Below are 45,066 nucleotides of genomic sequence, written 5' to 3' on the forward strand. Positions count from 1 at the left end.
ACAACCGGGACCACCTGGTGGTGATCCTGGCCGGCTACCCCGAGGGCATGGACCGGCTGCTGGCGGCGAACCCCGGACTGTCCTCCCGCTTCACGACCCGGGTCGACTTCCCCTCCTACCGCCCGCAGGAACTCACCGAGATCGGCAAGGTGCTGGCGGCGGAGAACGGGGACGTCTGGGACGACGAGGCCCTGGAGGAGCTGCGCTCCATCGCCGGGCACGTGGTCGACCAGGGCTGGATCGACGAGCTGGGCAACGGCCGCTTCCTGCGGACCCTGTACGAGAAGAGCTGCGCGTACCGGGATCTGCGGCTGACCGCGTATCCCGGCACGCTGTGCCGGGACGACCTCGCGACGCTACGGCTGCCGGATCTGATGCAGGCGTACGGCGAGGTGCTGTCGGGACGGGGGCCGCAGGATCCGCCGGGACTGTGAGCGCCCCGCGGGGGCGGGCGGGTCCCCGGGCCACCCGGCTGGTGCCCGGGCAGGCGACGCTCGCCCCGTGGCGACGCCCGGCACGCTCCCCGCCGCGCGGGAGGTGCCCCCGCCCGCCGCACCGGCCGAAAGCCCAAGCACGCCCAGTACGAGGACTTCCGGCCGGCACACCGACAGCACGCACCGGACGCCGCTCCCTGACGGGCAAACGTCACCTGCCGGGGCACTAGTTGGCGAGCGCCCCTTCCGGTTCCCCGCTGATCCTCGGCTCCAGCAGCTGCACCCCGGGCAGCTCCCGGTGCGCCGGATCCCGGACCTCGCCCACCAGCAGTTCCAGTACGTCCTCCAGGGCCACCAGACCCAGCACCTTGCCGGAGGCGTCCGCCACCTGGGCCAGATGCGTCGCCGCCCGGCGCATCACCGTCAGGGCGTCGTCGAGCGGCAGCTCGGCCCGCAGCGTGGCCATGGGGCGCCAGACGTGCTGCGGGACGGCGCGGCCGGAGTGCTCCAGGTCGAGGACGTCCTTGACGTGGACGTATCCCATGAAGGGGCCCTTGTCCGACGCCGCGACCGGGAAGCGGGAGTAGCCCGTGCGGGCCGTCAGGTCGACGATCTCGCCCGGGGTGACGGACGGGGCCACCGTGACCAGGGACTCCCGGCGCAGCAGCACGTCGGTCACCGGACGGGAGCCCAGCTCCAGGGCGTCCTCCAGGCGCTCGCGCTCCTCGGGGTCGAGCAGACCCGCCTGGCCGGAGTCCTCCAGCAGGCGGTTGAGCTGCTCGGTGGTGACGACCGCCTCCACCTCGTCCTTGGGCTCGACCCGGAAGAGGCGGAGGACGGCCCCGGCGCAGGCACCGAGGGCCACCGTGATCGGCCTGCACAGCCGGGCGAACGCCACCAGCCCGGGGCTCAGCCACAGCGCCGCCTTCTCGGGGGCCGCCATGGCGAGGTTCTTCGGCACCATCTCGCCGATGACGAGGTGAAAGAAGACCACCGCGGCCAGCGCGATGACGTAGCCGAGCGGGTGGATCACGCCGCCCGGGAGGCGGACCGCCGCGAACACCGGCTCCAGCAGCCGCGCCACCGTCGGCTCGGCGACCGCGCCGAGCGTCAGGGAGCACACGGTGATGCCGAACTGGGCGGCGGCCATCATCTGCGGCAGCCGCTGAAGGCCGTAGAGCACCTGGCGGGCGCGCGCCGTGCCCAGCGGTTCGATCTGGCTGCGGCGCACGGAGACGAGCGCGAACTCGGCGCCGACGAAGAAGCCGTTGGCGAGTACGAGCAGCGCGGCGAAGAGCAGTTGGAGGGCGCTCATCGCACGGCCTCCATCACGTTCGCCGCCGGGGCCGTCCTGACCAGGCGGACCCGTTCGGCGCGGTAGTGGCCGACCTGGCGGACCGACAGGCGCCAGCCGGGCAGTTCGGCCCGGTCGCCGGGGGCCGGGATGCGGCCGAGCAGGTCGGCGACCAGGCCGGCGACCGTCTCGTACGGCCCCTCGGGCACGTCCAGGCCTATGCGCTGGAGGATGTCGACGCGGACGCTGCCGTCCACGTCCCACGCGGGCTTGCCGTCCTGCGGCGGGGCGACCGAGAGTTCGGGCGCGTCCGGCCTGTCGTGTTCGTCGCGGACCTCGCCGACGAGTTCCTCGACGATGTCCTCCAGGGTGACGACGCCGGCCGTGCCGCCGTACTCGTCGACGACGACCGCGATCGGCTGCTCGGAGCGCAGGCGGGTGAGCAGGGGCTGGACCGGCAGGGTCTCGGGGACCAGCAGCGCCTTGCGGGCGATGCGGCCGACCGGGGTGCGCAGCCGGTCGTGCACGGGGACGGCCAGGGCGTCCTTGAGGTGGGCCATGCCGACGATCTCGTCGATCTTCTCCCGGTAGACGGGGAAGCGGGACAGGCCGGTGGCGCGGGTGAGGTTGACGACGTCCTCGGCCGTGGCCGAGTCCTGCAGGGCGCTGACCTTCACGCGCGGGGTCATGACGTGCTGGGCGGTCAGCTCGCCCAGGGACAGGGTGCGGACGAACAGGTCGGCGGTGTCCTGCTCCAGGGCGCCGGCCTGGGCGGAGTGCCGGGCCAGGGACACGAGTTCGCCCGGGGTGCGGGCGGAGGCCAGTTCCTCGGCCGGCTCCACGCCGAGGGCGCGGACCAGCCGGTTGGCGACCGTGTTGAGCGCGGCGATCACCGGGCGGAACAGCCGGGAGAAGCGGGCTTGCGGCCCGGCGACGACGCGCGCGACCTGCAGCGGCTTGGACACCGCCCAGTTCTTGGGCACGAGTTCGCCGATGACCATCTGGATCGCGGAGGCCAGCAGCATGCCGACGATCACCGCGATGCCGGAGACGGCGCCGTCGGGGAGGCCGAGCGCGGCGAGGGGGCCGTGCAGCAGGCCGGCCAGGGCCGGCTCGGCGAGCATGCCGACGACCAGGGAGGTGATGGTGATGCCGAGCTGGGTGCCGGAGAGCTGGAAGGACAGCTCCTTGAGCGACTCCACGACCGTACGGGCGCGTCGGTCGCCGTCGGCGGCGGCCTTCTCGGCCTCCGGGCGCTCGACCGTCACGAGACCGAACTCGGCCGCGACGAAGAATCCGTTGGCGAGGATCAGCAGGAGGGCGGCTGCCAGGAGCAGCACGGAGGTGGTCACGATGCCGCCGCCTTCCCGGTATGTCGGGTGGGGGCGGCGCAGGTACTACAGGACGATCCGTCCATCGCTGGAGGGAGTCACTCCTCGGGTAGCAGGAACCCCTGTGCGCCGGGCGGCACAGGGGCGGAGGCGCAGCGAAAAGGCCTCCGTCACCAGATTAATCAAGACAGGGGCCGCTCGGGCAGGGTGGGCGCCCCCGAGTCGGCCCCGATCCGTCCCCGAGTGAACCAGGATCCGCCCCCTGAGTGGGCCGGACCGGTCGGCGGATCAGCCCCGGCCGCCGGCCTCGGCCACCGTCGAGCGGGCCTCGGCGAGGGCCCGCAGGGCCCGCGCGTCGGCGATGGCGCGCTGCTTGGCGAGGCCCGGCTGGATGCCGAGCGCGGGCAGGCTGGTGCCGTCACTGAGGTTGAGGAACACCCAGGGGTCACCCGGGCGGAGGTTCACCTGAACGATCTCCGCCCATTCCAGGCGCCGCTTGCTGACGATGTTGACCACGGTGACACCGGCGTCGTCGGCGACCACCTTGATCCGGGCCAGCTGGGCCAGCACCCAGAAGATCAGCGCTCCGGTGACGACGAAGCTGAGCCGCTCGCCGGGGCCGAGCTGGTCCAGCAGCAGGGCGACCGCCGTGATGGTCAGGAAGATCGCCACGCCGGCGGTGAGCAGGATGGCCCGGGTGTGGCCCGGCCGGAAGGTGACGGGGAGGGCGGGCAGGGGGGTCGGCTCGGACATCGGTCGGCGTACCTCTTACAGGCGGCAGGCGTGGATGGCCGTGGTCAGGATGGCGCGGGCGCCGATGGCGTAGAGGTCGTCCATGATCCGCTGCGCCTCCTTGGCGGGCACCATGGCGCGGACGGCGACCCAGCCCTCGTTGTGCAGCGGGGAGACGGTCGGGGACTCCAGGCCGGGGGTGAGCGCGACGGCCTTCTCCAGCTGCTCCACCCGGCAGTCGTAGTCCATCATCACGTACGTCCGGGCGACGAGGACGCCCTGGAGGCGGCGCAGGAACTGCTGGACCTTCGGCTCCTCGCCGTCGGTGCCGGTGCGGCGGATGACGATGGCCTCGGACTTCATGATCGGCTCGCCGAAGACCTCCAGACCGGCGTTGCGCAGGCTGGTGCCGGTCTCGACGACGTCGGCGATGACCTCGGCGACGCCCAGCTCGATCGCGGTCTCCACGGCGCCGTCGAGGTGGACGACGGAGGCGTCGACGCCGCTGTCCGCGAGGTGCCCGGCGACGATGCCCTCGTAGGAGGTGGCGACCGTCCTGCCCTTCAGGTCCTCGACGCCGTTCGCGGTGCCGGGCTTGGCGGCGAAGCGGAAGGTGGAGCGGGCGAAGCCGAGCGGCAGGATCTCCTCGGCGTCGGCGCCGGAGTCGATCAGCAGGTCGCGGCCGGTGATGCCCATGTCGAGGCGGCCGGAGGCGACGTAGATCGCGATGTCGCGGGGTCGGAGGTAGAAGAACTCGACCTCGTTCTCCGGGTCGACGATCCGCAGCTCCTTGGACTCGCGGCGCTGCTGGTAGCCGGCCTCATGCAGCATGTCCGCCGCAGGGCCGGACAGTGAACCCTTGTTGGGGACGGCGATGCGCAGCATGAGGTCGGCTTCCTTTGCGTGAAGGGGTGTTCGTGCGGTGGGTACGGCTGGTGCGGCGGGGCTCAGAGGTGGGCGTAGACGTCGTCCAGGGAGATCCCGCGGGCGACCATCATCACCTGGACGTGGTACAGCAGCTGGGAGATCTCCTCGGCGGCCGCCTCCTTGCCCTCGTACTCGGCGGCCATCCAGACCTCGGCGGCCTCCTCGACGACCTTCTTGCCGATGGCATGGACACCCTTGCCGACCAGCTCTGCGGTACGGGAGGTGGCGGGATCGCCGTGGTCGGCCTTGTGCTGGAGCTCGGTGAACAGCTCCTCGAACGTCTTCTTGGACATGGTGGTCCTTACCCTACGCGCTCGGGCCGCTGCCTCAGTGCCAGGGTTCGGATACTGAGCGGAGCGTCGTCGCCGTCGCCACCGCGGCCGTCACCGCCTCGTGGCCCTTGTCCTCGCTGGAGCCCTCGATGCCGGCCCGGTCCAGGGCCTGCTCCTCGGTGTCGCAGGTGAGCACGCCGAAGCCGACCGGGACGCCGGTCTCCACGCTGACCTGGGTGAGGCCCTGGGTGACGCCCTGGCACACGTAGTCGAAGTGCGGGGTGCCGCCGCGGATGACGACGCCGAGGGCGACCACGGCGTCGTAGCCGCGGCCCGCGAGGACCTTGGCGGCGACGGGCAGCTCGAAGCTGCCCGGGACCCGGATCAGGGTCGGCTCGTCGATGCCCAGGTCGCGCAGGGCGCGCAGCGCGCCGTTCACCAGGCCGTCCATCACCTTCTCGTGCCACTGCGCCGCGATGACGGCGACCCTGAGGTCGCTCGCATTGCGTACGGCCAGCTCCGGTGCACCCTTGCCGCTCACGTGTTTCCTCTCCGTGCCTTCTTGCCGAGTGACTTACTGGTTGCCGCAGGCCGCCACGGCGGGCGTGTCGAGCCACGGCAGGTCGTGTCCCATCCGGTCGCGCTTGGTGCGCAGGTACCGGAGGTTGTGCTCGCCGGCCTGGACCGGCATCGGCTCGCGGCCGGTGACCTTCAGGCCGTGGCGCAGCAGCGCGTCGGTCTTGTCGGGATTGTTGGTCATCAGCCGTACGCCACGCACGCCGAGGTCGGCCAGGATCTGGGCGCCGGCGCCGTAGTCCCGGGCGTCGGCGGGCAGGCCGAGTTCGAGGTTGGCGTCGAGCGTGTCGCGGCCCTGTTCCTGCAGTGCGTAGGCCCGGAGCTTGGACAGCAGGCCGATGCCGCGGCCCTCGTGTCCGCGCAGGTAGACCACCACGCCCCGGCCCTCCTGCTGGATGCGCGCGAGGGCGGTGTCCAGCTGGGGGCCGCAGTCGCAGCGCAGGGAGCCGAAGACGTCGCCGGTGAGGCATTCGGAGTGGACGCGGACCAGGACGTCCTCGCCGTCGCCGATCTCGCCGTGCACGAGGGCGACGTGCTCGACGCCGTCGACGGTGGAGCGGTAGCCGTAGGCGGTGAAGGTGCCGTGGGCGGTGGGCAGGCGGGTCTCGGCCTCGCGGCGGACGGTGGGCTCGCTGCCGCGGCGGTAGGCGATCAGGTCCTCGATGGAGATGATCGTCAGGCCGTGCTTGCGGGCGAACGGGATCAGCTCGGGCAGGCGCAGCATCCGCCCGTCCTCGCCGGCGATCTCCACGATGGCGCCGGCCGGGCGCAGCCCCGCGAGCCGGGCGAGGTCGACGGCGGCCTCGGTGTGACCGTCGCGGACGAGGACGCCGCCGGGCTTGGCGCGCAGCGGGAAGACATGGCCGGGGCGGACGAAGTCGGCCGGCCCGGCGGTGCCGCTCGCGAGCAGCTGGAGCGTGGTGGCGCGGTCGGCGCCGGAGATGCCGGTGGTCACGCCGTGTGCGGCGGAGGCGTCCACGGAGACGGTGAACGCGGTCTTCATGGACTCGGTGTTCTCCTCGACCATCTGCGGCAGCCGCAGCCGGTCGAGTTCCTCGCCCTCCATGGGGGCGCAGATCAGGCCCCGGCACTCGCTCATCATGAAGGCGACGATCTCGGGGGTCGCCTTCTCGGCGGCGATGACGAGGTCGCCCTCGTTCTCCCGGTCCTCGTCGTCCACGACCACGACGGGGCGGCCCGCGGCGATGTCGGCGATGGCCTGCTCGACGGGGTCGAGCAGGAAGTCCTCGAGGGGATCGGTGTCGTGGAGCAGGGGTGCCGCGGTCATGCCGGAGCTCCTTCCAGGACGGGCTGCGGACGCCTGCGGGAGCGCAGCCACCAGTCGCGCATGCCCCACAGGACGAGCGCGCCGTAGATGACGTAGACGAAACCGGAGAAGGCGTAGCCGTTGGTGAAGTTGAGGGGAACGCCGACGACGTCGACGAGGAGCCAGGCGATCCAGAACTCGACCATGCCCTTGGCCTGGGCGTACATGGCGACGACGGTGCCGACGAAGATGTACGCGTCCGGCCAGGGGTCCCAGGACAGGCTCGGGTAGGCCTGGAAGAACAGGGCGACGGCGACGGTGCCGACGGCGGCCGCGAGGAGCATGGCCGCGCGCTCGCGCCAGGTGGCGAAGCGGGGCGCGATGTGGCCGTCCCCGGCGCGGTCCTTGGTGCGCTGCCACTGCCACCAGCCGTAGAGGGCCACGGCCATGACGACGGCCTGCTTGCCGGCGCTGCCGGTCAGATGGCCGTAGAAGGCGGCGAAGAGGACGAGGCCGGACAGGAACTGCACGGGCCAGGTCCACAGGGAGCGGCGCCAGCCGAGGGCGAGGGTGATCAGGCCGAGGATGTTGCCGACCATGTCCGACCAGATGATGCGCTGGCCGAAGAGGGTGAAGGCCTCGGAATTCAGCCAGCTCACTCGCCGGCCCCCTGCGCGCGGTCGCCGAGGAGGCGCTCGACGTACTTGGCGATGACGTCGACCTCCAGGTTGACCGGGTCGCCGGCCTGCTTGACGCCGAGCGTGGTCAGGTCGAGGGTGGTGGGGATGAGACTGACGGTGAAGTGGTCGTGGCCGGCCTCGACGACGGTGAGGCTGATGCCGTCGACCGTGATGGAGCCCTTCTCGACCACGTAGCGCGCCAGGTCGGCGGGGAGGGAGATCTTCACGATCTCCCAGTTGTCGGAGGGCTTGCGCTCCAGTACCTCGCCGGTGCCGTCGACGTGGCCCTGCACGATGTGGCCGCCGAGGCGGGCGCCCACGGCGGTGGGGCGTTCGAGGTTGACCCGGGAGCCGACGGTGAGCGCGCCGAGGCTGGAGCGCTTCAGTGTCTCGGCCATGACGTCGGCCGTGAACTCGTCGCCCTCGTGCTCCACGACGGTGAGACAGACCCCGTTCACGGCGATGGAGTCGCCGTGCTGCGCGCCCTTGGTCACGACGGGGCCGCGGAGCGTGAAGCGGGAGGCGTCGCCGAGGTTCTCGACGGCGGTGACCTCACCCAGCTCTTCGACGATTCCGGTGAACACTTCCCGGGTCCTCCTGCCTCTTCGGGCACGGACTCCGGGGCCTGTCGATGACGACAGAATCAACGAGTGAGCAACGCCGTGGGCTGCGCCGACGCCGACAAGGACCCGTCCGGGTACGGACGAGCCCAGATACGACGACGCGCGCACAGGACGTGCCCGCTCGCCGCGCACTGCCTCCCATCCGGACTTTAACCGTCGGTCCAGGAATTTCACCTGGTCAACCGGCCGCTGGAAGCGACCGGGTCGCGGACTGTAACCGCCGGTTCGGACTTTCACCGACCCCGGAGTGCGCTGCTTCTGGTACAGGCCCAGTGTGCCACGCCTGAGCGAACTCCAGGCAGGCGGGGAGTGTGGGCTCCCTCACAGCGCGTGTCATCACCCTTGCGGCGCGCAGTCGTACCGGGCAACTGCCGCGCGTCGGCGGCGCCTTGGCGATGGACCGGACCATTGACCGCACTGGTCTAGTCCTTTTAGGGTGCGGACGGGTCCGGCGGCGGTGACGACGGCCCTTGCCCGCCGCCGGGCCGCCAGGGCACGCGGACGCCTGCCGCCGCCGTGTCACGATTCCCGGGACCGCCTGGTCTCCACTGGCGAGGGGTGCTCCACCGGGGCACCCGCAGTCCGGAGGAACGGGAGCAGCATGACCACGATCCTGGTGACCGGCGGGACCGGCACGCTCGGCCGCGGGGTGACGGAGCGGCTGAGGGCGGGCGGGCACGAGGTCCGGGTGCTCAGCCGGCGCGCGCGGCCGTACGCCGTCGATCTGCGCGCGGGCGGGGCGGGCCTCGACGCGGCGCTGGCCGGTGCGGAGACGGTGGTGCACTGCGCGAGCAGTCCGCGCGGCGGGGACGAGCAGGCGGCCGGTCACCTCCTCGAGGCGGCGCGGCGCGCCGGGGTGGGCCATCTGGTCTACATCTCGATCGCCGGGGTGGACCGGGTGCCGTACTGCTACTACACGTCCAAGCTGGCCGTGGAACGCCTGGTCGAGGAGTCGAGGCTCGGCTTCACGGTCCTGCGCGCGACCCAGTTCCACGACCTGGTGGCGACGGTGCTGGGCGCGCTGGCCAAGCCGCCCGTGCTGCTGGTCCCGGCCGGGGTCCCGGACCAGCCGGTGGAGGTGGGCGAAGTCGCCGACCGGCTGGCCGAGTTGGCGCTCGCCGCACCGGCCGGCCGGGTCCCCGACATGGGCGGCCCCGAGATCCGCTCCCTCGACTCCCTGGCCCGCGCCTACCTGCGGGCCACCGGCCGCCGCCGGCCCGTGGTCCGCGTACCGCTCTTCGGCGGCACCTACGGCGCCTTCCGCGCGGGCGGCCATCTGGCACCGCAGGGCGTACGGGGGAAGGTGACGTTCGAGGAGTACCTGGCGCGGCGGTTCGGCGGCTGAGGAGGGGCGCGGAACGGCTCGACCCCGGTCCGGCTCCCCCGGTCAGGGTGTGGCCGCCGGGTCGAACAGGTCGTCCTGGGCGCGGTCACGGGCCGTCAGGAGTGCTCCGCGCAGGACGGCCGTACCGCCGAGGGCGCTCGGGCGGACCTCCGTGAGCAGCGGTGACATCCGGCGCAGCCGCTCCTCGACCAGCCGCGCGAGCACCGCGCCCCCGGCCTGCCCCGCCTCCCCGCCGAGCACCACGCAGCCGGGATCGAGGACGGCCACGACGGAGGCGGCGCCGATGGCGATCCGGTCGGCGAGGGTGTGGAGGAAGCGGCCGGCGGGCTGTTCCGGGTCCACGTGCCCCCGCTCGGCGGGAGCCGCGGCCGCCACGGCCCCCCGCACCGCCTCGGCAACGCCCGGCCCGTCCGTCCGGGCCGGTGCGGGCAGGCCGCACCGTGCCGCCAGGGCGCCGATCGCCGCCGCGCCCGCCAGGGAGTGGAAGCCGCCGTCGCAGTCCTTCGCCGAGGGCAGTGAGCCGGTGCCCGGCACCGGCAGGAAGCCGATCTCGCCCGTGCCGCCCGAGGCACCGCGGCGCAGCGTGCCGTCGAGGACGACCGCCGCGCCGACGCCGTGGCCCAGCCACAGCAGGACGAAGGTGTCACGGTCGCGGGCGGCCCCCTCGCGCTGTTCGGCGACGGCGGCGAGGTTGGTCTCGTTCTCGACGATGACGCGGGCGCCGGGCAGCCGCTCCTGGAGGGCGGCGGACAGGCTGCGGTGCCACTCGGGCAGGCCGCTGGAGTCGCGCAGGTCGCCGGTGGCCGGGTCGATGAGACCGGGGGCGCCGATGCCGACGGTGTGCAGCCGCCCCCACGCGCCCCCGCCCGCACGCGGGGGCCCCACCGTGGCGCCCGCCTCCTTCACGGTGCGTTCCACCGCGGCCACCGCCTGCTCGACGGCCGGCCCGGTGCCGGCGTCCCCGCCGATCGGCACGGACGCCTCGGCGAGCACCCGCCCGACCAGATCCGACACCAGCACGAAGACGCCCCCGGTACGGACGTCCAGCGCGGCCAGGTGGGCGCGGTCGGCGACGATGCCGTACAGCCGGGCGTTCGGCCCGCGGCGCTGCTCGCCGGACTCGCCGACCACGGTGATCAGGCCGGCGCCGGTGAGCCGTTCCACGAGGTCGGCGACCGTGGGCCGGGACAGCCCCGTCAACTGCTTCAGCTGCCCCGCCGTCAGCGGGCCTTCCTGCTGGAGCAGGCGCAGGGCGAGCCGGTCGTTGATGGCCCGGGCGGTGCTGGGTGATGCGGGCATGGCGGTGATCCTCCCAGATCGGCGCGCCCGGACCGGCGGACGGCTGCCGGGCAACCGCCTATCTATCAGGCAGGGTCCCTGATAGTTTACGGCGCGTGCCGTGCGGCGACCTCTGGGGAGGGACGGGAACATGAGTGACGTGGCATACGCGCCCGGCGAGGTGAGGCGCGCCCGGCTCGCCGTGGCGGCCGTGTTCGCCGTGCACGGCGCCGTGACCGGTTCCTTCGCCACCCGAGTGCCCTGGGTCCAGGACCATGCCTCGCTCAGCGCGGGCCAGTTGGGCTTCGCGCTGGCCTTCACCGCGCTCGGCGCCTCCTGCGCCATGCCGCTCGCGGGCCGGATCAGCCACCGCTTCGGCAGCCGTACGGCCCTGCGCGGACTGCTGGCCCTGTGGACGCTGTCGCTGGTCCTGCCGTCGCTGGCGCCGAATCTGTACACCCTGTGCCTGGCGATGTTCGTCTACGGCGCGAGCGCGGGCACGGCCGACGTCGCGATGAACGCGCTCGGCGTCGAGGTCGAGCGGCTGCTCGGCAAGTCGATCATGTCGGGGCTGCACGGCATGTGGAGCGCGGGCGCGCTCACCGGTTCCGCGGCCGGCACGCTCGCCGCGCACCTGGGCGCGGACGCGCGGGCGCACTTCCTGCTCACGGCCGCCGTCCTCACCGCGCTCGGCGCCGTGGCCTGCTGCTGGGTGCTGGACCTCCAGCCCGCCGAGGACGAGGAGCCCCCGCCGCGGTTCGCGCTGCCGCCGCGCTCGGCGCTGCTGATCGGCACGGTCGGCTTCTGCGCGGTGTTCGCGGAGGGCGCGAGCCTGGACTGGTCGGCGGTGTTCCTGCGGGACCGGCTGGACAGCTCGGCCGCTGTGGCGGCGGCCTGCACGACCGGCTTCATGCTGACCATGGCGGTGGCCCGGATCGCCGGGGACGCGGTGGTGAACCGCTACGGGGCGGTCCGTACCGTCCGGTCCGGCGGGGTGCTGGCCGTGCTCGGCGGTCTGCTGATCGTCGTCGCCGGGCAACCGGTGGTGGCGATGGCCGGGTTCGGTCTGATGGGGCTCGGTATCGCGGTGGTCGTACCGCTGTGCTTCGCGGCGGCCGGGCACGCGGGGCCGAATCCCAGCCAGGCCATCGCGGGCGTGGCGACGATCACCTACACGTCGGGGCTGGTCGCGCCGAGCCTGATCGGCGGGGTGGCCCAGGCGGCCAGTCTTGTGGTGTCGTTCGGCGTGGTGACGGTGCTGGCATGCGGGCTCGCGGTGTTCGCGGGCGTGCTGCGCAGCGCCGAGCGCGGCGGCCGCGCGCAGGTCGGTCCGCAGCCGGCCGCCGTCCCGGACCCGCGGCCCTGAGGGGCCTGGGCCGCGGAGACGTCCACCGATCGCCCCGGCCGGCGCGATGGGTCAGTCGGCGGGGCGCAGCAGCGCGCGGGCGACGGTGCGGAAGGCATCGCTCCAGGGCGCCGGGCGCAGGGTGTCGGCGTCGAGCCGGACCAGCACCCGCGTGCCCCGCGCGTAGGTGCGGATACCGTCGGCCGAGCAGAACCGGAAGCCGTAGGTCAGGCCGGTCGTGCCCAGCCGTTCCAGCCAGAGGTGGACGGCGTAGGTGCCGGGGCTGGTGACCGGCGCCTCGTAGCCGACGCGCAGTTCGCGCACGGCGTTGCAGGCGTCGCCCGCCGCGTGCCAGTCGCCGTCGAAGCGGACGCCGTGCGCGTGCCACAAATCGGTCCAGGCGCGCTCGACCAGCAGCGGGTAGCGGGCGTTGTGCAGGAGGCCGAGCGCGTCGAGGTCGTCGAAGTGGACGGTGACGGGGATCAGCCGGCCGTGGGGGACGACGGGGGCGATCGGGGCTTCGGCGGTCACGGGAGGGGCTCCTGAACATCGCTGGCGAGACACTTCATACTAAGCGACCGCTCAGGGGACCGGCCGTGGAACCGGACCGTGGAGCCCCCGCCACCCGCGACAATGGTCTGGACCCCCTTCACGTTCGTGAGAAAGCGAAACCCCACCATGGACCTCGGCGTGCGCTGGAAACTGCACGGTGACGGGCGCACGCCCGCGCCCGGAGCGGTGGTACGCCCCGACGAGCGGCTCTCCTGGCCCCGCACCGTGGGCCTGGGCGCCCAGCACGTCGTCGCGATGTTCGGCGCCTCCTTCGTGGCTCCCGTGCTCATGGGCCTGGATCCGAACCTGGCGATCATGATGTCGGGCGTGGCGACCGTGATCTTCCTGATCACCACCCGGGGCAGGGTGCCGAGCTACCTCGGCTGCTCCCTGTCGTTCGTGGGCGTAGCCGCCGTGATCCGCGCCCAGGGCGGTACGAGCGCCACCGTGACCGGCGCGGTGTTCGTCGTCGGCGTGGTGCTGTTCCTGGTGGGCCTCGCGGTGCAGCGGTTCGGGGCGCGGATCATCCACGCGGCCATGCCGCCGATCGTCACCGGCGCGGTCGTCATGCTGATCGGCTTCAACCTCGCCCCGGTCACCGCCTCCACCTACTGGCCGCAGGACCAGTGGACGGCCCTGCTGGTGATGCTGTTCACCGGTCTGGCGGTCGTCTGTCTGCGCGGTTTCTGGTCACGCATCGCCATCTTCCTGGGCCTGGTCTTCGGCTACGGCATCTCCTGGGCGTTCGACCGGATCTTCGGCAAGATCCACTCGATGGGCCCGGGCGGCCGGGTCGCGGACCACTGGCGCCTGGACCTCTCCGGCGTCTCCAAGGCCGACTGGATCGGCCTGCCGCACTTCCACGGGCCGTCGTTCCAGTGGTCGGCGATCCTGGTCGCGCTGCCGGTCGTCATCGCCCTCGTCGCGGAGAACGCGGGTCACGTCAAGGCGGTCGGCGAGATGACCGGCGACCCGCTGGACGACAAGCTCGGCACGGCGATCTCCGCCGACGGCATCGGCTCCATGCTGTCCACCGCGGTCGGCGGGCCGCCGAACACGACGTACTCCGAGAACATCGGCGTGATGGCCGCCACCCGCGTCTACTCCACCGCCGCCTACTGGGCCGCCGCCGGCTTCGCCCTGCTCTTCGGCGTCTGCCCGAAGTTCGGCGCGGTCGTGGCCGCCATCCCCGGCGGGGTGCTCGGCGGCATCACCGTCATCCTCTACGGCATGATCGGCCTGCTCGGCGCCCAGATCTGGCTCCACGCCAAGGTGGACCTGCGCAACCCGCTGAACCTGGTGCCGGCCGCCGCGGGCATCATCATCGGCGTCGGCAACGTCAGCATGAAGTTCACCGGCACCTTCTCGCTCAGCGGCATCGCCCTCGGCACCCTGGTGGTCATCACCGGCTACCACGCCCTGCGCGCCTTCGCCCCGGCCCATCTGAAGAAGCAGGAACCACTGCTGGACGAGGGCACCTCCAGCTACGACACCGACGGGCCACGCGCCACGCCCTAGCCGTCGGACGGGGTGTCGCGGGCGGGAGCGGACGTGCCTGCCCTGCCCGTTCCCCCGTTCCGGGGAAGCACCGGGCCGGTCGGGGCGTGCGCCGGGTCCGGGGCTGGGAGCCTTCTTCCATGCCGCAGTTGGATCACATCCCCGCCCCCGCCGGCACCACCGGCGTCGACGCGGTCGTCTCCCGGATGCGCGCGCTCGACGCGGCCCTGCCCGAGCGCGACGGGGTCGCCGTGTTCAACCGCGTCTACCTCACCGTCACCGAGGAGGTCGACCGGCACCTGGACGCCGGGGAGTTCCCGGATCCGCGCGCGGCGATCGCGCTGGACGTGCGGTTCGCCGAGCGCTATCTCGCGGCGGTCGACGCGGCCGCGGCGGACCGCCGCCCGCCCGCCTGCTGGCGCCCGCTGTTCCAGCTGCGCCGCCATCCCGGGGTACGGCCGCTGCAGTTCGCCCTGGCGGGCGTCAACGCGCACATCGGGCACGACCTGGCGCTGGCCGTGGTGGACGCCTGCCGCACGCTCGGCTGCGAACCGGCCGATCTGGAGGACGAGTTCGACCGCGTGGGCGAGCTGCTCCAAGGGTTGGAGGAGCGCGTCCGCGAGGACCTCATGCCGGGTCCCGATCTGCTCCAGATCGCCGATCCGCTGACCCATCTGCTGGGCTCCTGGAGCCTGGAGCGCGCCCGGGACGCGGCGTGGGCGGCCGCACGGGCGCTGTGGGCGCTGCGCCGCTGCGGCGAGGTCGCGCAGGAGTTCGCCGAGCGGCTGGACGCGGCGGTCGGGTTCGCGGGCCGGATGCTCCTCACCCCGCTCCCCCAGCTGATCTGATCCCGACCGCTCCTGGCCGGATACGGACCTCTCGCGAGCCGCTCCGGAACAGCCTCGTCCCTGCGTACGTTGGCATCCGGCACCCATCGCGAAGGAGCGGACATGGCAACGCGGCTCGGTCTGGGTCTTCCCCAGATGCGGCAGTACTCCCTCGGCGCGGACGTGCCCGACGTGGCCCGCGCGGCCGAGCGGATCGGGTACGAGAGCCTGTGGGTCTTCGAGCGGGCCCTGTTCCCCGAGCCCGCCACGCAGGGGCTGTACGGCATGGACGGCGTGCCCTGGCCGGACCAGTACCGGAACGTGGCGGACCCGCTGGTCACCCTCACCCTGGCCGCCGCGGCCACCGAGCGGGCGGAGCTGGGCTCCAGCGTCCTGGTGGCGCCGCTGCACGTGCCGTTCCAGCTCGCCAAGGCCCTCGCCTCGCTGGACGCGGCGAGCGGCGGCCGGGTGATCGCGGGCCTCGGCACCGGTTGGTCCCTCGACGAGTACGCGGCCTCCTCGGCGCGCCCCTTCGAGGAGCGCGGCAGGGCGCTGGACGAGATCATCGAGGTGTGCCGCGCGGTGTGGGGTCCCGATCCGGTCGTCTACGACGGCACCCTCACGAAGATCGCCTCCGCCGTGGTCGGGCCCAAGCCCGTGCGGCCGATTCCGGTCATGCTCGCCGCGGGCAGCCCGCGGGCCTTCCGCCGGCTGGTCGACCACGCCGACGGCTGGCTGCCGGCGGGCTTCGACGCCGAGCAGGTCGGCGCCCAGTGGCGGCGGCTGCGGGAGCTGGCCGAGGAGCGGGGCCGTACGAGGCCGATCCGCACGGTGCTGCGGGTGAACACCGCGCGTGAGGCGAAGCCGTACGAGGGCGCCGACCGCAGGCCCTTCCAGGGCAGTGTCGACCAGATCGTGGCGGACCTCACGGAGTTCGCGCGGCTCGGCCTGGACGAGATCCTGATCGACCTGCAGGGCGGCGCGCGGGACGCGGAGGAGCTGAAGGACGTCGCCGCCGAGGTGTTCGACAAGGCGCGGGCGGCCGGAGTCTGAGGCCGGCCGCCCGCGCCTCGGTCCTCGCGCCGGCCGGGGTCAGTCCTCGGGGAGCTCCACCGGGGCGATCTCGTCGTAGACGTCGCCCGGGCCGGGGTTCGACGCGTCGGTGGTGCCGCCGAAGTGGTGCATGACGCCCCAGACCGCGTTCAGCGCGGTCTGGACGGCGCCCTCGGCCCAGCCGGCGGTCCAGGAGATGTCGTCGCCGGCGAGGAAGATGCCCCGCTTGTCCTCGGGCAGCCGGTCCTGCATGAAGTGGGTGAACAGACGCCGCTGGTAGCGGTAGTGACCCGGCAGGTTGGCCTTGAACGCGCCCATGAAGTACGGCTCGTTCTCCCAGGAGACGGTCACCGGGTTGCCGATGATGTGCTTCCTGATGTCGACCTTGGGGTAGATCTCGCCGAGCGACTTCAGCATGACCTCCATCCGCTCGTTCGCGGACAGCGGCAGCCACTTCAGGCTGTCGTCGCACCAGGTGTAGGACAGACAGATCACGGCGGGCTTGTCCGGGCCGTCGTCCAGCAGGTACGTCCCGCGCGTCATGCGGTCGGTGAGCGTCATCGACATGACGTCCCGGCCCGTCTCCTCGTCCTTGTCCAGCCAGAACGGCCTGTCCACCGGCACGAAGAGCTTGCTGGACTCCATGTAGTGGGTGCGCTCGATCGCCGTCCAGTGGTCGATCGGGAAGAGTGAGTCGTCGCAGGCGATCTTGGACAGCAGCATCCACGACTGGGCGGTGAAGACGGCAGCCTTGTAGGTGCGGATGTCGCCGTTCGCGTCCGTCACCGTGATCTGGTTGCCGGCGGTGCGGTGCAGCCGGGTCACGGCCGGGCGCGGCTCGCCGTCCGTGTGCAGGGACTTCAGCGAGGTGCCGTACGGCCAGTGGACGATCTTCTCCGGCTCGCGCTCCCACAGGCGCAGCGGCAGCTGCTGGGAGCCGCCGACGATGCCGCGGTGGTGGTCGTCGGCCTCGGTGTAGACGACGCGCAGGATCTCCAGGATGGAGTTCGGGAAGTCGGTGTCCCAGCCGCCGGTGCCGAAGCCGACCTGACCGAAGATCTCGCGGTGCCGGAAGGACCTGAACGCCTCGGAGTCGCAGAGGAAGCCGTAGAAGGTCTGGTTGTCGAGCTTCTCGACCAGCTTCGCCCAGATCTCGCGGATGCGCTTGACGTCCCGCTCGCGCATGGCGCGGTTCATGTCGGAGAAGTCGGCGCCCTCTTCGAGGCACTTGTTCCAGGCGTCGGCGACGTCCCGGTAGACCTGGGGCAGGTCGTCGATGGTCTCGGCGTAGTGCGACTCGCCCTTGAGGTCCACGACGGTCGAGGGGGTGGCCTCGGCCAGCGGGTTCGGGAAGGGCCTGGTCTCCAGGCCCACCAGGTCGATGTAGTGCTGGAGGGCGGTCGACGACGGCGGGAAGCGCATCGCGCCCATCTCGGCGGTCAGGGACTCGTCGCAGCCCTCGAAGCCCACGGTGCGCAGCCGGCCGCCGATCCGGTCGGCCTCGTAGACGACGGGCTTGAGGCCCATCTTCATCAGCTCGTAGGCGGCCACGATGCCGGACAGACCGCCGCCGATGACGGCGACCTCGGTGCCGTGCTCGGTCGCGGGTATCTGGCCGAGGCCCGCCGGGTGGGCGAGGAAGTCGTCGTAGGCGTACGGGAAGTCCGGGCCGAACATGGTGATCGGCGGCTGCTGCCCGTCGGTGTGCTCGACGGCGTTGGGCACCGTGGACGTCATGGGGTACGGACTCCTTGCACGAAGAACTCGGGGGGAAGTTCAGGGGGAGGCTCGGGGGAAGCCGGGGGGTTCAGGTCAGGGACCCGTACAGACCGGGCCTGCGGTCCTTCAGGTACGGGTTGGCCTCCCGGGAGGCGGCCAGGAAGGCGGGGTCGGCGTCGGCGAGGACCAGTTGCTCGGCGCGGCCGGCGCGGGTGCGGGCGACGCCGTCGGGGCCGGCGAGCGTGGAGAGCCCGACGAACTCGAACTCGCCTTCGCCGCCGACCCGGTTGACGTAGGCGACGTACATCTGGTTCTCGAAGGCGCGCACCGGGATCACCGACTCGGCGACGAACTGGAAGGGGTGCATCTGCGCGGTCGGGACGACCAGCAGGTCCGTGCCGGCCAGGGCGTGGGCGCGGACGTTCTCCGGGAACTCGACGTCGTAGCAGATCATGAGGCCCACGGTCAGGCCGTTCAGCTCGGCCTGGACGACCGGCCGGTCGCCGGGCGTGAAGTGGTCGCGCTCGAAGCAGCCGAAGAGGTGGGTCTTGCGGTAGTTCGCGAGCCGGGTGCCGTCGGCGGAGATCAGCTGGGCGGAGTTGTAGACGCTCTCGCCGTCGCGCTCCGGGTAGCCGTAGGCGATCGCGATGCCGTGCCGGCCGGCCGTCTCGGCGATGGCGTCGGCCGAGTCGCCGTCGGCGGGTTCGGCGAGGCGGCCGATGGCGTCGCCGATCGCGTACCCCGTCAGGAACATCTCCGGTGCGGCGAGCAGCGCGGCGCCCGCGGCGGCGGCCCGGCCCGCGGCGGCGTCGAGGACCTCGAGGTTCTCGGCGGTGGAGCCGGGGCGGCCGGAGCTCTGGAGCAGGGCGGTGCGCATGCGTGATCCTCACCGGGAGGGGATTTGGGGGCCACGAAGACGGTACGGTCGGCGCGCTCGGCCGGACAAGAAGGAGCCGTTGCGCGCCCGTGCGCGGTTCGTTGCGTGGAGCGGGGGCGCCGCGGCGATTCGTTGCGCCCCCGCACGCAGGTGCCCCCTGCTCCTGAGACGCAGGTCACGGACGGGGCAGGAGTGACTCGGCCGGGGACCGTCGGCAGGGTCCTACTTCCCGGTGCCGACCGGGTCGACGGTGACGGGCCGGCCGCTGCCGTCGGTGACGGGCACGTTGATGCGGACGGGCAGAATGCGGGAGTGGGTCTCGTCGGGCGGCGTGACGACGAGACCGGTGAAGGTCTCGCCGCTGCCGCCGGAGTCGTTCGGCTGGTAGTGCAGGGTGAAGCGGGTCTGCTCGCCCGGCTTGACGCTCACCCGTACGGGGGCGACCGTGCTGCGCTTGGCGCTGACGGTGCCGTCCTTGCTCGTGAGGTCGACGCCGGGGAAGCCCTTGAGGGTGCAGGCGGCGGAGCCGGTGTTCTTCAGGTTCACGATCAGCTCGCCCTCGGCCATGGCACCGGAGGTGCTGAACGCCAGCTGGGAGGTCGTGCAGGCGCCCGAGCCGCCGCCCGCGGGGGACTGGCCGGTGCCGGTGCCCTTGCCGGCGGTCGCGCCGCCGCTGCCGCCCGTGCCCTGGCTGCCGGAGTCCCGGGAGGCGGCGCCCTGGCTCGGGGCGGAGGAGCCGCCCGCGTTCGAGGAACCGTTGTCGCCGCCCTGGCAGGCGGTGAGGGACAGACCGGCGACGACGGAGACGGCGAGCAGCGGGAGCTTCCGGACACGCATGGTTCCCCTTCGGCAGACGTGGGCGACGTGCTGCTTCATGAGACCCCGACGGCGATCGGGCCGTTCCGGCCGCCGCGCCTCCCGTACACGGCTGTGACAAACAGCCGGATCAGGCGCACCTGGGGGGCAGGGCGAAGGTGGTGACGACCGCCGCGTGGTCCGAGGGCCAGTCGTTGTCCGCCACGTCCGGCCAGGGGCGCGGGCTGCCGGTGACGAGGGTGCGGGCGTCCCGCACGGTCAGGCCCCGGTGCAGGACGTAGTCGATCCGGTCCTGCGGTTCGGGCCGGCCGCTGCCGTCCTCGTGCACGGGGTGGATCGGCGACCAGGTGTGCCCGGGGTCGGCGACGGGGTCCGGGCGGGCCTCGCGGTAGGAGTCGGCGAAGCCGGCGTCCTCGGCGGCCTTCGTCACCGGCCACGCCACGTCCGTCCGGTCCAGGTGCGAGGGGCAGTTGAAGTCGCCGACGAGGACGACCGGGACGCCGTCGCGGGACGACTCGTCGATCCGGCGCAGGGTGTCCCGCATCTGCGCGAGCCGGACGTCCTCGTGGGCGATCAGTTCCGCCGCGCCGAGCCGGTCGAAGGCGGCCTCGTAGGGCCCGTACGGCGTGTAGTGCAGATGCGCCGTCCACACGTCGACCTCGCGGCCGGGCGCGACGGCGATCCGGACGCCCGCGGCGCCGTAGAAGCCGACGTCCGGGTCGCCGAGGCGGGCGGTGATGGGGTGGCGGCTGATGACGCCGAGGTTCTCGCCGGCGCGGTGGTGGTGCCAGCCGAGCGCCTCGGCCAGTTCCCCGGCGGCCGTGCCGGCGGTCTCCTGGAGGCCGACGACGTCGGCGCCGCTCTCCAGGATCGCCGTGAGCTGCTTGGCCCGGTGGTCGTCGACCCGGCTGCCGCCGAGCCACAGGTTCCAGCTCATGACCCGCAGTCCGGGCGCGACCATCCGCGCCAGCTCCCCGGCGGTGACCCCGGCGAGGCTCTCGCGCACGGTCCGGCCCGGTGCCGCGCCGATCGGCGCGAGGGACGGTACGGCGAGTACGGCGCACCCGGCGGCCTCGGCGGAGGCGACCCCCGTCTCGGTGTCCTCGACGGCCACACAGCCGGCCGGGTCGACGCCGAGGGCGTGGCAGGCGGCCAGGTAGGGGTCGGGGGCGGGCTTGGTGCGGGCGGTGTCGTCGGCGGTGACGGAGGCCGCGAACCGTCCGGCGCCCAGGGCGTCGAGGACGACGTCGGCGACCGCGCGCGGGGACGCGGTGACGAGCGCGGTGGGCACGCCGGCGGCGGCGAGGGCGTCCAGCAGGTCCAGGGCGCCGGGGCGGGGCACGATGCCGGTGCGGACCCGGGCGGCGAACTCGCGGTGCAGCTCGGCGGCGAGGCCGGCGGCCGGCCTGCCGGTGGCGGCGCCGAGCCAGGCGGCGGTGTGCTCGACCGGCCGGCCGAGCACGTCCGGCTGGTCGGCCTCGGTCAGCGGCCGTCCGGCGATCTGCTCCACCGCCTCCCACCACAGCCGCTCGGTGTCGACGAGCGTGCCGTCCATGTCGAACAGAACGGCCTGCAGCGGGCCTTGGAGGGTGTGGGGGGTCACGTTCGGGTCAGTCCTCACTTCTGGATGCGGTCGGCCACCAGCACGGGCCGCTGCGGCAGCGACACGCTCACGGCAGCCCCGGCGCCGAGTCCGGTGGCCTCGTGGGCGGGCAGGTCGGCCTTGGCCTCGGTGCCGTCGGCGAGCCGTACGGTGACCCGGACGACCGCGCCGAGGAAGGCGGTGGCGAGGACGCGGGCGGTGCCCCGCTCGTCGGCCGCCACCCGGACGGCCTCGGGCCGCACCAGCACGTCCACCGGGCCGTCCGGCACCGCGCCGTCGGCGGGCAGCCGCTGCCCGAGCACCTGGACGGTGCCGCCGGACAGCTCACCCGGCAGGCGGCTCATGGTGCCGACGAACTCGGCGACGAAGGCGGTGGCGGGACGGCCGTACAACTCGGCGGGTTCGGCGCACTGTTCGAGGCGTCCGGCGCGCATCACGGCGACCCGGTCGGCGACCGACAGGGCCTCCTCCTGGTCGTGCGTCACGAACAGGGTGGTGATGCCGAGTTCCCGCTGGAGTCTGCGGATCTCCTCGCGCAGGGTGAGGCGCACCTTGGCGTCGAGCGCGGACAGCGGCTCGTCCAGGAGCAGCACGCGCGGGCGCAGGGCGAGGGCGCGGGCCAGGGCGATGCGCTGCTGCTGTCCGCCGGAGAGCTGGTGCGGATAGCGCTCGCGCTTGTCGCCGAGGCCGACCAGCTCCAGCAACTCGCTGGCGCGGGCGCGGCGTTCGGCCGTCCCGACTTTGCGCATGCGCAGCCCGAAGGCGACGTTGTCGACGGCGCTCAGGTGCGGGAAGAGGCTGTACGACTGGAAGACCATCCCGGCGTCGCGGCGGTGGGCCGGTACCTGGGTGATGTCCTCTCCGTCGACCAGCACGGCGCCGGAGTCGGGATGTTCGAACCCGGCGAGCATGCGCAGCGCGGTGGTCTTGCCGCAGCCGGAGGGGCCGAGGAGGGCCAGGAACTCTCCGGGGCGGACGGCGAGGTCGAGCCCGTCGAGGGCGACGGTGGCACCGAACTCCCGTCGCAGAGACTGGAATTCGACGGTCGCGGCCTTCTCGGTCACGGCCTTCTCAAGGGTGGTGGCGGTCATGGTCGGTGTCATCCCCGGGAGTTCGCGGTTCGGTTGCGTCCGCCGCCGACGCCGGCGAGCGCGAGGAGCAGGGCCCAGGTGACGAGCAGGCTGAGTACGGACACGGCGACGGACATCTGGGCCTGGGAGCCGCCGACGTTGTAGATCCACACGGCGAAGGGCTGGTAGCCGAGCAGCTGGGCGACCGTGAACTCGCCGAGCACCAGGGCCAGGGTGAGGAAGGACGCGTTCAGCAGGGCCCCGCGCAGGTTCGGCAGTACGGCCCGCACGAGCGCCTGCGGCCAGGAGGCACCGCAGCTGCGGGCGGCCTCGACCAGCGTGCGCACGTCGACGGCGCGCAGGCCCGCGTCCAGCGCCCGGTACACGAAGGGCAGCGCCATCACGACGTAGGCGAGGACGAGCACGACCGGGAAGCTCGGGTTCTGGATCGCGACGAACGTCTGGAACAGCGGGGTGCGGGACAGATGGTCCGGGCCCCACTTCAGCACGCTGACGATCCCGGCGACGAACGCGATCGGCGGCACCACCAGCGGCAGCGAGCAGACCACCTCCACCACCGGCCGCAGCCGGGGCGCGCCGAGCCGGAGGGCGACCATGGCGGGCACCGTCAGCAGCAGCACGGCCGCGATGGTGGCCAGGGCCAGCTCCAGCGAGAGCAGCAGGCTGGAGCCGAAGCCGTCGGCGGACAGGATCCTGGTGTAGGCGTCGAGGGAGACGCCCCGGCCGGGCACGTCGACGGTGAAGACCACGGACGCGCCGAGCGGCACCAGGAAGTACAGGGCGGCGAGGCCGAGGACGGCCCAGCGCCAGGGGGTCAGGCGTCGAGCCATCGGGCGCTCCGGCGTTGCAGGGGCAGGTACACGGCCATCACCGCCGCGGCCACCAGGACCATGTCGAGGCTGAGGGCGAGCGCGGTGTTCTCCTGGCCGACGAGCACGTTGCCGGACAGCGCGTCGGCGATCTGCAGGGTGACCAGCGGGACCGCGCTGCCGACCATGGCGGCGGCGGTGGCGTAGGCGGCGAAGGCACTGCCGAAGAGCAGCACGAGACCGCCGAGCAGCGAGGGCGCGAGCACGGGCAGGGCCACGTGGCGCCAGTACTGGGCGCCGGTGGCGCCGTTGTTCAGCGCGGCCTCGCGCCACTGGACGCGCAGGCCGTCCAGCGCGGGGGTGATGGTGAGGACCATGAGCGGGATGAGGAAGTACAGGTAGACGAGGACCAGGCCCCAGAAGCTGTAGAGGTCCCAGCCGCTGTCCTTCAGGCCGAGGTGCACGGTCAGGACGCCCGCGTTGCCGAGGGTGGCGACGAAGGCGAAGGCCAGCGGCACACCGCCGAAGTTGGCGAGCACGCCGGAGGCGGTCAGCACGGCCTCGCGCAGCCGGGGGGAGCGGGAGCCGGCCACGGCCTGGGCGAGCGGGAGTCCGAACAGGGCGCCGAGCCCGGCGGCGGTAGCGGACAGCTTGACGCTGCCGAGCAGGGCGGTGAGGTAGGGCCCCTGGAGCGAGTCGGTCAGGTTGCCCGTGCCGTAGTGTCCGCCGACCGAGAAGGCGCCGTCGACCAGGGCCAGGCAGGGCAGGCCGAAGGCGGTGGCGGCGAAGACCAGCAGGGGGACGACGGCGAGCCAGCCGGGGGCGCGGCGCCGCCGCTTCGCCGGAGCGACGGGCGCCACGTCCGCACGCGTGAGGGCGGCGGTCATCCGGAGACGGCCTTCGCCCAGCCCTGCGCGATGACCGTCTTGGCCTTGCTCTGCTGGGCCTCGGTCGGGAAGGAGGGCGTGCCGCTGACCGCGGGCAGCTTGGCGGCGGCGGTCCTGTCGAGCGTGCCGGCCTTCTCCAGGGCGGCCATCAGGGCCGGGCGGGCGTAGCCCTTGAGCCACAGGTTCTGGCCCTCGGCGCTGTAGAGGTACTCCTGCCACAGGCGGGCGGCCGCCGGGTGGGGGGCGTCCTTGTTGACGGCCTGGGAGTAGTACTGGGCGTACTGGCCGTCGGCCGGGATGGTGACCTTCCAGTCCAGGCCCTTGGACCTGAACTCGTCGGCGTACCCGGCGTTCAGGTAGTCCCAGTCGATGGAGATCGGGGTCTCACCCTTCTCGACGGTGGCCGGGGTGGAGGCGACGGGCGTGTAGTTGCCGTTCTTCTTCAGCTTGGCGAAGAAGTCCAGGCCGGGCTGGATGTCGTCGAAGGACCCGCCGCTCGCGAGGGCGGCGGCGTAGACACCGCCGAAGGCGGCGCCGGCCTTGGTGGGGATGCCGTTGAGGGCGACCTGGCCCTTGTACTCGGGCTTGAGGAGGTCCTTGAAGCTGGTCGGGCAGGCCTTGACGCGCCGCGCGTCGCAGCCGATGGAGACGTAGCCGCCGTAGTCGTTGTACCAGCGGGCCTGCGCGTCCTTCTGGGCCTCGGGGATGTCGCCGTAGGAGGCCACCTTGTACGGGGCGAGCAGCCCCCGCTGTGCGGCGCTCAGCGCGAAGGAGGATCCCAGGTCGAGCACGTCGGGTGCCCGGTCCTGCCCCTTGCGGGAGGTGACGGCGCTGATCTCGTCCTGGCTGCTGCCGTCGGGGCTCTCGTCCTCGATCTTGATGCCGTACTTCTTCTGGAAGCCGTCGATGATCGCGCCGTAGTTCGCCCAGTCGCGGGGCACCGCGATGATGTGCAGCGTGCCCTCCTTCTTGGCCGCCGCGACCAGGCCGGCCATGCCGCCGAAGTCGGCCGCGGAGGTGGCGGCGGCGGCGCTCTTGCCGTCCTTGGTGGTGGTCGACGCGTTGTCGGGGGCGGCGCCGCAGGCGCTCAGGGCGAGCGCGGCGACGACGGCGGTGCAGCCGCCGAGCACGGCGTTTCTCGGCAGGGACACGGTCATGGTCTCTCCAGGGGGACACATGGCGAGGGTGGGAGAACTTGTCTGAACAAGTCCACCTCAGTACGCCCGGCCCCGGTGTCCTTTCCGTAAACGCGGGCGAAACACAAACCCCAGTTTCCCTGCACACTTCCGGTTGGCACGGATCACACGGAAACGTCGATTAGGCTGGTCACGCTGTGCACAGCGACCTACGCAGAGGGGAAGCATGACGGCGCGACACGAGGAGATCGCCGACGAGCTGCGGCGGGCCATCGACCGCGAGGAGTACACGGTCGGCAGCCGGCTGCCCTCGGAGTCGGAGCTGGCCGCGCACTACGGCGTGTCACGCGGCACGGTCCGCCAGGCCGTCGCGGCCCTGACCTCGGAGGGCCTGATCGGCTCCCGTCAGGGCGCCCGCCGGGTGGTCCTCGCCAGCCGCCGCAGCCAGAGCTTCGAGGAACTGCGCAGCTTCGCCCAGTGGGCGCGGGCGATGGGCCGCGAGGCCACGGGCCGGGTGGTGAGCCAGCAGTACCGCCCGGCGACCCACGAGGACGCGGTGCGCCTCCAACTCCCCACAGGGGCACCGGTGTTGCATGTGCTCCGGGTGCGCGGCCTGGACGGCGAGCCGGTGCTCCTGGAGCGCACGGTGTACGCCGACTGGATCTCCCCGGCGGTCGAGGCCATCGAGCCGGAGTGCCCGTCGGTCACCCAGCGGCTGTACGACGACACGGGGCTGGTCTTCGCGTACGGCGAGCACATCATCGACGCGGTCGCCTGCGGCGCCCGGGACGCCGAGTTGCTCCGGGTGCGCCGGACGAGTCCGCTGCTGAGAGTGCGGCGCGTGACGACGACGCGGGAGGGGCGGCCGGTGGAGTGGTCGGACGACCGGTACCGCCCGGACGCGGTCAGCTTCAGTGTGCGCAACTCGATCGGGAGCAACGCGCTGGCGAGGAAGACGGCGGAGTAGAACCCCGGGTGCGCGGTCGGCCGCCGGGCACGAGGTACCGCACGCGCCCCGTGACCGGCACCGGCGAGGGCGCCCCGACCGGGGCCCGACGCCTATCCCGGCGCCCCGGAAGAGAACCGCCGCAGCAACGGCGACAGCACCAGCACGGACTTGGTCCGCTCCACGAACGGCTCCCCGGCGATCCGCTCCAGCACCCGCTCGAAGTGCCGCATGTCGGAGGCGAAGACCTGGGCGATCGCGTCCGCGTCACCGGTGACGGTCGACGCGGCCACGACCTCCTGGTACCGCTCCAGCCCCCGCTGAATGGTCTCCGGCGAGGTGTTGCGCCGGCAGTAGATCTCGATGTACCCCTCGGTCTCCCAGCCGAGGGCCGCCGGATCCACCCGGACGGTGAATCCGGTGATCGCGCCGGTGGCCCGCAGCCGGTCCACGCGCCGTTTGACGGCGGGGGCGGAGAGTCCGACCAGTTGCCCGATGTCCGCGTAGGAGCGGCGGGCGTCCTCGGCGAGGGCGTGCACGATGCGTTCGTCGAGATCGTTCAGCACAGGGGGTGGTTCACTTCTTCGGTCCGGTCACTTCTCTGCCGTCACCGCGAGACCCTCACCGGTCGCGAGACGGGAACGGCGATAGCCGTATACGAAGTAGAACACGAGCCCGACGGCCATCCAGACACCGAACACGATCCAGGTGACCGTGGACAGGCTGCCCATCATCCAGACGCAGAAGAGGAAGCCGAGCGCGGGCAGCACCGGCGACAGCGGCACGCGGAAGGTGCGGTGCATCGCCGGGCGGGTCCGGCGCAGCACCACGACCGCGACGTTGACCAGCGCGAAGGCGAACAGCGTGCCGATGCTCGTGGCGTCCGCCAGCTGACCGAGCGGGATCGCGGCGGCGAGGACACCGCAGAACAGGGACACGATGATCGTGTTGGCGCGCGGCGCGCCCGTCTTCGGGTGGACCTTGCCGAACACCTTGGGCACCAGGCCGTCGCGGGACATCGCGAACAGGATGCGGGTCTGGCCGTAGAGCACGGTCAGGACGACGCTCGCGATGGCGATGACCGCGCAGAACGCCAGCAGCGTGCCCCAGAAGCTCTGCCCGGTGACGTCCGTCATGATCTGCGCGAGCGCGGCCTCGGAGTCCTTGAACTTCTTCCACGGCCAGGCGCCCACGGCGACGGCCGCGACGAGGACGTACAGCGCGGTCACGATGACCAGGGACAGCATGATCGCGCGCGGCAGGTCGCGCTGGGCGTCCTTCGCCTCCTCACCGGCGGTGGAGGCGGCGTCGAAGCCGATGTAGGAGAAGAACAGCGTGGCACCGGCCGCGCTGACACCGCTCATGCCGAGCGGCATGAAGTTCGCGTAGTTGCCGGACCTGAAGCCCATGAAGCCGATGGCGCAGAAGAGGATCAGCGCGGCGATCTTCACGCTCACCATGATGGTGTTGGCCCGCGCGGACTCCTTGGCGCCACCGAGCAGGAACACCATCCCGAGCAGGACGACGATCAGGGCGGGCAGGTTGAAGACGCCGCCCTGGCCGGGCGGGGCCGACAGGGCGTCCGGGATGGTGACGCCGAGGGTGCCGTCGAGCAGCTCGTTCAGGTACTGGCCCCAGCCGACGGCCACGGCGGCCACCGAGACGCCGTACTCCAGGAGCAGGCACCAGCCGCAGATCCAGGCGATCAGTTCGCCCATGGTTGCGTATGCGTACGAGTACGAGGATCCGGAGACCGGGATGGTGCCCGCCAGCTCGGCGTAGGACAGGGCCGAGAACAGCGCGGTGAGGCCGGCGATCACGAAGGAGAGGGTGACGGCCGGACCCGCCTTGGGGACGGCCTCGCCGAGCACGACGAAGATGCCGGTGCCGAGCGTGGCACCGATGCTGATCATGGTCAGCTGCCACAGCCCGAGGGAGCGCCGGAGCGATCCCCCCTCACCGTGGCCGCCCTCCGCGACCAGGCGTTCCACGGGCTTGCGCCGCATGAGGCGCGCGGCGACGCCCGGGGACGCGGGGGCGGTCGCTGGGCGGTCGTGCGGGGGTGCGCCTTGGTCGAGCACGCGCTGGCTCCTTATCGCTGCCGGTCAATGCGTTCGGGGACCGGGGGCAGCCTGCGAGGACAGGAACCCACCGAGCGGGATCCCCGCCACGCCCCGTACAGACGAGCACCCTATGAGGCAGGCCTTCACGGACGTAATGCAGCAACCTTGCGCGTCCCCGAAGGATCATTGCGTTCATCGGACCGGAACGCCAAATCGTTGCGCGTGGACTGTCAAGCTTTGCGCGACGGTCCTCATGTGCGTCCCTGGCCCGACAAATGAGTACGGAGCTTCCGGATACGGGAACGGCCCCCGCACCTCCCCTGACGAGGGGGTACGGGGGCCGTGGAAGGACGTTGCGCGGATCAGCTCCAACTGGCGTGCAGCGGCTTGCCCTCGGCGTAGCCGGCGGCGCTCTGGACGCCGACGATGGCCTTCTCGGCGAACTCCTCCAGGGAGCCCGCGCCGGCGTAGGTGCAGGAGGAGCGGACGCCCGCGATGATCGAGTCGATCAGGTCCTCGACGCCCGGGCGGGCCGGGTCGAGGAACATGCGGGAGGTGGAGATGCCCTCCTCGAACAGCGCCTTGCGGGCGCGGTCGTAGGCCGACTCCTCGGACGTGCGGTTGCGCACCGCCCGGGCGGAGGCCATGCCGAACGACTCCTTGTACAGGCGGCCGTTCGCGTCCTGCTGGAGGTCGCCCGGCGACTCGAAGGTGCCCGCGAACCAGGAGCCGATCATCACGTTGGACGCGCCGGCCGCAAGGGCCATGGCGACGTCGCGCGGGTGGCGGACACCGCCGTCGGCCCAGACGTGCTTGCCGTACTTCTTCGCCTCGGCGGCGCACTCCAGGACGGCCGAGAACTGCGGCCGGCCCACGCCGGTCATCATGCGGGTGGTGCACATGGCGCCGGGGCCGACACCGACCTTGATGATGTCCGCACCGGCGTCGACGAGGTCCTTGACGCCCTCGGCGGAGACGATGTTGCCCGCGACGATCGGCACCTGGGGGTCGAGTGCGCGCACCAGCTTGATGGCGCTGATCATCGACTCCTGGTGGCCGTGCGCGGTGTCGATGACGAGCGTGTCGACGCCCGCGTCGAGCAACTGCTTGGCCTTGCCCGCGACGTCGCCGTTGATGCCGACGGCGGCGGCGATGCGCAGCTTGCCGTGCGCGTCGACGGCGGGGGTGTAGAGGGTGGCGCGCAGGGCGCCCTTGCGGGTGAGGATGCCGGCCAGCTTGCCGTCCTTGTCGACGGCCGGGGCGTAGCGCCGGTTGTGGTGGTCGAGGGTGTTGAAGGCCTCGCGGGGGTCGATGTCGGCGTCGAGGAGCAGCAGGTCCTTGGACATGACCACTTCGAGCTGGGTGAAGCGGTCGACACCGGACAGGTCTGCGTCGGTGACGACACCGACCGGGCGGTCGTTCTCGTCCACGACCACACCGGCGTTGTGGGCGCGCTTGGGCAGCAGCGCGAGAGCGTCGGCGACGGTCTGGTGCGGGGCCAGCACGATCGGGGTGTCGAGCACCAGGTGGCGGCTCTTGACCCAGGAGATGACGTCGGTGACGACCTCGATCGGGATGTCCTGCGGGATGACCACCAGGCCGCCGCGGCGGGCCAGGGTCTCGGCCATGCGGCGGCCGGCGATGGCGGTCATGTTGGCGACGACGAGCGGGATGGTGGTGCCCGTGCCGTCCGGCGAGCTGAGGTCCACGCCCTGACGCGAGCCGACCGCGGAGCGGCTCGGCACCATGAACACGTCGTCGTACGTCAGGTCGTACGCGGGCTGGATGTCATTGAGGAAACGCACGTGCTGCACATCCCAGTCGATCAGAGGTGACCCCCCGACGGGTGCGCCAGGGGAAAAGAGCACGTACTTCATTGTCCCATGTCGGGCGGTCTGTCATGCCCTGACAGAACATCCAGGCCCCGCGCCGATCAGCTAGGAGGATCCTCCAAGCTCGGTCCGCCCAGCGCGAGGGCGACGGTGAGCGCCGGCATCACCCGCATGGCGTGCGAGAACACCTCCTGGGCGGTCTCCCACTCCCGCGGCCGTGCCTCGGCGTACCCCTGCCAGTGCGTGACGACGAGGAGGAGTCCCTCCTTGGCCTCCTCCGGCCACACGGACAGGTCGGACAGGGAGTCCGCCAGCGCGTCCCAGTTGCGGCCGAACCAGTCGGGCAGCGCCAGGGCCCGGGCGGCGCGGTCCATCAGACCGGCCTTGTCGCCGACTCCGCCGAGGTCCAGCGTGACGACGAGCCGCCCTGCGAGGTCTTCGCTCATCTCAGCACCGCCCGGAACGAGTTGTAGTGATCATCGGTGTAGTAGATCTCCCCGTCTTGGCCGGTGATGATGCGCCGGGCGCCTCGATCGCGCGAGCCCGGCGTCCTGACGGTGTACTCGTGGTAGTAGCCGCGCTGGTGCTTGGGCAGGCGGCGTTCGACGTTGCCGAAGACGACGCCGTCCCGGGCGTAGGGGTAGGGGCCGCCCTTGTCGATGAGGGCGAGGGTCTGCCGGGCCTGCGGGGGCAGCGCGGGGGCCTGGACGGTGGCCATGCCCCTGGCCCACGCCGGGGTGGCCGCGCTCGTGGCGGCGGGGCGGGTGGGGGAACCGGGACCGGCACTTCGGCCCGTGCCGGTGCTCGTGTGCGACGAGCATGCCGTCAGCAGGACGGCCAGAACGACCAGCAGCCCCGCGAACAGGCGGGGCACCCGCCGTCGCCGGGCCGGTGGTGGGAGGAACCGGAGCAACATGCCGCTGATGCTGCCACGCCGCCGCACCGGAGACGGCCCAGCCCCTGCCGAGGCCCGCCGACTCCGTACGACACCGGTCAGAACCCGTCGGAACCCGCCGGATCCGGCCGGACCCGGGTCAGGGGAGTCCGAGGCAGGCCGAAGCCCGCGAGCCCGCTGCCGCCCTGCCCGCCGGAACAACCCATCGGAGCCCGCCCGAATCGGTCAACGCCGGTCCCCACCGGCCCGTACCGGCCGGCACCGGTCAGCGGCGCTCGACTTCCCTCGGCTTCCCTCGGCAAGCTGTCGCCGCCGGCCCGGAGCCCGCGAACTCCTGTGTCAGGAGCCGTCGGGGTCCGCGCGGCTCAGGGCAGGCTTCGGGGTCGGGCCCGCCGTCATCAGGTAGTCCGCGGCCGATGTGTCCGTGACCAGACTGGTGACCAGCCCGGAGCGCAGCACCGCGTCGATGGCGGACGCCTTGCGCTGGCCGCCGGCGATCGCCACGACCTCCGGGATACGGCGCAGCTGATCCGCCTTGACCGTGATGCACCGCTCCCCCAGGTCCCGCCCGATCCGGCGCCCCTCGGCGTCGAAGAGGTGCGCGGACATCTCGGCGGCGACACCGAGCGAGGCGTAGTGCGCCCGCTCCTCGTCGCTGAGCATGTCGTGCACCGTCGAGATGCCCGGCTCCCAGGAGCCGATGGAGACGCAGGCGACCGTGACCTTGTCGAAGTACTCGAAGGCCCGGGCGATCCCGGTCTGGTTGCGCAGCGCCGCCGCGGTGGCCGCGTCCGGCAGCAGCATCGGCGCGTAGATGGGGTGCGCGTCCCCGCCCGAGACCTGGGCGGCGCGGCGCACGGCCTCCACCGATCCGCGCTCGGCGGTCCCGGCGTCGTACACCCCCGTCAGCTGCACCACCGTGCACGGCGGCAGCCGGTCGAGCGCCGCCGCCATGTGGATGGTGGACCGGCCCCAGGCCAGCCCGAGCACGTCCCCCTCGTTGACGAGTTCGCCGAGCAGGTCGGCGGCGACCTCGCCGAGGTTCTCCGGATCGGGGGTCTCCTCGGCCTCGGCCGGGGACTCGACCACGACGGCGTGCCTGAGGCCGTAGCGGGCGCGGAGCGCGTCGGAGCGCTCGGCGTCCAGCTCGGCAGGCACGCGGATCTCGATGCGTACGAGATCCCGTTCGAGGGCCGTCTCCAGGACCCGGGCCACCTTGAAGCGGCTGACGCCGAACTCCTCGGCGATCTGGATCTTGGACTTCCCCTCGAGGTAGAAGCGGCGGGCCATGGCCGCCGCCTGGACCAGCTCAGCGGGTCCCATCCGCATGGCTGACCGGCCCGCCGACATACCCGACACGGCGATCTCCTCACTGCTGTTCACACTCTGGATTCGCCGTTCATCCTTGCAGATTCGGGGCGACTGATCTGCCCTGATGGGCGCCGTTCACTTAACCGTTCACGTATCTGTGGCTCAGTGGTCGCATGCCCAGGACGCCTGGGCCGTCACCGCCTCCGCCTGGGCGCGCAGGGCACGCACCGCCTCGGCCGGGTCCTCGGCGCCGTAGACCGCCGAACCCGCCACGAAGACGTCCGCGCCCGCCTCCGCGCACCGCTCGATCGTCGACGCGGAGACACCCCCGTCCACCTGGAGCCACAGCTGCAGGCCGTGCTTGCTGATCAGCTCCCGGGTGCGGCGGATCTTGGGCAGCATGATGTCGAGGAACGCCTGGCCGCCGAAGCCGGGCTCGACCGTCATGATCAGCAGCATGTCCAGCTCGGGCAGCAGGTCCTCGAAGGGCTCGATCGGCGTCGCCGGCTTCAGTGCCATGGAGGCGCGGGCACCCTTGGCGCGGATCTCCCTGGCGAGCCGCACGGGGGCGGCCGCGGCCTCCACATGGAAGGTGACCGAGGAGGCCCCCGCCTCGACGTACCGGGGAGCCCAGCGGTCGGGGTCCTCGATCATCAGATGGCAGTCCAGCGGGGTGTCCGTCGCACGCGCCAGGGACTCCACGACCGGCACGCCGAGCGTGAGGTTGGGGACGAAGTGGTTGTCCATGACGTCGACATGGAGCCAGTCGGCGCCTTGGACCGCCTTGGCCTCCTCCGCGAGGCGCGCGAAGTCGGCGGACAGGATGCTGGGGTTGATCTGGGCCATGCCCCAAGCCTGCCATGTCCAGAGCACTGATGTTCGCGCCCGTCCACAGGCGAGACCGTTCATCGTACTGATGCGGCTGCCTGTGGATGACTCCCGGTGACTGCCCGGCCTCAGCCGGTACGACGGACGAGTGCGAGATACATCGCGTCGGTGCCGTGCAGGTGCGGCCACAGCTGGATGTCCGGGCCCTCGCCGAGCGCGGGCACGCCGGGCAGGAAGGGGCGGGCGTCGATCAGTTCCGTGTCCGGGCGCTGCTTGAGCACGTCGGCGACGACGGCCCGGGTCTCGGCGAGGTGCGGCGAGCAGGTGGCGTACCCGACGACACCTCCGACGCGCACCGAGTCGAGCGCGGTGCGCAGCAGGGCGCGCTGGAGGGGGGCGAAGTTCTCCAGGTCGTCCGGGCGCCGCCGCCAGCGGGCCTCGGGCCGCCTGCGCAGCGCGCCGAGCCCCGTGCAGGGCACGTCCATCAGCACGCGGTCGAAGGTGCCGGGCCGCCACGGCGGCCGGGTGCCGTCGGCGGCGATGACCTGGTACGGCCCGGGATTTCCGGCCAGCGCCTTGGCGACCAGCCCCGCCCGGTGCGGCTGCTTCTCGGAGGCGAGCAGCGTGGCACCGCGCTCGGCGGCGAGGGCGGCGAGCAGCGCGGCCTTGCCGCCCGGTCCGGCGCACCCGTCGAGCCACGCGGTGTCGGAGCCCTCGACCGGCGCGTTGGCGAGCGCCAGGGCGACCAGCTGGCTGCCCTCGTCCTGCACCCCGGCCCGCCCCTCGCGCACGGCCGTCACCGCGCCCGGCTCACCGCCCTCGGCGAGCCGCACGGCGTACGGCGACCAGCGCCCGGGCACGGCGGCCTCCTCCCGCAGCAGCTCCTCGGCGGTGGCCCGCCCCGGCCGCGCGACCAGGGTCACCTCGGGCCGCTCGTTGTCGGCCTCCAGCAGGTCCTCGATCCCGGCGCGCCCGCCGCCGAGCGAGTCCCACAGCGCGGAGACGATCCAGCGGGGGTGGGAGTGCACGACGGCGAGGTGGTCCTCGGGATCCTCGTCGTACGGCGGCGCCACCTTCGCCAGCCACCCGTCGAGGTCGTCCTGCGCCACCTTCCGCAGCACGGCGTTGACGAACTTGGCCCGCCCGTCGCCGAGCACCACCCGCGCCAGCTCCACGGTGGCGGAGACGGCGGCGTGCGTCGGGATCCGGGTCCCGAGCAGTTGGTGCGCGCCGAGGCCGAGTACGTCAAGCACCGGCGGGTCGACCTCGCGCAGCGGCCGGTCGACGCAGGCGGCGATGACCGCGTCGTACGTCCCCTGGCGCCGCAGCGTGCCGTACACCAGCTCGGTGGCGAGGGCGGCGTCCCGCGCGTCGAAGTCGCCCTTGTCGCGGGCTTTGCGCAGCAGTGGCGGCAGCACGAGGTTGGCGTACGCGTCCCGTTCGTCGACCGCGCGCAACGCCTCGAAGGCGAGGATGCGGACGGGGTCCTTCTGCGGACGGCGGTAGGGCTTGGCGGGCCTGCGGGGCCGCCGGGACTGCTCACTCACGAAAAAGGTGCTCCGGATACGAGGAAGAAGGCGGTGCGGCCTCCAGCCTACGTCCGCACCCCGTCACCTCCGCCGCCCGGGCCTCAGCTCCCCAGGGGCTCGTGGTCGGTGATGCGCACGCCGCGGGCCCAGTCGGCCGCCCGCATCGGCTTCTTGCCCTGGGCCTGCACCCAGAGCAGCTCGACGGCGTACGAACCGGTGCCCACGTGCACGCTGTTCTTGCCGACGGCCATCCGACCCGGTGCCAGGTCGGTCCGCTCGGGCACGGGCGTGACCTGGATGAGCTTGAGCCGCTCGCCCCGGAAGGTGGTCCAGGCGCCGGGCGACGGGGTGCAGCCGCGCACGACGCGGTCGACGCGCAGCGCGGGCGCCGCCCAGTCCACGCGGGCGTCCTCGACGGTGATCTTCGGCGCGACGGTGATGCCCTCGGCCGGCTGCGGTACGGCCTTCAGGGTGCCGTCCTCGATGCCGTCCATGGTCGCGGCGAGCAGGCCGGCACCCGCGAAGGCGAGCCGCGTGAGCAGATCGCCGCTGGTGTCGGTGGGCCGGACCTCCTCGGTGACGGTGCCGTAGACCGGCCCGGAGTCCAGCCCTTCCTCGATGAGGAAGGTGGAGGCGCCGGTGATCTGGTCGCCGGCCATGATGGAGTGCTGCACCGGCGCGGCCCCGCGCCAGGCGGGCAGCAGGGAGAAGTGCAGGTTGACCCAGCCGTGCGCCGGGATGTCGAGGGCGGCCCTGGGCAGCAGGGCGCCGTAGGCGACGACCGGGCAGCAGTCGGGCGCGATCTCCTTGAGCCGCTCCAGGAACTCGGGGTCCCGCGGCTTCAGCGGCTTGAGCACCTCGATCCCTGCCTCCTCGGCCCGCTCGGCCACGGGCGACGCGACCAGCCTGCGCCCGCGCCCGGCCGGCGCGTCGGGCCGCGTGACGACGGCGGCCACCTCGTGCCGCCCGGAGGTGATCAGGGCGTCCAGGGCGGGAACGGCGACCTCGGGGGTACCGGCGAAGACGAGCTTCATGGGCGGGATCGGGCCTCTCGGGCGGGGGTTGGGCGGGCAGCGCACCAGTCTATGACCACACCCGGCCGCAGGCGGCGCGCGCCCGGACGACCGGCGTACGCATATGCCCGTACGCCCCCACCCCGTGACCAGCGGCGCGCACACGCGTTGGTCAAGAAAGAGTTGACCACATCGGGCCGCTGTCGCGGCCCAATTCCTTTCAACGCCGGTTCGAGAGGCTTGTTCATGGCCGACCACGCAACCCACGACGCCCAGGCCCGGGCCAGCCTGCACTTGCTGGTGCGGGACATCGAGCGGGTCCGCCGCCAGGTGGACGCGCTGCGCACGCTCACCGCCCAGCTGGGCAACGTCTACCGCCCGCGCCGCTCCGGCCCGTCCACGGGCTTCGTCGTCTACGGACGCGCCCCCGCCCCGACGGTCCGCCTCGCCCAGGAACTCCGCGACAGTGTCGAAACCCTGGTCACGGCCGCCGTGGACTTCGACCGCTCACTCGGCTTCTCATGGGACGCGGTGGGCTCGGCGCTCGGCGTCACCAAGCAGGCGGTGCACCGCCGTTACGGCGCCCGCCGGGCCGCGGCCCAGACGGCCGCCCCCGAGGCCGAGCGCACGCCGGAGGCGACCGGTACGCGCACGCTGAACGTCAACGGCGGCCTGCCCTCGGTGCCCACGGTCCCCGCCGCCCGCTCCATGCCGACCCAGCCGACCGCGGGCAGCCCGGCCCTGCGCGACGAACCCCGCCCGACGGCCTTCCCCAGTCCTCGCAACGGCTGAACGCCCCCGAACCCGCATCCCCCTGCTCTCCCGGAACCGCCTTCCGGGGGAGCAGTCGCACGTCGGGCGAGCGGCCAGGCGCCGACGACCGCGTGCCCCGCGCTGCCACCACCCGAGCACGCGGCCGCACGCTCCATGCGGTCAACCGATGTCCGGCGGGTCGATCCGCACCCGCACCGCCTCACCGGTCCCGGCGCCGCGCGCCATTCGGGCGGCCTGGGCGGTCTTCAGCGCGGCGGCCAGTGCCGCGCCGCTGCCGGGCGGCACCCGGACCAGTGCCCGCTCCCAGTGCTCACCGGGCGGTGGGGCGCCGGGTCTGCGGGGCCGGCCAGGCGGTGTGGGCGGCACCGGAACCGGCCCCAACACCTCGGCGTCCGGCGGCAGTTCGACCGACGCCAGAAAGCCGGCGACGGCCGCCGGTGTACCGGTGACGGCCGCCATCCGGGACACCGGCGGGAAGCCCAGCTCCGCTCGCTCGGCCAGCTCCCGCACCGCGTGCCCGACGGGGTCCCAGCGCACCAGCGCCTGCACCGGCCGCAGCGTCGGCTCGGCCACCACGACCACCGTGCCCCCCTCGCTCTGCGGCCGGACCAGCGCGCCCGCCGTGATCCAGCGGCGCAGCGCGTCCTCACCGGCCCGCAGGTCGGGCCGTACGAGCATGGCCCAGCCGTCCAGCAGCAGGGCAGCCGCGTAGCCGCCCTCGGCGACGGGTTCGGCGCCCGGCGTGCTCACCACCAGTGCGGGCGTGCCCGGCACCGTGTCCAGCACGTGTTCCCGTCCCGAGGTGCGCACCGGAACGGCGGGGAAGGCGCGCCCCAGCTCCTCGGCCGTCCGCCGTGCCCCCACCACCTGGGCGCGCAGCCGGAAGCCGCCGCACTCCGGGCAGTGCCACGCGCTCTCCTCCCGCCCGCACCAGGCACACCGCAGCACCCCCGCGTCCTGCGCCTGGAGCGGTCCGGAACAGTGCCGGCACCGCGCCGGCGCCCGGCACTGCGCACAGGCCAGACGGGGTGCGTAGCCGCGCCGGGGCACCTGCACCAGCACCGGGCCGTGCCGCAGCCCCTCCCGGGCCGTCTCCCAGGCGAGGCTCGGCAGCCGCGCGGCGCGGGCGGCCTCGTCGCGCGCGAGGTTCTCGTCCCCGACGGTGCGGACCACGGGGGCGGCCCGCCGCACCTGCTCGCGGCCGGCGACCAGCGGCCGGGCCCAGCCGCTCTCCACCAGCTGGGCCGCCTCCACGGTGCAGGCGAACCCGCCGAGCAGGAAGGCGCACTTGTCCAGGGCGGCGCGCAGCAGCAGCACGTCGCGGGCGTGCGGCTGCGGTGCGTGCTGCTCGCTGAGGCTGTCGTCGCCGTCGTCCCAGACCGCCACGAGTCCCAGGTCCCGCACGGGCGCGAACATGGCCGCCCGCGTCCCGACCACAGCCCGTACGGATCCGCGCCGCACGGCGAGCCACTGCTCGTACCGCTTCTCGGGTCCCGCGTCGGCGGTGAGCAGCGCGTGCCGTCCCGGACCGAGCAGCGCGGTGAGCGCGGCGTCGACGCGCGTGGCGTCCCGCCCGTCCGGTACGACGACCAGGGCGCCGCGTCCCGAGGCGAGCGTGGCGGCGACCGCCCGCGCCAGCTCCTCGCTCCACCGCGGGCCGGGCAGCGCGTTCCAGACGGCCCGCGGCGCTCCGCCGGAGGCCAGCGCGTCGAGAAAGGCGGCCCCGTGCTCGTACCGTCCCCAGGTGGCGGGGTCCGGTGCGGGCGGTGGGGGGAGCGGCGCGGGCGAGGGCCGCTGCTCGGCCCGCGCGCTGCGCGGCGGCACGGCCAGCTGGAGCACGTCGGCGAGGCTTCCGGCGTAGCGGTCGGCGACGGCGCGGGCGAGCCCCAGCAGTTCCTCGCCGAGGACGGGCTCCGGGGAGACGACCTGGGCCAGTGCGGCCAGCGGCCCGGAGTAGTCGGACTCGGCCCGGCGCTCGATGAGGAAGCCGTCGATGAGCCCCCCGCCCTCGCGCCGCCCCTCGCGCACCCGGCCCCGGCCGGCCCCGAACCGCACCCGCACCCGCACCCCGGGCCGCGCCTGCGCGTCCAGTTCCTCGGGCACGGCGTAGTCGAAGTACCGGTCGAGGTGCAGCACGCCCTTGTCGACCAGGACCCGGGCGACGGGCAGCTCCTTGGCGAGCGCGGCCCCCCGCCAGGTCCGCGGCTTGGCACGCGGCGCCCTGGCCTTGCGGACGCTCTCCCGGATGAACGCGAGCTGCTCCGGCGGCGCCCCTTCGGCCTCGCCGCCCCCGTCCGCCCGGGGTTCCCCGTTCTCGCTGCTCACGCTTGCATTCTTACCAAACGCCACTGACAAGGGCCGCCGGCGCCCGGCACCGCCCGGGGCCGCCGCGGTCCCACGCGGACACGCCGAGGCCCGGCTCCCGAGGGGGAGCCGGGCCTCGGCGAGGAGAAGGGCGCGGGTCTACAGGCCCACGGCCTTGCGGAGGGCGTCGACGCGGTCGGTGCGCTCCCAGGTGAAGTCGGACAGCTCGCGGCCGAAGTGGCCGTAGGCCGCCGTCTGGGCGTAGATCGGGCGGAGCAGGTCGAGGTCGCGGATGATCGCGGCCGGGCGGAGGTCGAAGACCTCGTCGATCGCCTTCTCGATCTTCTCCGTCTCGATCTTGTGGGTGCCGAAGGTCTCCACAAAGAGACCGACGGGCTCGGCCTTGCCGATCGCGTAGGCGACCTGGACCTCGCAGCGGGAGGCCAGGCCCGCCGCCACGACGTTCTTCGCGACCCAGCGCATCGCGTACGCGGCGGAGCGGTCCACCTTGGACGGGTCCTTGCCGGAGAAGGCGCCGCCGCCGTGGCGGGCCATGCCGCCGTAGGTGTCGATGATGATCTTGCGGCCGGTCAGGCCGGCGTCGCCCATCGGGCCGCCGATCTCGAAGCGGCCGGTCGGGTTGACCAGCAGACGGTAGCCCTCGGTGTCCAGCTTGATGCCCTCGTCCAGCAGCGCCTTCAGCTCGGGCTCCACGACGAACTCGCGGATGTCGGGGGCGAGCAGCGACTCCAGGTCGATGTCGGAGGCGTGCTGGGAGGAGACGACGACCGTGTCGAGGCGGACGGCCTTGTCGCCGTCGTACTCGATGGTGACCTGCGTCTTGCCGTCCGGGCGCAGGTAGGGGATGGTGCCGTTCTTGCGGACCTCGGACAGGCGCTTGGACAGGCGGTGCGCCAGGAAGATCGGCAGCGGCATGAGGGTCGGCGTCTCGTCGGAGGCGTAGCCGAACATCAGGCCCTGGTCGCCGGCACCCTGCTTGTCCAGCTCGTCGTCGTCGCCCTCGACCCGGGACTCGTACGCCGTGTCGACACCCTGCGCGATGTCCGGGGACTGCGCGCCGATGGACACGGACACACCGCAGGAGGCGCCGTCGAAGCCCTTCTTGGAGGAGTCGTAGCCGATCTCCAGGATCTTGTTGCGGACCAGGGTCGCGATGTCCGCGTACGCCTTGGTCGTGACCTCGCCGGCCACGTGCACCAGGCCGGTGGTGATCAGCGTCTCGACGGCGACCCGGGAGGTCGGGTCCTCGCGCAGAAGCGCGTCGAGAATGGTGTCGCTGATCTGGTCAGCGATCTTGTCGGGGTGACCCTCGGTCACGGACTCCGAGGTGAACAGGCGACGGGACACAACGCTCCCTGTGGTTGCAGCGGCTGCTGGCTGATCATTTGCAGTCGGCACGAGGGCTGCGCCCGGTGCCGACCCTGAACAGTTTATCGGTCGCACTCGGCCGGTGGGTCACTGTCTCGCCTCTCGGGAGTGCTGTGACCTGCGGCACGGGCATTCTGCCCAATGCCGGGTGACCTTGGCCAGGGTCGCCACACGCGAATCGAGGGGTGATCCAGACGCGTTCGCGCGCGCCCATAGCGGGGGTTCGCGGGGCGCGCCGGGGCTCAGCGCAGGCGCTCGGCGACCAGGTCCCAGACGGTGTCGGCCAGGGCTTCCTTGGGGCCGTGCGGCACGGGGGTCTCGCTGCCGTCGGCCCCCAGCACCACGGCCTCGTTCTCCTCGGAGCCGAACGTCTTGCGCTCCCCCACCTCATTGACCACCAGCAGGTCACAGCCCTTGCGGGCGAGCTTGGTGCGGCCGTTGGCGAGGACGTCGTCGGTCTCGGCGGCGAAGCCGACGACCACCTGTCCGGGCCGGGCGCGATCGGCGGAAATCTCCGCGAGAATGTCTGGATTCCGTACCAGGACGATCGGGTCGGGCTCCTGGCCGTCCTTCTTCTTGATCTTTCCGGCGGCGTAGACGGCCGGTCGGAAGTCGGCGACGGCGGCGGCCATCACGACCGCGTCGGCGTCGGCCGCCGCCTTCACGACGGCCTCGCGCAGCTGGACCGCCGTACCGACGGGGACGACGTCCACGCCCGCCGGGTCGGGCAGGCCGGTGTTGGCAGCCACCAGCGTGACCCGGGCGCCGCGGGCGGCGGCGGTGCGGGCGAGGGCGTAGCCCTGCTTGCCGGAGGAGCGGTTGCCGAGGAAGCGGACCGGGTCGAGGGGCTCACGGGTGCCGCCCGCCGATACGACCACGTGGCGGCCCTTGAGGTCGGGCTCGTTGCCGCCACGGGCCAGGACCCGGCGGCAGGCCTCGAAGATCTCGGCCGGGTCGGGCAGCCGGCCCTTGCCGGTGTCGACGCCGGTGAGGCGGCCCACGGCCGGTTCGATGACGACGGCGCCGCGCCGGCGCAGGGTGGCCACGTTCTCCTGGGTGGCCGGGTGCTCCCACATCTCGGTGTGCATGGCGGGCGCGAAGACGACCGGGCAGCGGGCGGTCAGGAGCGTGTTGGTGAGCAGGTCGTCGGCGAGGCCGTGCGCGGCCTTGGCGAGCATGTCGGCCGTGGCGGGCGCGACGACGACGAGGTCGGCGCCCTGGCCGATGCGGACGTGCGGGACCTCGTGGACGTCGTCCCAGACCTCCGTCGAGACCGGGTTGCCCGACAGCGCGGACCAGGTGGCGGCGCCGACGAAGTGCAGCGCGGAGGCGGTGGGGACCACGCGGACGTCATGGCCCGACTCCGTGAACCTTCTCAGCAGCTCGCAGGCCTTGTACGCGGCGATGCCACCGCTGACCCCCAGCACGACCTTGGGCTTGTCCACCGTCACTCCCCGGATTCGAGAACCTGCAACACCCATGACACACCACAGGCCCGGCAGCATGACTGCCGGGCCTGTGGATAAGTCAAGCGCAATCTGAAAGTACTACTGCGCGGTCTTACTGGGCGGGGCCCTCGACGGCCTCGGACGTCAGCAGACCCGCGTTGATCTCGCGCAGGGCGATCGAGAGCGGCTTCTCGTGGACGTGCGTGTCGACGAGGGGACCGACGTACTCCAGCAGGCCCTCGCCGAGCTGCGAGTAGTACGCGTTGATCTGGCGGGCCCGCTTGGCCGCGTAGATCACGAGGCTGTACTTCGAGTCGGTTGCCTCGAGGAGCTCGTCGATCGGCGGGTTGATGATGCCCTCGGGCGCGGTGATGGAAGAGGACACGCTCTACCTTCCGATGGATGGAAAAGAATCAATCATCGTGATCACAGTCACGATCACACAACGTCCATCAAGGCTAGCAGCTCACGGGCCACGTCCTCGACGGAGGTGTTGACCAAGGTCATGTCGAACTCCGGCTCGGCCGCCAGCTCGGTCCTGGCCGCCTCCAGGCGGCGCTCGATGACCTCGGGCGGCTCGGTGCCCCGGCCGGTCAGCCTGCGCACCAGCTCCTCCCAGGAGGGGGGAGCCAGGAACACCAGCCGGGCGTCGGACATCGACTCCCGGACCTGCCGGGCCCCCTGGAGATCGATCTCCAGCAGCACCGGCTCGCCCTTCTCCAGCCGCTCCAGCACGGCCGCACGCGGCGTGCCGTAGCGGTTCCCGGCGAACTCGGCCCACTCCAGCAGCTCGCCGTTGGCGATCAGCTTGTCCATCTCCTCGTCGGTGACGAAGAAGTAGTGGACTCCGTGCTGCTCGCCGGGGCGCGGCGTGCGGGTGGTGGCCGACACCGAGAGCCAGACCTCGGGGTGTTCCTTGCGCATATGGGCGACGACCGTGCTCTTGCCGACCCCCGAGGGGCCGGAGAGCACGGTCAGCCGCGGACGTTCACTCATGCAGCGATTATTCCAGCAATCCCGGGATGCCCGGGACTCCCGGTCCGCCCGGAGACGGACTCAGGAGGCGGAGCCGCCGAACTCACGCTCCAAAGACGCGATCTGGTTGGAACCGAGACCCCGCACGCGGCGGCTCTCGGAGATGCCCAGACGCTCCATGATCTGCTTGGCGCGGACCTTGCCCACGCCCGGCAGCGACTCGAGCAGCGCGGAGACCTTCATCTTGCCGATGACGTCGTTCTTCTGACCCTGCTGGATGACCTCGTGCAGGGATGCGCCGGAGTGCTTGAGTCGATTCTTGACCTCGGCCCGCTCCCGGCGAGCCGCGGCGGCCTTTTCGAGCGCGGCTGCGCGCTGTTCAGGGGTAAGGGGCGGAAGAGCCACGCCTACGTCACCTCGGATGTCGAACTGTCGGATACGGACCGGTGAGGAACCTAGTCGCCCCACACCTGGGGAGCCACGAGCAACACGCTTCGCCCGTTCACTCTGCTCGGAGACTAGCGGGCAAGTCCGCCAGAGTCAGCGAGAACAGCGGAAAAGTCCTGGTCAGCCTCCGTCAGGCCGGACATTTCAGACATAATGACCCCGATTTGAGGATGTATTCACACTCAAGTCGCCGGCCCGCCGCCTGCCCGGCCCCGCGCCGCAGGGGTCAGGAACCCGCGACGACGCCCTGGATCTCGTCCGCGAAACGCTCCGCGGCCGCGCGCAGGGCCCCGGCGTCGGGACCGTGACGCAGAACACCCCGGCTCACGTTCGGCACCACGTTGCGCAGGGCCGGCCCGAAGACCCTCGGCAGGTCGGCCGCCGTCGCCCCCTGCGCGCCCACACCGGGCGCCAGGAGCGGACCGTTGATCGCGAGGTCGTACGACGACAGGTCGCCGACCGTGGCGCCGACGACGGCGCCGAAGGAGCCGAGCGGCTCCTCCCCCGCGTTCTCGGCGGCGAGGTGGGCCAGCATGGTCGCGCCCACGCTGCGGCCGTCGGCACGCACCGCGTGCTGCACCTCGGGGCCCTCCGGGTTCGAGGTCAGGGCCAGCACGAACAGGCCCGCGCCGCTCTCCCGGGCAAGGGCCACGGCCGGGCTGAGCGAGCCGTAACCGAGGTACGGCGAGACGGTCAGGGCGTCGGAGAACAGCGGGGCGTCCTTGTGCAGGTAGGCCTCCGCGTACCCGGCCATGGTCGAGCCGATGTCGCCGCGCTTGGCGTCCATCACGACCAGGGTGCCGGCCGCGCGCGCTTCCTGGACGACCGTCTCCAGCACGGCGACACCGCGCGAGCCGAAGCGCTCGAAGAAGGCGCTCTGCGGCTTCATCACGGCGACGCGGTCCGCGACGGCCTCGACGACCCTCCGGCTGAACCGCTCCAGTCCGGAGACGTCGTCGTTCAGGCCCCACTCGGCGAGCAGGGAGGCGTGCGGGTCGATGCCGACACACAGCGGACCGCGCTCGTCCATGGCGCGGCGCAACCGGGCGCCGAAGGGCTCGTGGGACGTCATGCGGGCTTCCTCACGTCGGCGCCGACCGCGTCGGCGAGGGTGGCGTACGGGCTGGTGCGCAGGCGCGCGGCGAGGCCCTTGTGGATCGAGCGCGACCAGAAGGGGCCCTCGTAGATGAAGGCGCTGTACCCCTGGACCAGCGTGGCACCGGCCAGGATGCGCTGCCAGGCGTCCTCGGCGGTCTCCACGCCGCCGACGCCCACGAGGGTGATCCGGTCGCCCACACGCGCGTAGAGGCGGCGCAGCACCTCCAGGGAGCGGTCCTTGAGCGGAGCGCCGGACAGGCCGCCGGTCTCCTGCACCAGGGAGGGCCGGGAGGTCAGCCCGAGCCCTTTGCGCGCGATGGTCGTGTTGGTGGCGATGATGCCGTCCAGGCCCAGCTCCACGGCGAGGTCGGCGACGGCGTCGACGTCCTCGTCTGCGAGGTCGGGCGCGATCTTCACGAGCAGCGGGACGCGGCGGTTCGCGACCGTGCGGTCGGCGGCCTCGCGCACGGCGGTCAGCAGCGGGCGCAGCGCCTCGGTGGCCTGGAGGTTGCGCAGGCCGGGCGTGTTCGGCGAGGAGACGTTGACGACCAGGTAGTCGGCGTACGCCGCGAGCCGCTCGGCGGACTTCACGTAGTCGCCGACCGCTTCGGCCTCCGGGACGACCTTGGTCTTGCCGATGTTGACGCCCACGACGGTCCGGAAGACCGGGCGGCGCGAGGCGAGCCGCGCCGCGACGGCCAGCGAGCCGTCGTTGTTGAAGCCCATGCGGTTGATCAGCGCGCGGTCCGCGACGAGGCGGAACAGCCGCTTCTTGGGGTTGCCGGGCTGCGGCTCCCCCGTCACCGTGCCGATCTCGACGTGGTCGAAGCCGAGCATCGCCATGCCGTCGACGGCGACGGCGTTCTTGTCGAAACCGGCTGCGAGCCCGAAGGGGCCGTGCATGCGCAGCCCGAGCGCCTCGGTGCGCAGTTCCTTGTAGCGGGGTGCCAGCGCCGCGGCGACGAAGGTGCGCAGGCCCGGGACGCGGGCGGCGAGGCGGATCCAGCGGAAGGCCAGGTAGTGGGCCTTCTCGGGGTCCATCCGGGTGAACACCAGACGGAAGAAGAGCTTGTACATCTCGGAAGAAGTCCTCAGGGTGCTCATACAGAGGGGGACACCGTTTCCGGTGTCCCCCTCAGGGCTGCTAGTCGCGGGCTGCGGTGAGGTGTTCCGCGTGTTCCTGGAGCGAGCGGACGCCCACGTCGCCGTGGTTGAGGGCGTCGATGCCCTGGACGGCCGCGGC

At 72.6% G+C, this 45,066-nt stretch carries 44 protein-coding genes and 1 riboswitch (1 of these 45 cut by a window edge); of the genes, 8 read left to right on the forward strand and 36 right to left on the reverse strand.

The annotated features are described in order from the left end of the window. Positions 1 to 434, forward strand: partial view of an AAA family ATPase gene (locus ACZ60X_RS40015; RefSeq protein ID WP_469609932.1) — the 3' portion only. Its footprint begins 1,429 nt before the window's first position; only the last 434 of its 1,863 coding nucleotides appear in the window; the start codon falls outside the window, past its left edge; it ends in the stop codon at positions 432 to 434. Positions 435 to 660: 226 nt separating this feature from the next. Here ACZ60X_RS40015 and ACZ60X_RS40020 read toward each other — a convergent pair whose 3' ends face one another. The 9 genes from ACZ60X_RS40020 to ACZ60X_RS40060 form a co-directional block, all read right to left on the reverse strand. Beyond that, positions 661 to 1,749, reverse strand: coding sequence for a hemolysin family protein (locus ACZ60X_RS40020; RefSeq protein ID WP_469609935.1), 1,089 nt, complete (start codon positions 1,747 to 1,749; stop codon positions 661 to 663). Continuing rightward, complete coding sequence (locus ACZ60X_RS40025) at positions 1,746 to 3,080, reverse strand: hemolysin family protein (protein ID WP_469609937.1); 1,335 nt, start codon at positions 3,078 to 3,080, stop codon at positions 1,746 to 1,748. The genes ACZ60X_RS40020 and ACZ60X_RS40025 overlap by 4 nt, the downstream gene beginning before the upstream one ends. A gap of 267 nt (positions 3,081 to 3,347) precedes the next feature. Further along, positions 3,348 to 3,812, reverse strand: coding sequence for a PH domain-containing protein (locus ACZ60X_RS40030; protein ID WP_469609939.1), 465 nt, complete (start codon positions 3,810 to 3,812; stop codon positions 3,348 to 3,350). A 15-nt stretch (positions 3,813 to 3,827) separates the two neighbouring features. Further along, positions 3,828 to 4,676: an ATP phosphoribosyltransferase gene (hisG, locus tag ACZ60X_RS40035; RefSeq protein WP_469609942.1), complete on the reverse strand. Its 849-nt coding sequence runs from the start codon at positions 4,674 to 4,676 to the stop codon at positions 3,828 to 3,830. A 62-nt stretch (positions 4,677 to 4,738) separates the two neighbouring features. Further along, complete coding sequence (locus tag ACZ60X_RS40040; protein ID WP_469609944.1) at positions 4,739 to 5,011, reverse strand: phosphoribosyl-ATP diphosphatase; 273 nt, start codon at positions 5,009 to 5,011, stop codon at positions 4,739 to 4,741. 34 nt (positions 5,012 to 5,045) lie between these two features. Then, positions 5,046 to 5,531, reverse strand: a complete 486-nt coding sequence (ribH, locus tag ACZ60X_RS40045) for a 6,7-dimethyl-8-ribityllumazine synthase (RefSeq protein WP_469609947.1) — start codon at positions 5,529 to 5,531, stop codon at positions 5,046 to 5,048. Between the two features lie 33 nt (positions 5,532 to 5,564). After that, a complete protein-coding gene (locus ACZ60X_RS40050) occupies positions 5,565 to 6,854 on the reverse strand; it encodes a bifunctional 3,4-dihydroxy-2-butanone-4-phosphate synthase/GTP cyclohydrolase II (RefSeq protein WP_469609949.1) in 1,290 nt (429 codons plus the stop codon). Then, positions 6,851 to 7,492, reverse strand: a complete 642-nt coding sequence (pnuC, locus tag ACZ60X_RS40055; protein WP_469609952.1) for a nicotinamide riboside transporter PnuC — start codon at positions 7,490 to 7,492, stop codon at positions 6,851 to 6,853. Before pnuC ends, ACZ60X_RS40050 begins: the two co-directional genes overlap by 4 nt. Further along, positions 7,489 to 8,097: a riboflavin synthase gene (locus tag ACZ60X_RS40060; protein WP_469609955.1), complete on the reverse strand. Its 609-nt coding sequence runs from the start codon at positions 8,095 to 8,097 to the stop codon at positions 7,489 to 7,491. The genes pnuC and ACZ60X_RS40060 overlap by 4 nt, the downstream gene beginning before the upstream one ends. Before the next feature lie 163 nt (positions 8,098 to 8,260). After that, positions 8,261 to 8,391: riboswitch (FMN riboswitch) on the reverse strand. Positions 8,392 to 8,737: 346 nt separating this feature from the next. On the opposite strand from ACZ60X_RS40060, the gene ACZ60X_RS40065 reads away from it, so the two are divergent. After that, positions 8,738 to 9,481 carry an SDR family oxidoreductase gene (locus ACZ60X_RS40065; protein WP_469609958.1) on the forward strand — a complete coding sequence of 248 codons (744 nt, stop codon included), beginning with the start codon at positions 8,738 to 8,740 and terminating at the stop codon, positions 9,479 to 9,481. 42 nt (positions 9,482 to 9,523) lie between these two features. On the opposite strand, the gene ACZ60X_RS40070 is transcribed toward ACZ60X_RS40065, so the two are convergent. Continuing rightward, the gene (locus ACZ60X_RS40070; RefSeq protein WP_469609960.1) at positions 9,524 to 10,780 is read right to left on the reverse strand and encodes an ROK family transcriptional regulator; all 1,257 of its coding nucleotides are present in this window, start codon (positions 10,778 to 10,780) and stop codon (positions 9,524 to 9,526) included. A 130-nt stretch (positions 10,781 to 10,910) separates the two neighbouring features. Here ACZ60X_RS40070 and ACZ60X_RS40075 point away from each other — a divergent pair, with 130 nt between their 5' ends. After that, the gene (locus ACZ60X_RS40075; RefSeq protein WP_469609963.1) at positions 10,911 to 12,125 is read left to right on the forward strand and encodes an MFS transporter; all 1,215 of its coding nucleotides are present in this window, start codon (positions 10,911 to 10,913) and stop codon (positions 12,123 to 12,125) included. Between the two features lie 51 nt (positions 12,126 to 12,176). Here ACZ60X_RS40075 and ACZ60X_RS40080 read toward each other — a convergent pair whose 3' ends face one another. Next, positions 12,177 to 12,635: an acyl-CoA thioesterase gene (locus ACZ60X_RS40080; RefSeq protein WP_469609965.1), complete on the reverse strand. Its 459-nt coding sequence runs from the start codon at positions 12,633 to 12,635 to the stop codon at positions 12,177 to 12,179. A 147-nt stretch (positions 12,636 to 12,782) separates the two neighbouring features. Here ACZ60X_RS40080 and ACZ60X_RS40085 point away from each other — a divergent pair, with 147 nt between their 5' ends. The 3 genes from ACZ60X_RS40085 to ACZ60X_RS40095 all read left to right on the forward strand — a co-directional run bounded on the left by ACZ60X_RS40085 (position 12,783) and on the right by ACZ60X_RS40095 (position 16,033). Continuing rightward, positions 12,783 to 14,174, forward strand: a complete 1,392-nt coding sequence (locus tag ACZ60X_RS40085; protein ID WP_469610040.1) for a uracil-xanthine permease family protein — start codon at positions 12,783 to 12,785, stop codon at positions 14,172 to 14,174. Between the two features lie 119 nt (positions 14,175 to 14,293). After that, positions 14,294 to 15,001, forward strand: coding sequence for a DUF5995 family protein (locus tag ACZ60X_RS40090; protein ID WP_469609966.1), 708 nt, complete (start codon positions 14,294 to 14,296; stop codon positions 14,999 to 15,001). A 102-nt stretch (positions 15,002 to 15,103) separates the two neighbouring features. After that, complete coding sequence (locus ACZ60X_RS40095; RefSeq protein WP_469609969.1) at positions 15,104 to 16,033, forward strand: LLM class F420-dependent oxidoreductase; 930 nt, start codon at positions 15,104 to 15,106, stop codon at positions 16,031 to 16,033. A 39-nt stretch (positions 16,034 to 16,072) separates the two neighbouring features. Here the strand turns inward: ACZ60X_RS40095 and ACZ60X_RS40100 are convergent, their stop codons facing one another. The 8 genes from ACZ60X_RS40100 to ACZ60X_RS40135 all read right to left on the reverse strand — a co-directional run bounded on the left by ACZ60X_RS40100 (position 16,073) and on the right by ACZ60X_RS40135 (position 24,992). Then, positions 16,073 to 17,770: a flavin monoamine oxidase family protein gene (locus tag ACZ60X_RS40100; RefSeq protein ID WP_469609971.1), complete on the reverse strand. Its 1,698-nt coding sequence runs from the start codon at positions 17,768 to 17,770 to the stop codon at positions 16,073 to 16,075. Between the two features lie 70 nt (positions 17,771 to 17,840). Further along, the gene (locus ACZ60X_RS40105) at positions 17,841 to 18,629 is read right to left on the reverse strand and encodes a carbon-nitrogen hydrolase family protein (protein ID WP_469609974.1); all 789 of its coding nucleotides are present in this window, start codon (positions 18,627 to 18,629) and stop codon (positions 17,841 to 17,843) included. Between the two features lie 222 nt (positions 18,630 to 18,851). Next, entirely contained in the window at positions 18,852 to 19,466 is a 615-nt protein-coding gene (locus ACZ60X_RS40110) for a DUF4232 domain-containing protein (RefSeq protein ID WP_469609976.1), read from the reverse strand. Between the two features lie 109 nt (positions 19,467 to 19,575). Further along, positions 19,576 to 21,048, reverse strand: coding sequence for an HAD-IA family hydrolase (locus ACZ60X_RS40115; RefSeq protein WP_469609979.1), 1,473 nt, complete (start codon positions 21,046 to 21,048; stop codon positions 19,576 to 19,578). A 14-nt stretch (positions 21,049 to 21,062) separates the two neighbouring features. Next, positions 21,063 to 22,139, reverse strand: coding sequence for an ABC transporter ATP-binding protein (locus ACZ60X_RS40120; RefSeq protein ID WP_469609982.1), 1,077 nt, complete (start codon positions 22,137 to 22,139; stop codon positions 21,063 to 21,065). 8 nt (positions 22,140 to 22,147) lie between these two features. After that, entirely contained in the window at positions 22,148 to 22,969 is an 822-nt protein-coding gene (locus tag ACZ60X_RS40125) for an ABC transporter permease (RefSeq protein WP_469609985.1), read from the reverse strand. Next, complete coding sequence (locus ACZ60X_RS40130; protein WP_469609987.1) at positions 22,954 to 23,835, reverse strand: ABC transporter permease; 882 nt, start codon at positions 23,833 to 23,835, stop codon at positions 22,954 to 22,956. The genes ACZ60X_RS40125 and ACZ60X_RS40130 overlap by 16 nt, the downstream gene beginning before the upstream one ends. Further along, positions 23,832 to 24,992, reverse strand: a complete 1,161-nt coding sequence (locus tag ACZ60X_RS40135; RefSeq protein WP_469609990.1) for an ABC transporter substrate-binding protein — start codon at positions 24,990 to 24,992, stop codon at positions 23,832 to 23,834. Before ACZ60X_RS40135 ends, ACZ60X_RS40130 begins: the two co-directional genes overlap by 4 nt. A 205-nt stretch (positions 24,993 to 25,197) precedes the next feature. Here ACZ60X_RS40135 and ACZ60X_RS40140 point away from each other — a divergent pair, with 205 nt between their 5' ends. Further along, the gene (locus ACZ60X_RS40140; protein ID WP_469609992.1) at positions 25,198 to 25,938 is read left to right on the forward strand and encodes a GntR family transcriptional regulator; all 741 of its coding nucleotides are present in this window, start codon (positions 25,198 to 25,200) and stop codon (positions 25,936 to 25,938) included. Between the two features lie 92 nt (positions 25,939 to 26,030). Here the strand turns inward: ACZ60X_RS40140 and ACZ60X_RS40145 are convergent, their stop codons facing one another. The 9 genes from ACZ60X_RS40145 to fmt form a co-directional block, all read right to left on the reverse strand. After that, the gene (locus tag ACZ60X_RS40145) at positions 26,031 to 26,483 is read right to left on the reverse strand and encodes an Lrp/AsnC family transcriptional regulator (RefSeq protein ID WP_023552128.1); all 453 of its coding nucleotides are present in this window, start codon (positions 26,481 to 26,483) and stop codon (positions 26,031 to 26,033) included. 27 nt (positions 26,484 to 26,510) lie between these two features. Further along, on the reverse strand, positions 26,511 to 27,998 hold the full coding sequence (locus ACZ60X_RS40150) for an amino acid permease (protein WP_469609996.1): 1,488 nt from the start codon (positions 27,996 to 27,998) through the stop codon (positions 26,511 to 26,513). Positions 27,999 to 28,342: 344 nt separating this feature from the next. Further along, complete coding sequence (locus ACZ60X_RS40155) at positions 28,343 to 29,785, reverse strand: GuaB1 family IMP dehydrogenase-related protein (RefSeq protein WP_469609999.1); 1,443 nt, start codon at positions 29,783 to 29,785, stop codon at positions 28,343 to 28,345. A gap of 128 nt (positions 29,786 to 29,913) precedes the next feature. Beyond that, positions 29,914 to 30,258, reverse strand: a complete 345-nt coding sequence (locus tag ACZ60X_RS40160) for a barstar family protein (RefSeq protein ID WP_469610002.1) — start codon at positions 30,256 to 30,258, stop codon at positions 29,914 to 29,916. Continuing rightward, on the reverse strand, positions 30,255 to 30,728 hold the full coding sequence (locus ACZ60X_RS40165; RefSeq protein WP_469610005.1) for a guanyl-specific ribonuclease: 474 nt from the start codon (positions 30,726 to 30,728) through the stop codon (positions 30,255 to 30,257). Before ACZ60X_RS40165 ends, ACZ60X_RS40160 begins: the two co-directional genes overlap by 4 nt. Positions 30,729 to 31,046: 318 nt before the next feature. Next, complete coding sequence (locus ACZ60X_RS40170) at positions 31,047 to 32,090, reverse strand: sugar-binding transcriptional regulator (protein ID WP_469610007.1); 1,044 nt, start codon at positions 32,088 to 32,090, stop codon at positions 31,047 to 31,049. A gap of 90 nt (positions 32,091 to 32,180) precedes the next feature. Further along, on the reverse strand, positions 32,181 to 32,864 hold the full coding sequence (gene rpe / locus ACZ60X_RS40175) for a ribulose-phosphate 3-epimerase (RefSeq protein WP_469610009.1): 684 nt from the start codon (positions 32,862 to 32,864) through the stop codon (positions 32,181 to 32,183). A gap of 110 nt (positions 32,865 to 32,974) precedes the next feature. Further along, positions 32,975 to 34,393 carry an RsmB/NOP family class I SAM-dependent RNA methyltransferase gene (locus tag ACZ60X_RS40180; protein ID WP_469610012.1) on the reverse strand — a complete coding sequence of 473 codons (1,419 nt, stop codon included), beginning with the start codon at positions 34,391 to 34,393 and terminating at the stop codon, positions 32,975 to 32,977. Between the two features lie 83 nt (positions 34,394 to 34,476). Beyond that, entirely contained in the window at positions 34,477 to 35,409 is a 933-nt protein-coding gene (gene fmt, locus ACZ60X_RS40185) for a methionyl-tRNA formyltransferase (protein ID WP_469610014.1), read from the reverse strand. Between the two features lie 225 nt (positions 35,410 to 35,634). Here fmt and ACZ60X_RS40190 point away from each other — a divergent pair, with 225 nt between their 5' ends. After that, complete coding sequence (locus tag ACZ60X_RS40190; RefSeq protein WP_469610017.1) at positions 35,635 to 36,180, forward strand: hypothetical protein; 546 nt, start codon at positions 35,635 to 35,637, stop codon at positions 36,178 to 36,180. 141 nt (positions 36,181 to 36,321) lie between these two features. Here ACZ60X_RS40190 and ACZ60X_RS40195 read toward each other — a convergent pair whose 3' ends face one another. The 8 genes from ACZ60X_RS40195 to ACZ60X_RS40230 form a co-directional block, all read right to left on the reverse strand. Further along, positions 36,322 to 38,487, reverse strand: coding sequence for a primosomal protein N' (locus tag ACZ60X_RS40195; protein WP_469610019.1), 2,166 nt, complete (start codon positions 38,485 to 38,487; stop codon positions 36,322 to 36,324). Positions 38,488 to 38,625: 138 nt separating this feature from the next. Next, entirely contained in the window at positions 38,626 to 39,834 is a 1,209-nt protein-coding gene (gene metK, locus ACZ60X_RS40200; protein WP_469610022.1) for a methionine adenosyltransferase, read from the reverse strand. Between the two features lie 263 nt (positions 39,835 to 40,097). Next, positions 40,098 to 41,300: a bifunctional phosphopantothenoylcysteine decarboxylase/phosphopantothenate--cysteine ligase CoaBC gene (gene coaBC / locus ACZ60X_RS40205; RefSeq protein WP_469610025.1), complete on the reverse strand. Its 1,203-nt coding sequence runs from the start codon at positions 41,298 to 41,300 to the stop codon at positions 40,098 to 40,100. Positions 41,301 to 41,415: 115 nt separating this feature from the next. Further along, on the reverse strand, positions 41,416 to 41,688 hold the full coding sequence (gene rpoZ / locus ACZ60X_RS40210; RefSeq protein WP_003982715.1) for a DNA-directed RNA polymerase subunit omega: 273 nt from the start codon (positions 41,686 to 41,688) through the stop codon (positions 41,416 to 41,418). A 53-nt stretch (positions 41,689 to 41,741) separates the two neighbouring features. Beyond that, positions 41,742 to 42,299, reverse strand: coding sequence for a guanylate kinase (gene gmk / locus ACZ60X_RS40215; protein WP_469610028.1), 558 nt, complete (start codon positions 42,297 to 42,299; stop codon positions 41,742 to 41,744). Positions 42,300 to 42,359: 60 nt separating this feature from the next. After that, entirely contained in the window at positions 42,360 to 42,683 is a 324-nt protein-coding gene (locus ACZ60X_RS40220; protein ID WP_469610031.1) for an integration host factor, read from the reverse strand. 268 nt (positions 42,684 to 42,951) lie between these two features. Next, positions 42,952 to 43,797 (reverse strand): orotidine-5'-phosphate decarboxylase, encoded by an 846-nt coding sequence (gene pyrF, locus ACZ60X_RS40225; RefSeq protein WP_469610034.1) that lies wholly within the window; start codon positions 43,795 to 43,797, stop codon positions 42,952 to 42,954. Further along, positions 43,794 to 44,900 (reverse strand): quinone-dependent dihydroorotate dehydrogenase, encoded by a 1,107-nt coding sequence (locus ACZ60X_RS40230; protein WP_469610044.1) that lies wholly within the window; start codon positions 44,898 to 44,900, stop codon positions 43,794 to 43,796. The genes pyrF and ACZ60X_RS40230 overlap by 4 nt, the downstream gene beginning before the upstream one ends. Positions 44,901 to 45,066: the final 166 nt, after the last annotated feature.

Source organism: Streptomyces sp. NPDC104106 (assembly GCF_055584345.1).

Coding starts and splice junctions, on each gene's coding strand:
- ACZ60X_RS40020 (WP_469609935.1), bottom strand. CDS start 1,749: ATGAGCGCCCTCCAACTGCTCTTCGCCGCGCTGCTCGTACTCGCCAAC.
- ACZ60X_RS40030 (WP_469609939.1), bottom strand. CDS start 3,812: ATGTCCGAGCCGACCCCCCTGCCCGCCCTCCCCGTCACCTTCCGGCCG.
- hisG (WP_469609942.1), bottom strand. CDS start 4,676: ATGCTGCGCATCGCCGTCCCCAACAAGGGTTCACTGTCCGGCCCTGCG.
- ACZ60X_RS40040 (WP_469609944.1), bottom strand. CDS start 5,011: ATGTCCAAGAAGACGTTCGAGGAGCTGTTCACCGAGCTCCAGCACAAG.
- ACZ60X_RS40050 (WP_469609949.1), bottom strand. CDS start 6,854: ATGACCGCGGCACCCCTGCTCCACGACACCGATCCCCTCGAGGACTTC.
- ACZ60X_RS40065 (WP_469609958.1), top strand. CDS start 8,738: ATGACCACGATCCTGGTGACCGGCGGGACCGGCACGCTCGGCCGCGGG.
- ACZ60X_RS40070 (WP_469609960.1), bottom strand. CDS start 10,780: ATGCCCGCATCACCCAGCACCGCCCGGGCCATCAACGACCGGCTCGCC.
- ACZ60X_RS40075 (WP_469609963.1), top strand. CDS start 10,911: ATGAGTGACGTGGCATACGCGCCCGGCGAGGTGAGGCGCGCCCGGCTC.
- ACZ60X_RS40085 (WP_469610040.1), top strand. CDS start 12,783: ATGGACCTCGGCGTGCGCTGGAAACTGCACGGTGACGGGCGCACGCCC.
- ACZ60X_RS40090 (WP_469609966.1), top strand. CDS start 14,294: ATGCCGCAGTTGGATCACATCCCCGCCCCCGCCGGCACCACCGGCGTC.
- ACZ60X_RS40095 (WP_469609969.1), top strand. CDS start 15,104: ATGGCAACGCGGCTCGGTCTGGGTCTTCCCCAGATGCGGCAGTACTCC.
- ACZ60X_RS40100 (WP_469609971.1), bottom strand. CDS start 17,770: ATGACGTCCACGGTGCCCAACGCCGTCGAGCACACCGACGGGCAGCAG.
- ACZ60X_RS40105 (WP_469609974.1), bottom strand. CDS start 18,629: ATGCGCACCGCCCTGCTCCAGAGCTCCGGCCGCCCCGGCTCCACCGCC.
- ACZ60X_RS40110 (WP_469609976.1), bottom strand. CDS start 19,466: ATGCGTGTCCGGAAGCTCCCGCTGCTCGCCGTCTCCGTCGTCGCCGGT.
- ACZ60X_RS40120 (WP_469609982.1), bottom strand. CDS start 22,139: ATGACCGCCACCACCCTTGAGAAGGCCGTGACCGAGAAGGCCGCGACC.
- ACZ60X_RS40125 (WP_469609985.1), bottom strand. CDS start 22,969: ATGGCTCGACGCCTGACCCCCTGGCGCTGGGCCGTCCTCGGCCTCGCC.
- ACZ60X_RS40130 (WP_469609987.1), bottom strand. CDS start 23,835: ATGACCGCCGCCCTCACGCGTGCGGACGTGGCGCCCGTCGCTCCGGCG.
- ACZ60X_RS40135 (WP_469609990.1), bottom strand. CDS start 24,992: ATGACCGTGTCCCTGCCGAGAAACGCCGTGCTCGGCGGCTGCACCGCC.
- ACZ60X_RS40140 (WP_469609992.1), top strand. CDS start 25,198: ATGACGGCGCGACACGAGGAGATCGCCGACGAGCTGCGGCGGGCCATC.
- ACZ60X_RS40160 (WP_469610002.1), bottom strand. CDS start 30,258: ATGAGCGAAGACCTCGCAGGGCGGCTCGTCGTCACGCTGGACCTCGGC.
- ACZ60X_RS40165 (WP_469610005.1), bottom strand. CDS start 30,728: ATGTTGCTCCGGTTCCTCCCACCACCGGCCCGGCGACGGCGGGTGCCC.
- rpe (WP_469610009.1), bottom strand. CDS start 32,864: ATGGCCCAGATCAACCCCAGCATCCTGTCCGCCGACTTCGCGCGCCTC.
- fmt (WP_469610014.1), bottom strand. CDS start 35,409: ATGAAGCTCGTCTTCGCCGGTACCCCCGAGGTCGCCGTTCCCGCCCTG.
- ACZ60X_RS40190 (WP_469610017.1), top strand. CDS start 35,635: ATGGCCGACCACGCAACCCACGACGCCCAGGCCCGGGCCAGCCTGCAC.
- gmk (WP_469610028.1), bottom strand. CDS start 42,299: ATGAGTGAACGTCCGCGGCTGACCGTGCTCTCCGGCCCCTCGGGGGTC.
- pyrF (WP_469610034.1), bottom strand. CDS start 43,797: ATGACGTCCCACGAGCCCTTCGGCGCCCGGTTGCGCCGCGCCATGGAC.
- ACZ60X_RS40230 (WP_469610044.1), bottom strand. CDS start 44,900: ATGTACAAGCTCTTCTTCCGTCTGGTGTTCACCCGGATGGACCCCGAG.